Annotated in this window: 37 protein-coding genes (1 of these 37 running past the window's edge); 21 read left to right on the forward strand and 16 right to left on the reverse strand. The window is 36.7% G+C overall.

What is annotated here, in order from left to right:
* From AC1W31_RS02990 to AC1W31_RS03010, 5 genes are all read left to right on the forward strand, one after another.
* Positions 1-1,746: the 3' portion of an OmpA family protein gene (locus AC1W31_RS02990; RefSeq protein WP_481732917.1), read on the forward strand. 114 nt of this gene lie to the left of the window's left edge; the window shows 1,746 of its 1,860 coding nt (coding positions 115-1,860); its start codon lies beyond the left edge, outside the window; its stop codon occupies positions 1,744-1,746.
* Positions 1,747-1,903: 157 nt separating this feature from the next.
* Positions 1,904-2,581 (forward strand): response regulator, encoded by a 678-nt coding sequence (locus tag AC1W31_RS02995; protein ID WP_481732918.1) that lies wholly within the window; start codon positions 1,904-1,906, stop codon positions 2,579-2,581.
* Entirely contained in the window at positions 2,578-3,954 is a 1,377-nt protein-coding gene (locus AC1W31_RS03000; protein ID WP_481732919.1) for a sensor histidine kinase, read from the forward strand. The genes AC1W31_RS02995 and AC1W31_RS03000 overlap by 4 nt, the downstream gene beginning before the upstream one ends.
* 115 nt (positions 3,955-4,069) lie before the next feature.
* Positions 4,070-5,011: a hypothetical protein gene (locus tag AC1W31_RS03005; protein WP_481732920.1), complete on the forward strand. Its 942-nt coding sequence runs from the start codon at positions 4,070-4,072 to the stop codon at positions 5,009-5,011.
* A 100-nt stretch (positions 5,012-5,111) separates the two neighbouring features.
* The gene (locus tag AC1W31_RS03010; RefSeq protein WP_481732921.1) at positions 5,112-6,269 is read left to right on the forward strand and encodes an endonuclease/exonuclease/phosphatase family protein; all 1,158 of its coding nucleotides are present in this window, start codon (positions 5,112-5,114) and stop codon (positions 6,267-6,269) included.
* A gap of 28 nt (positions 6,270-6,297) precedes the next feature.
* Here the strand turns inward: AC1W31_RS03010 and AC1W31_RS03015 are convergent, their stop codons facing one another.
* The 5 genes from AC1W31_RS03015 to AC1W31_RS03035 form a co-directional block, all read right to left on the reverse strand.
* Positions 6,298-7,032 (reverse strand): acyl-[acyl-carrier-protein] thioesterase, encoded by a 735-nt coding sequence (locus AC1W31_RS03015; protein ID WP_481732922.1) that lies wholly within the window; start codon positions 7,030-7,032, stop codon positions 6,298-6,300.
* 98 nt (positions 7,033-7,130) lie between these two features.
* Complete coding sequence (locus AC1W31_RS03020; protein ID WP_481732923.1) at positions 7,131-7,880, reverse strand: carboxypeptidase-like regulatory domain-containing protein; 750 nt, start codon at positions 7,878-7,880, stop codon at positions 7,131-7,133.
* Between the two features lie 122 nt (positions 7,881-8,002).
* Positions 8,003-8,839, reverse strand: coding sequence for a phosphatidate cytidylyltransferase (locus tag AC1W31_RS03025; protein WP_481732924.1), 837 nt, complete (start codon positions 8,837-8,839; stop codon positions 8,003-8,005).
* Between the two features lie 88 nt (positions 8,840-8,927).
* Positions 8,928-9,137 carry a putative signal transducing protein gene (locus AC1W31_RS03030; protein WP_481732925.1) on the reverse strand — a complete coding sequence of 70 codons (210 nt, stop codon included), beginning with the start codon at positions 9,135-9,137 and terminating at the stop codon, positions 8,928-8,930.
* A 45-nt stretch (positions 9,138-9,182) separates the two neighbouring features.
* Complete coding sequence (locus AC1W31_RS03035) at positions 9,183-10,106, reverse strand: CPBP family intramembrane glutamic endopeptidase (RefSeq protein WP_481732926.1); 924 nt, start codon at positions 10,104-10,106, stop codon at positions 9,183-9,185.
* 163 nt (positions 10,107-10,269) lie between these two features.
* On the opposite strand from AC1W31_RS03035, the gene dusB reads away from it, so the two are divergent.
* Complete coding sequence (dusB, locus tag AC1W31_RS03040; RefSeq protein WP_481732927.1) at positions 10,270-11,271, forward strand: tRNA dihydrouridine synthase DusB; 1,002 nt, start codon at positions 10,270-10,272, stop codon at positions 11,269-11,271.
* Positions 11,272-11,316: 45 nt separating this feature from the next.
* Here the strand turns inward: dusB and AC1W31_RS03045 are convergent, their stop codons facing one another.
* The 5 genes from AC1W31_RS03045 to AC1W31_RS03065 all read right to left on the reverse strand — a co-directional run bounded on the left by AC1W31_RS03045 (position 11,317) and on the right by AC1W31_RS03065 (position 20,500).
* Positions 11,317-12,798: a DUF1501 domain-containing protein gene (locus tag AC1W31_RS03045; RefSeq protein WP_481732928.1), complete on the reverse strand. Its 1,482-nt coding sequence runs from the start codon at positions 12,796-12,798 to the stop codon at positions 11,317-11,319.
* 17 nt (positions 12,799-12,815) lie between these two features.
* Complete coding sequence (locus tag AC1W31_RS03050; RefSeq protein WP_481732929.1) at positions 12,816-15,581, reverse strand: DUF1553 domain-containing protein; 2,766 nt, start codon at positions 15,579-15,581, stop codon at positions 12,816-12,818.
* A gap of 154 nt (positions 15,582-15,735) precedes the next feature.
* Entirely contained in the window at positions 15,736-18,324 is a 2,589-nt protein-coding gene (locus AC1W31_RS03055; RefSeq protein ID WP_481732930.1) for a TonB-dependent receptor, read from the reverse strand.
* A gap of 338 nt (positions 18,325-18,662) precedes the next feature.
* Complete coding sequence (locus tag AC1W31_RS03060; RefSeq protein WP_481732931.1) at positions 18,663-19,547, reverse strand: carbon-nitrogen hydrolase; 885 nt, start codon at positions 19,545-19,547, stop codon at positions 18,663-18,665.
* A gap of 8 nt (positions 19,548-19,555) precedes the next feature.
* Positions 19,556-20,500 carry a glycosyltransferase family 9 protein gene (locus AC1W31_RS03065; RefSeq protein WP_481732932.1) on the reverse strand — a complete coding sequence of 315 codons (945 nt, stop codon included), beginning with the start codon at positions 20,498-20,500 and terminating at the stop codon, positions 19,556-19,558.
* Between the two features lie 220 nt (positions 20,501-20,720).
* Between AC1W31_RS03065 and AC1W31_RS03070 the strand changes: the two genes are divergently transcribed.
* The 4 genes from AC1W31_RS03070 (at position 20,721) to pdxH (ending at position 23,916) form a co-directional block, all read left to right on the forward strand.
* On the forward strand, positions 20,721-22,217 hold the full coding sequence (locus AC1W31_RS03070; RefSeq protein ID WP_481732933.1) for a glycine--tRNA ligase: 1,497 nt from the start codon (positions 20,721-20,723) through the stop codon (positions 22,215-22,217).
* Between the two features lie 80 nt (positions 22,218-22,297).
* On the forward strand, positions 22,298-22,810 hold the full coding sequence (locus AC1W31_RS03075; RefSeq protein WP_481732934.1) for a transposase: 513 nt from the start codon (positions 22,298-22,300) through the stop codon (positions 22,808-22,810).
* Positions 22,811-23,041: 231 nt separating this feature from the next.
* The gene (locus AC1W31_RS03080) at positions 23,042-23,206 is read left to right on the forward strand and encodes a hypothetical protein (RefSeq protein WP_481732935.1); all 165 of its coding nucleotides are present in this window, start codon (positions 23,042-23,044) and stop codon (positions 23,204-23,206) included.
* Positions 23,207-23,271: 65 nt separating this feature from the next.
* Positions 23,272-23,916, forward strand: coding sequence for a pyridoxamine 5'-phosphate oxidase (pdxH, locus tag AC1W31_RS03085; protein WP_481732936.1), 645 nt, complete (start codon positions 23,272-23,274; stop codon positions 23,914-23,916).
* A 50-nt stretch (positions 23,917-23,966) separates the two neighbouring features.
* Here the strand turns inward: pdxH and bshB1 are convergent, their stop codons facing one another.
* The 3 genes from bshB1 to trxB all read right to left on the reverse strand — a co-directional run bounded on the left by bshB1 (position 23,967) and on the right by trxB (position 26,906).
* Positions 23,967-24,686, reverse strand: a complete 720-nt coding sequence (bshB1, locus tag AC1W31_RS03090) for a bacillithiol biosynthesis deacetylase BshB1 (RefSeq protein WP_481732937.1) — start codon at positions 24,684-24,686, stop codon at positions 23,967-23,969.
* A gap of 160 nt (positions 24,687-24,846) precedes the next feature.
* Complete coding sequence (locus tag AC1W31_RS03095) at positions 24,847-25,959, reverse strand: peptidoglycan DD-metalloendopeptidase family protein (RefSeq protein WP_481732938.1); 1,113 nt, start codon at positions 25,957-25,959, stop codon at positions 24,847-24,849.
* An 11-nt stretch (positions 25,960-25,970) separates the two neighbouring features.
* Positions 25,971-26,906: a thioredoxin-disulfide reductase gene (gene trxB, locus AC1W31_RS03100; RefSeq protein ID WP_481732939.1), complete on the reverse strand. Its 936-nt coding sequence runs from the start codon at positions 26,904-26,906 to the stop codon at positions 25,971-25,973.
* 302 nt (positions 26,907-27,208) lie between these two features.
* Here trxB and AC1W31_RS03105 point away from each other — a divergent pair, with 302 nt between their 5' ends.
* The 9 genes from AC1W31_RS03105 to AC1W31_RS03145 all read left to right on the forward strand — a co-directional run bounded on the left by AC1W31_RS03105 (position 27,209) and on the right by AC1W31_RS03145 (position 37,918).
* Complete coding sequence (locus AC1W31_RS03105; RefSeq protein WP_481732940.1) at positions 27,209-27,823, forward strand: RNA polymerase sigma factor; 615 nt, start codon at positions 27,209-27,211, stop codon at positions 27,821-27,823.
* A gap of 141 nt (positions 27,824-27,964) precedes the next feature.
* Complete coding sequence (locus AC1W31_RS03110) at positions 27,965-28,522, forward strand: NADPH-dependent FMN reductase (protein WP_481732941.1); 558 nt, start codon at positions 27,965-27,967, stop codon at positions 28,520-28,522.
* A 23-nt stretch (positions 28,523-28,545) separates the two neighbouring features.
* Complete coding sequence (locus AC1W31_RS03115) at positions 28,546-29,355, forward strand: MlaE family ABC transporter permease (protein ID WP_481732942.1); 810 nt, start codon at positions 28,546-28,548, stop codon at positions 29,353-29,355.
* Between the two features lie 12 nt (positions 29,356-29,367).
* Positions 29,368-30,162, forward strand: coding sequence for an ABC transporter ATP-binding protein (locus AC1W31_RS03120; RefSeq protein ID WP_481732943.1), 795 nt, complete (start codon positions 29,368-29,370; stop codon positions 30,160-30,162).
* Positions 30,152-31,159 (forward strand): MlaD family protein, encoded by a 1,008-nt coding sequence (locus AC1W31_RS03125; protein ID WP_481732944.1) that lies wholly within the window; start codon positions 30,152-30,154, stop codon positions 31,157-31,159. Before AC1W31_RS03120 ends, AC1W31_RS03125 begins: the two co-directional genes overlap by 11 nt.
* Positions 31,160-31,313: 154 nt before the next feature.
* Positions 31,314-32,297 carry a FecR family protein gene (locus AC1W31_RS03130; RefSeq protein WP_481732945.1) on the forward strand — a complete coding sequence of 328 codons (984 nt, stop codon included), beginning with the start codon at positions 31,314-31,316 and terminating at the stop codon, positions 32,295-32,297.
* 207 nt (positions 32,298-32,504) lie between these two features.
* Positions 32,505-35,531 carry a TonB-dependent receptor domain-containing protein gene (locus AC1W31_RS03135; RefSeq protein ID WP_481732946.1) on the forward strand — a complete coding sequence of 1,009 codons (3,027 nt, stop codon included), beginning with the start codon at positions 32,505-32,507 and terminating at the stop codon, positions 35,529-35,531.
* A 138-nt stretch (positions 35,532-35,669) separates the two neighbouring features.
* Positions 35,670-36,575, forward strand: coding sequence for an AEC family transporter (locus AC1W31_RS03140; protein WP_481732947.1), 906 nt, complete (start codon positions 35,670-35,672; stop codon positions 36,573-36,575).
* 71 nt (positions 36,576-36,646) lie between these two features.
* A complete protein-coding gene (locus AC1W31_RS03145; protein ID WP_481732948.1) occupies positions 36,647-37,918 on the forward strand; it encodes a cation:dicarboxylate symporter family transporter in 1,272 nt (423 codons plus the stop codon).
* Positions 37,919-38,081: 163 nt separating this feature from the next.
* On the opposite strand, the gene AC1W31_RS03150 is transcribed toward AC1W31_RS03145, so the two are convergent.
* From AC1W31_RS03150 to AC1W31_RS03160, 3 genes are all read right to left on the reverse strand, one after another.
* Entirely contained in the window at positions 38,082-38,639 is a 558-nt protein-coding gene (locus AC1W31_RS03150) for a hypothetical protein (protein WP_481732949.1), read from the reverse strand.
* A 27-nt stretch (positions 38,640-38,666) separates the two neighbouring features.
* Positions 38,667-39,089 carry a hypothetical protein gene (locus AC1W31_RS03155; RefSeq protein WP_481732950.1) on the reverse strand — a complete coding sequence of 141 codons (423 nt, stop codon included), beginning with the start codon at positions 39,087-39,089 and terminating at the stop codon, positions 38,667-38,669.
* A gap of 405 nt (positions 39,090-39,494) precedes the next feature.
* Complete coding sequence (locus tag AC1W31_RS03160; protein ID WP_481732951.1) at positions 39,495-40,337, reverse strand: maleylpyruvate isomerase N-terminal domain-containing protein; 843 nt, start codon at positions 40,335-40,337, stop codon at positions 39,495-39,497.
* A 217-nt stretch (positions 40,338-40,554) separates the two neighbouring features.
* Between AC1W31_RS03160 and AC1W31_RS03165 the strand changes: the two genes are divergently transcribed.
* Both AC1W31_RS03165 and AC1W31_RS03170 read left to right on the forward strand, forming a co-directional pair.
* Positions 40,555-40,752, forward strand: coding sequence for a hypothetical protein (locus tag AC1W31_RS03165; protein WP_481732952.1), 198 nt, complete (start codon positions 40,555-40,557; stop codon positions 40,750-40,752).
* Positions 40,753-40,831: 79 nt separating this feature from the next.
* Positions 40,832-41,515, forward strand: a 684-nt coding sequence (locus AC1W31_RS03170) for a transposase (protein WP_481732953.1), incomplete at its 3' end; no start/stop codon positions are given.

A 41,515-nucleotide genomic window follows, 5' to 3' on the forward strand; every position in this document is an offset into this window, starting at 1 on the left:
GAATTTGAGGAGGCAATTGAACGGGATAGATTGTTCTCAGAACCATATTTTCAGTTGGCAAGACTGTACGAACAAAATCGTCAATTTGGTAATGCGATTTTGAATTATGAAAAAGCGGTAAATGCCCAAGAAAAGACTTCTGTTACGGAAATTGCGGCGCAACAATTGGGACAATTGTATCTCAAAAAAGGAGATTATCAAAAGGCGTTGGTTTTTCTGGAAAAAGGAATTGGAGCGGTTACGCTTTCCAATCAAAAACGATATAAAACTCGCATTGATAACTGTAAATTTGCTTTAGAAGCTTCCAAGAAACCACTGATTATTAATCCTTTAGAATTGCCAAAATCGGTCAATCGGTTTCAATCTCAATATTTCCCAGTAATGACTGCCGACCGTGAAACCTTGATTTATACGGGGAATCAGGACAGTGACGAAAATTTATACGCAACTTCCATTAAAGACAAAATCTGGACTGAACCTGTTTCTATTTCTGAGAAAATTAATACCAAAGAAAATGAAGGAACTGCCTCCATTTCTGCCGATGGAAGAACCTTAGTTTTTACCTCATGTGGAGGACGAAAAGGCTTTGGAAGTTGTGATTTATTCATCGCTTACAAACAAGGAGATAATTGGACTTCACCCCAAAATTTAGGAACTGGCGTAAATTCATCCGAGTGGGAATCACAACCGTCATTATCCGCCGATGGACGAACTTTATATTTTGTTTCGGACAGAAAAGGCAGTTTGGGCAAGCGAGATATTTGGATGAGCAAATTGGATTCTACCAATATGTGGGCCAAAGCGACAAACTTGGGAGCACCCGTAAATACGATTGAAGATGACCTTTCTCCATTTATTCATGCCAATGGAAAAACACTATTTTTTGCTTCTGAAGGACACGTGGGAATGGGAGGTTTGGATTTATATTTTACTGAAAATCAACAAAATAAATGGAAAAATCCTGAAAATTTAGGCTATCCCTTGAACACATTTGAAGACCAAGTGGCGCTATTCATTACCTCGGATGGCAAGAAGGCTTATTACTCTTTGGAACGTGACCAAGAGGATAAATACAGAAGAGCAAAAATTGTAGAAATCGAAGTTCCAGAATCTTTGCAAGCAAAATTTAAAGCGACCTCTTTTTTGAAAGGAATCGTTTATGATGCCCAAACAAAACAAAAATTACAGGCTGATATTGAGCTTATTGCTTTAAAAAATAATGAATTAGTCGGTAAAATTAGTTCGGATGCACAAACGGGAACGTACACTTCCGTACTCACAAGTGGCGGTGAATATGCGGTTTTTGTTAGTAAAAAAGGGTATTTTTTCAAGAGTTTAAATTTTGATTTTTCGGATAAAATTGGGCTTGATAAAACAGTCGATATTCCATTAGAACCCATTAAAAAAGAAGCGAAGGAAATTTTGAATAACCTCTTTTTTGATACGGCAAAATGGGATTTGAAATCAGAGTCTGCCGTGGAGTTGGATAAATTAGTAGCTTTATTGAAATCAAATCCAGACTTACCAATTGAAATTTCGGGTCATACCGACGATGTGGGAAAGGATGCTGATAATGTAATTTTATCCCAAAAAAGAGCAAAATCAGTCGTGGATTATTTAGGGCAAAAAGGCGTTAATGTTTTGAAAATCAAAACGGAAGGTTACGGGAAAACTCGCCCATATTTACCGAATAGTTCGGATGAAAACCGAAAATTAAATCGTAGGATTGAGGTGAAGTTTTTGTAGAAATCGATCAAATCTATGAAATAAATTACGAATGAATCCCTTGCCACATTAAATTTACCTTAAAAACGGACTTAATAGCAAAGCTTTAAGTCCGTTTTCGTATTTTATTACTTAATTTTGAATTAATGAGAGTTAATACAATCTCAAAAACACACGGATGAAAATCTTAGTAATTGAAGACGAAGTAAAAACGCTCCAACTCATTAAACAAGGGTTAGAGGAACAACAGTGGGAAGTTGACATTGCCTACGACGGTTCGATGGGTTTTCAATTAGCCACTCGTCACGACTACGTTTTGATTATTTCCGATATTATCCTTCCGATGCTGAATGGTTTAGAATTATGCAAGAAGTTGCGACACGAAGGAATTGATACGCCCATTCTCTTGTTGACCGCTTTGGGAACAACCGATGATAAAATTACGGGTTTGGATGCAGGAGCCGATGATTATTTGTGTAAACCATTTGAATTTAAGGAGTTAATGGCAAGGGTTAGGGCTTTGACTCGGCGAATGGGAAGTATTACGCACACCAATTTGTTGAAAATTGCCGATTTGGAAATGGATTTAGATACTAAAACGGTGGTGCGGGCAGACAAAGAAATTCCGCTGACTGCCAAAGAGTTCTTGCTTTTGGAGTATTTTATTCGTCACCAAGGTAGGGTTATTTCTAAGGTCGAATTAGCAGAAAAAATTTGGGATATTACTTTCGATACTGGCACAAATGTGATTGAAGTATATGTCAATTTTTTACGAAAAAAGATTGACAAAGATTTTGAAAATAAACTTTTACATACTCAAATCGGTATGGGTTATGTATTAAAATTGGTATCATGATGGTCAATATTCGTTCTAAACTTACCTACCAATTTATGGCATTAGCCACCGCCATTCTACTTATTTTTTCGGGTGGGGTTTATTTTTTTAGCAAACTTTATCTCGAAAAACGCTTTTATACCCGTTTGCAAGAGCGAGCTATCACCACGACAACGCTTCTCTTTGATTTGCAAACTGCCGATACTACGGTTTTGAAATTAGTAAATATATCCGATCGTGAGCTTTTGCAAGGAGAAAGTATAGCGGTTTATGACGAAGTTCAGAAAAAGATTGTCTTTTCTGCCAATCAAAAAAACTCACTTTCCTCCGAGGTTTTGCTGCCTTTTTTGAAATTTAACTCGCCCACCATTTATACCCACTTCAACGAATATCAAATTATTGGCATACAATTAAGGAGTAGCAACAATACTAATTGGGTGCTTGTGAGTGCCATTGATATCAACGGAACGCAGGCTTTGGAGGATTTAAGGAAAATTTTGATTGTCATGATCTTGATTGGAATCTTGCTTTTGGGAATTTCAGGGTGGTTTTTTGCCGATAAAGCATTGGCTCCAATGTCAGGAATTATTAAACAAGTCAATAAAATTTTTCCCAATAATATCGAAAATCGGGTGGAACATCCTAACCGTTCGGATGAGATTGGTTTGTTGGTGACCACTTTCAATCAACTGCTCGACAGAACCGAAGATGCTTTTGTGATGCAAAAAATGTTTATTGCTAATATTTCGCACGAACTTAAAAACCCCCTAACCAAAATTTATTCTCAAATAGATATTACGCTCATGCAAAAACGAAGTGCAGAAAATTACGAGCAATGTCTGCAATCGCTTCAAGAAGATACCCGCACGTTGATTCAACTAACCAACACGCTTCTCAATTTAGCGAATACCGTAGTGAGTTCAGATAACATTCCAAAAACAGCCATTCGGATGGATGAACTGCTCTGGGATGCTAAGAGACAATTGACTAAATGGCACGAAAATTATCAAATTCAATTAAATTTTAAGGATTTTCCTGATGATGAGGAAGATTTAATCATGCAAGGAAGTGAAGCCGCTTTGAAAGTTGTGTTAATGAATTTGATTGATAATGCCTGTAAATTTTCGGAAAATCATCAAGCAATTGTCGATTTTAAAGCAACCCAGTCAACCATCATGATTAAGGTTTTTAATGACGGCCCCATTATTCCAGCTTCGGATTTGCCTTATATTTTTCGCCCTTTTTACCGTAGTAACGCTACTGCGCAAGCCACCAAAGGTCATGGCGTTGGGTTAGCGATTGTTGCTCAAATTTTGCGTGTTCATCATGGCGAGATTTCTGTAAACTCTGATCATAAAGGTACTATCTTCATAATTTCTCTTCCTACTAAGTAAATAAGACCTTTCCGATAAACTTTAAGCTAATTTTAAGGTCAGTTTAACCCCCCTTTAACTTCAAGGTCGTTGCTTTGCATTAGTTAATTAAAACAATCTAAAACATTTACTCAAGATGGAATCAAAAAACAATCAAGGTATTTTTAAAGTAGCAATTGGCGTATTAATTGGCGTAGTTGCTTTGTTAAGTTATTTATTTATGGGAGCAAGAAATGAAACATTCGAACTCCAAAAATCACTTACCACAAAGGTTGAAGAATTATCAACAGCCCAAATAAAATTTGACTCTATTTCAAAAGTGTTAGATATTAAAATTGCCGAGGTTGAAAAATTAGGTGGCAATGTCAAAGAATTAATGGCTGTAAAAGCACAATTGGAAGAAGATAAGAAAAAATTGAAAACAGATTTTAATTTTTCAGTTCAAAAATATGAAACGAAGGTAAAAGAATACGAAACTTTTTTGACGGCCAAGGATGATGACATCTTGAAATTAAAATCAGAAAATGGAACATTATTAGCCCGTACTAAAACCCTTGAAGATGAAAAGCAACAAGTAATTACCGAAAATTCGGGTTTGAAAACGGATAAAGAAAGTTTGTCTCAAACGGTGGCTTCTTACACGGCTCAAAACGATGATTTGAAACGTAAAGTTACTTTAGCAACCGCTATGAAAGCCATTAACGTTCAAGTAGCTGCGATGGCATCAAACGGTAAGCTTCGTGAAGGAGGTTTGTACAAATCATCTAAAATTGACCGTTTGAAAATTTCATTTATTATGCCTTCGAATCCCGTAGCAGAGAAAAATACGAAGGATATTTTTGTGAGAATTTTAGACCAAAATGGAGCAGTTGTGAGTGAGGATGGCAATGCTGGAACAGTTCAATTTGAAGGTAAAGAATTGGGATATAGCTTAAAACAAGCCATTCCTTTTGAAAATAATGACCAAAAAGTAGATGTACTTTACGGTAAAGGTTCTGGTTACAAAACTGGAAAATATGCCATAGAACTATATTCTGAAGGTTTTAAAATTGGTACAGGAGCATTTGAAGTGAAATAAAAATCTGCAAAGTATTTTTATTAATTTAGAATATAATGAAGCTGTTTTGGATAAAGACTTTAATGTTTTTTCGTCTTTATCCAAAACAGTAACAAAAAATATGATACCGTCAATCAATATAAACATTAAGTACTTTTTGAATCTTTTGAACGAGATTTTTAGATTTTCTTTGGAAGGACTAAAAACAGTTTATCGTTTTTTTATCAAATTCCCCAAAGCCTATACGTGTCTCATTTATTTATTTTTATCTATGTCTTTTTGCTATTATCCAATCTTCAATCATTGGTTAGCAGGGTTTATTATGATGTCTTTGCCCATTGCTTTGTTGCTTGGTTTGATGGCAAGTAGCTACCTTTTTTATAAAAAACAGAAAATGTTGGCAACTATTGGAGTCGTTTGGGTTTTAATGTCTTTTCCAATTATTAAAAGAATCGTAGGAATTGGTCACGAAGAGCAAAATCCTATTGCCAATAATTCTTTGAAAGTTTTGAGTTTTAATAGTGAAAGTTTTTCTGGAAATGATGACCATAATTTATCGGCGCTTCAAGCGGATATTGCTTGTTTTCAAGAATATTCACAGAATGAACAAATTGAAAATCAATATGTGAATAAATTTGTAAAACTGACCGCTTTTTCTGCTGACAGAGCAGTTGGATTAGCCATTTTTTCCCGTTATCCAATTTTAAAACAGTATGGTAAAATTTGGGATAGAGAAGATAATGCTCCCAATATCAATGGTTTTCTCTGTGCTGATGTGGTTTATGGAAACGATACGGTTAGAATTGTAAATGCTCATTTATGGTCGATGGGTGTGCGAGTAAATAAAGCGTTTGATGCTTTTAAGCGAGGTGAAATCCGTAAATTCTTTTTTGAAGTTGCGGATACTATAAAGCGACTAAAAGATGGTTTTAATGCCCGTGATAAACAAGTGGCAGAAGTAGAATCTTACGTGGCGGGTAGTAAATATCCCGTTATTATTTGCGGAGATTTTAATGAAATTCCTTTCAGTTATACTTATGGGAAATTGAGTTTAAATTTTGAAAATGCTTTTGAAGAAGTAGGACAGGGATTAGGGTTCACTCTCAATCGTTATCCTTACTGCGTTAGAATTGATCAGCAATTTTTTAGTTCAGATTGGCAGGTTCAATCTTGCCAAATTATCCCTACGATAACCTTTTCGGATCATTTTCCTCTAATGGCTCAATATATCTTAAAAAAACCAAACAATTCAATTCCCGAATTGCTGGCTCACAGATAAATAATCACTTAGGAAAGTCTAACACACTTTATTTTTCCCAAACAGTTTCTCCTGTTACCAATTCTTGCCCATCCTGATTAATAATTCTATGAATAAATCTTTGGTCTATTCCTTGACTTTGCGTGGTAATTTTATCACCTAAAATACTTTCATTTTTAAAAATCATATCAATTGATTTCAACGTACCATGATTCAAAATGTCAGTTGGTACACTTTCCATCAACCATTCCACGTATTTAGTATTATTAACGTGCTGATTGGAATCTATATCATGCCAACGAATGTCAAAACGTTTTTCAATTCCAATCGCATTAATGCCTAAAATCTTACCTGAAACATTCTCAATTGGATTTTCTTCCACCAGAATTTGGGTAATCGCAATCATCCATTCAGGTATTGAAGTAAGTCTTCTTTTAACAATATCCATCAATCCCCAGACGCTATTGGCGGTTATTATTTCAATGCCATCGGCATCGATTACCTTAAAATTACGGTGATAAAAGTATTTATCTACACTTTGAACATACGTTTTTACGGTTACAGTTTCGTCGTAATTTGGTAATCTATCAATCCAGATTTTTAAGCGAGAAAGCACCCAAGAAATATTGTGTTGAGCAGATAATTCATGAACTGAAACTTTCTCAACGACTGAATGTCGCCAAGCCATTTCTTGTAAAAGTCCATTTAAAGCGGGAATAGTTAATTTACTGTGGGCATCAACTTCGGTAATTCTTATGCGGTAATTTTCGGTAATAAATTCCATTGGTTAGTTATTGGTTTCTGGTCGGACGGCGTACCGTTATTAGTTCTCAGAAATTGGTTATTGATTGATATTTTGCAATAGTAACCAATTTCTGAGAACTAATTTCCCCTTTTCATTTCTGACATAATTCTTTGGCGTGAAACACCTTCTGAGGGAGCATCTTCGTAGGCTTTTTTATAGTCGGTTTTCTTTAAATCGCCATTTTTTACTGATTTTATAAAATTTGCCCAAGCAAAAGGATTTGTCAAAGACATCAAAGGACTTTGTACAAAATTTCTATTGGCCATGCTATACGTCATTTGGTCGGAGAAATTACGGAAATTTCCTGCTCCACTCAAGCCTGCTTGCAGGGCCAAAACGTTCAATTTAGACTGTTCTAAGTTTTTCTCTAATGCTCTTCTGCCTGCTTCATTCTCTACTTTCATATCCATGAATGCCTTTTTGAAATCTTCTTCTGTGCTGTATGGATATACTTTCACCTCGGCCAGCATTCTTGATTCTTCCGCCATGTGAATAATCCCAGTTTGAACTTCCTCTAAAATATAAGGAACGATGTAATATTTCTTTTTGTAACCAACATAACTGAAAGTCAAACTATCTCCGGGATAAACGTATAATTGAAAATTACCTAAATCATCCGTCAATGCTCCTCTGCCCGAATTAGCATTAAAAACATAAGCATTTGGAAGAAATTCTGAAGTTCGTGAAGCCACGACTTTACCTTTGAAAACGATCGAATTGCTATGTTCCTGAGCAAAAGTGGAACTGTAGGCAAACAGCAAAACAATAAAACATAAAGTACTGATTGACAAATACTTGTATGAAGTATGTTTTGTATTATTTTTCAAATAATTTATATTTTGATTGCTCATCGATAGCTGGAAATTGTATATGCTGCAAACTTACATAAAATAAACGTTTCGATGTACAAAATGGTTTGTCTTTAACAGATTTTAACGTAATTCTAATACTAAGAAAATAATTTCAAAAATGTAATGATAAATGGTACAGATAGTAAAAGTCCATCAAATCTATCCAAAAAACCACCGTGTCCTGGAATAGTAGAAGCCGAATCTTTGATTTTTATACTCCTTTTGAATAGCGATTCTACCAAATCTCCGTAGGTTCCTGCCACTACAATAATTGCCCCACAACCAAACCACTGCCATACTTTTAAGTCATGAAAATAGAGTGATAAAACGTAAGCTACAATCATGGATGCTACAAAACCACCGATGCTTCCTTCCCAAGATTTTTTGGGAGATACTCTTTCAAATAATTTCGTTTTCCCAAATTTTGTACCCATAAAATATGCTCCTGTATCACTTGCCCATAAGAGGAAAAGGCATCCCAATGGTTTTTGCCAACTGAAAGTATTGAGTTGAATAAAGGCTAAAATGATGACCAAAGCAAATGGCAAAGCTACATAAATCACGCCCAGAAACGTGTATGCAATGTTTCTGAATGGTTTGTCATCTTTGGCTTTATAAAGTTTTATAAAGAAAATTGAAGCCATTAGAGGCGAAAGAATATAATAATTAGATTCTGCAATTACGCCTTTTTCGATTAAATACGTTACCGTTACCAACACAAATCCACAGAAAGTTCCGTAATAGGTGAGGGGTTCGTTGCCGTTTAATCCTAAAAGTTTATAGAATTCTAATTGTGCCAAAATAGCAATTAATGCAAAAAGTCCGTAAAATGTCCAGTCACTATACACAATGCAAAATATCAGAAAAGGTACAGCAATAACGGCCGCAATGACCCGCTGTTGCAGGTTTGACATGGTTTGTAATTTTTTATTCATTTATGTTTTTGGGTTAAGTAATTTTATGGGGTAGTGATTTATTGGTCGGGAATTTTAAAATCATAACTCACAACTGGCTCAATCACAACTAATTAAGTCCTGCTTCGTTTTCCAACAGAAATTTCGCTAAAACGGCATCTTGCATTGGTACGTGTACTTCACAAAGACCAAACAAATACGAACTGTCTTGTTTATTCAAAACTACGGCATCAATCTGATGTTCTTCCACCAAATAGGCTTTCGCCAATTGTGCTTTGATCGGACTCGTAGATTCGTATATTTTTTTCCAATCGTTCATGTTTTTATTAGTTATTTGTAATTTTTATTAGTGTAGGAATAACCATCAACTAATCACTCTTTTCATCCAGAACCATCTTAATATTAAGGCCGATAATAATAACGAGCCTAAAGCCATGCTTAAAGGTACGGACTTTGTGTCTTCAATATTTACGGCAACGGCCTTTGTTGAGTAAAGATATGCCATTAGCAAGGTAAATCCATTATTCACAAAATGGGCAAACATCGGTACCCAAAGGTTTTTTGTCCAGTAATATAAATAACCAAATAATGCCCCCAACAACATTCTGGGAAAGAAACCGTAGAATTGGAGATGAATAAAACTAAACGTGAAAGCGGCAAACCAAATCGCTACGTGTGGATTTCCAGAGGCTCGTAAAGCAATATTTTGCAAAACGCCTCTGAAAATTAATTCTTCAGAAATTCCTGCCAAAACTGCCACTACGACCATCGCCACAATCAATTGCGAAGGCGTTTTGAAAGTGGTTAAGAATTTAGTCAATTCGCCCGTTGCTTCCTCACTGTCTTTCATCCATTTTTCGATTCCTTTCATGGATTCGGGCAAAACCATTCCTTGATTCCATTCGATAATCAACGCATCAAAACCCATGAAAATAATTACCAAAAGTGCCACTAAAAAAAAGACGGGTAATTTAATTTCGTGGAAACTTAACGTATCAACGGTTTGTTTTTCAATCACGTACCAAAAAAACAACGCTGCCCCAATGAAAGGTACAGGCGTTGAAAATGTCTGCATCGCCATCACAGCATCGTACATATTGGGATAATCGTTGAGGTGTTTTTGAAAATCAACGACCAGTGCAAAAGGCATTCCTGTAATTTGAGTAAAAAAGAATATGCCAATAACGGAGCCAATGGTCATAAAAACCAAAGTAATACCTACCAAAATCATAATTTTAGATATAAACGGCAGATTAGTTTGTGAAGAAGAAGTATCGAATTTTGTCATAATGGTTGTAAATTTACGTAACAATTGACAGTGAACAATTGATAATTGACAATTAATAATGGACAATTGATAATGAACATTTATCAATTAATTATAATTTGGTGAAAAAATTATCAATTGTTCATTATCAACTGTCAATTGTACATTATCAATTGAAAAGAATATGGTTAAAATTAAGAACATAGAATTAGGGGATTTTCCATTGTTGCTTGCACCGATGGAGGATGTTTCTGACCCGCCGTTTCGGGCTGTCTGCAAGGCAAACGGGGCGGATTTAATGTACACCGAGTTTATTTCTTCGGAAGGATTGATTCGTGATGCGGCAAAATCGGTTCAGAAATTGGATATTTTTGAGTATGAACGCCCTATCGGAATTCAATTGTTTGGTTCGGACGTGGAGACAATGCGAGTTTGTGGAGAAATTGCCTCCAACGCTGGTCCTGATTTAGTGGACATAAATTATGGTTGTCCCGTGAAACAAGTGGCTTGCCGTGGGGCGGGTGCGGCTTTGTTACAAGATATCCCCAAAATGGTTTTGATGACAAAAGCGGTAGTTAATTCAACGCATTTGCCCGTAACCGTGAAAACTCGTTTGGGTTGGGATGATACCACTAAAAATATCGAAGATGTAGCGGAACGATTGCAAGATATTGGCATTGAAGCACTTACGATTCACGGACGTACAAGAGCCCAATTGTACAGAGGCGATGCCGACTGGCGATTGATTGCCAAAGTAAGAGAAAATCCAAGAATTAGAATTCCGATTTTTGGCAATGGAGATATTGATTCACCCGAAAAAGCCTTAGAATATCGTAATCGTTTTGGCGTGGATGGTATCATGATTGGGCGAGCAGCCATTGGTTATCCATGGATTTTTAATGAAATAAAACACTTTTTCAAAACGGGAGAACATTTAGCACCTCCTACGATTGAGGACCGCATTGATGTTTGCCGAAAACACTTAGATTTCAGCATTCGTTGGAAAGGAAACCACGTAGGAATTGTGGAAATGAGACGACATTATGCCAGTTATTTTAAAGGAATTCCTCATTTCAAAGATTTCAGAATGCGCTTTGTTACTTCCATGAATTACGAAGAGATTCTTGGGATTTTGGAGGAAGTTTCGCTATTTTATGGACAGGAGGAAATGATGGTTTTGGGATAGAGAAAATGGCATTAAGAAAATTTTCTTAATGCCATTTTTTATAAATCACCCCAAAACTGCATTGATTACCTTGCCCTGCACATCGGTCAATCTGAAATTTCTTCCTTGAAATGGATAGGTAAATTTCTCGTGGTCGAAGCCCAAGGTATGTAGAATTGTTGCCTGTAAGTCATACGTAGATGTTCTTCCCGAAATGCCAGCGTAACCTATTGGGTCGGTTTCACCGTGCGAATATCCTTTTTTGATGCCTCCGCCCGCCATCCAAATCGTAAATGCGTCGGTGTGGTGGTCACGTCCTTTGTAGGCTAAAACCCTCCCTTCACGGTTTTCTTGCATGGGCGTTCTGCCAAATTCTCCACCCCAAACGATGAGCGTTTCATCTAATAAGCCTCTTTGTTTTAGATCGATCAAAAGAGCGGTGGTGGCTTGATCAGTTTCCATACATTTTCGTTTTACACCAACTTTCACAGAGTCGCCTTCGCCCGTTCCATGAGCATCCCATCCCCAATCGAAAAGTTGCACAAAACGCACGCCATTTTCGACTAACTTTCTGGCTAATAGGCAGTTGTTGGCAAAACTTTCTTTGCCTAACTCCGTGCCGTACATTTCGTGAATGTATTTTGGCTCATTTTTAATGTCCATTACTTCGGGTACGGAAGTTTGCATTTTGAATGCCATTTCGTACTGAGAAATTCTGGCAATTGTTTCTGGGTCGTGAAATTCTTCGTATTGTTTTTGATTGATTTTATTAATTGCTTCAATCGAACTTTTACGCAAATCTCTACTCATCCCGTCGGGGTCGGTAAGATACAAAACGGGGTCGCCTTCTGAACGACATTGAACGCCTTGATAAACCGAAGGCAAAAATCCACTTCCCCACGCTGATTTCCCTGCATCTGGATTGCGACCACCCGAAGCCAAAACCACATAACCTGGCAAATTCTGATTTTCAGAACCAAGTCCATACGTAACCCAAGAACCCATCGCAGGACGACCTAATCGTGGCGAACCCGTGTGCATCAGCAACTGGGCGGGTGCGTGGTTGAATTGGTCGGTGTGCATGGCTTTCAAAAACGAAATTTCGTCGGCAACGGTCTGTAAATGAGGTAGATTATCGGATAGCCAAGCCCCACTTTTACCTACTTGAGAGAATTTCGCTTGAGCTCCCAACATATTAGGAACACCCCGAATAAAAGCAAATTTCTTCCCTTCCAAAAATGAAGCTGGACAGGGTAAACCATCCATTTTTTGTAGTTCTGGCTTATAATCGAACATTTCCAATTGCGATGGAGCACCCGCCGTGTGAATATAAATCACGGATTTTGCCTTGCCTAAAAATGGTGGATTCTTCGGCGAAAGTGGGTTTTGAGCTTTCGCCAGAGCATCGGCGGAGACATTATTTATCCCGCAACTTTCAAGGAATGAACCCATCGCCATCATGCCGATTCCGGTGGTGCATTGTTTGAGAAAATGCCTACGGGTTTCGTATTCAACGAAATGTTTATGTGCTTCTTGGTGGATTTTCATTGGTTTTATCTTTAATGTTATTCCTTCATCACAAACTCATCCAAATTCAAAATTGTCATGGCTACCATCGTTTTTGCTGCTAAATCGGGCATTTTTTTTGGCTTGATGCTATTGTCTTCGCAATATCCCAAAAACTTCATGGCTTCATTGGGTTTTTGCTTGAAATCTATCAGTGATTTTTGATATAAATTATTCAAAATCAATAACTTATCATTGGATATTTCTTTGGACATTGCGAGTGAATATGCTTTACGGATTTGTCCATTAATATCCATTTTTTCATTATCCATTCGTTTGGCAAAATACCTTGCACATTCCACATAAACGGGGTCGTTTAGGCTTGTGAGTGCTTGTAGAGGGGTATTAGTCCGTAAGCGTCTGGCCAAACAAATTTCCCTACTCGTTCCATCAAAAGTCATCATGGATGGGTACGGGCTACTTCTCCGCCAATAGGTATATAAAGCACGCCTGAATTGGTCTTCGCCTTCACTTTGTTTCCAACTGATACCACTGTAGGGCGCTCCCCAAATACCAGTTGGTTGATAAGGCATCACACTTTTTCCGTGCATTTTATGACTCAAAATACCACTTACCAAAAGCGCTTGGTCACGCACTTGTTCTGCCGATAATCTAACCCTTGCACCACGAGCAAAAAACCGATTAACAGGGTCTGTTTCCAACATTTCGGGTGTAACTTTTGAGTCTTGTTGGTAGGTTGCAGATAGTACAATTTCACGCAATAATTGCTTCGGTTGCCAATTATATTCCTTCATAAATTTGATGGAAAGATAATCCAACAATTCAGGGTTTGAAGGGGTAAATCCCTGTGTGCCAAAGTCTTCCATTGTTTCCACCAATCCAATGCCAAAGAGTTGTTCCCAAAAACGATTCACAGCTACTCTTGCCGTTAAAGGGTTTTGTTCACTACCAATCCAAGTGGCTAAACCCAAGCGATTTTTAGGTAAATTTTTCGGTAAACCGCCAAATAAAGTAGGAATATCTGGTTGTACTTCTTTGGTTTTTGCCGTCCAATTTCCCCGTTCAAAAACGTTAGATTTTCGGTGTAAATTCTGTGGATTTTCGTCCATTATTAGGGTGATATCTGTACTGATATTCGCCAATCGCCAAAACTCTTTTTGCATTAAATCGTGCTCAGGATTGTTTTTGGCTGGAAATTTACTCAAAAAACCAAACCAATCAAAATAGGCGGTGTAATCTTCTTTACCTTTCAAATTTGGATTTATGGCTTTGAAATACAGGTTATGAATGCCGTTTACAGATTTGAAAAATACCTGTTTTGACTGATAGCCCTTGGTAGTATCCAATTTAGTTGTTAATAAAATTTCACCGTCAATTTTATCTATATGAATTGTAAAAGTTCCGCCTACTTTAGATGAATTATACCGAAAAATCATTTGATTTTTTCCGTTTAAATCAACATTTTTTAAGCGAGATGAACCACCGTTTTGCATTCCCAAAAACTTGGTATCTGATAATTCAGATTTTACAAATTCATCACAAGAAAGTGAATTGTACGTAGGTTGCCAAGTCTTTAAAAACTTGGCATATTCATTGGCTTTCGAAACGGAAGAATTTTTCTGAATCCAGTTTTTTATGCTCATAACTTTGGCGGAATCTTCCTTTTGAAAAAGCCTCAAATGGGGATAATCACCGTAGGAATCTTCGTCACGAGTATTGTTGAAAAATGCCATATACTTATAATAATCCTCATGCCGAAAAGGGTCGTAAGGATGGCTATGACACTGAATACAAGCAAAAGTTGTCCCCTGCAAAACTTCCCAAGTAGTGTTTGTTCGGTCTAAAACTGCCGCTGTTCTGAACTCTTCGTTATCCGTTCCTCCTTCATCATTGGTCATAGAGTTGCGGTGAAAGCCCGTGGCAATTAATTGATTATCAGTAGGATGAGGCAATAAATCACCCGCCAATTGTTCTTTGATAAACTGATTGTAAGGCATATTTTGGTTGAAGGCATCAATTACGTAATCACGATATTTCCAAATGCTCCGTTGGTCATCACGCTCGTAGCCTTTGGTATCGGAATATCTGGCTAAATCCAACCACATTCCCGCCCAACGTTCACCGTATTGGGGCGAAGCTAAGAGTTTTTCAACGGCTTTTCCGTAAGCATTTTCCGATTTATCATGCAGAAAATCTGTGAGTTGTTGTTCGGTAGGAGGAAGGCCCGTGAGGTCGAGGCAAACACGACGTAGTAGCGTTCCTTTGTCGGCGGGTTGAGAATGTTTTAGATTTTCTTTTACTAATTTATCCGCTACAAAATAATCAATGTTATTTTTCTCCCATTTGGGCGAAAACCAATCTGTGAAGCTTGCAAAGAAGTTTTTATTAGGAATATTTGGCATTTCAGGCGTAGTAAAAGCCCAATGTTCTCCCCATTTTGCGCCTTGTTTTACCCATTTTGTTAGTAATTCAATTTCGTTTTTCGATAAAGGTTCAGCCTGATAAGGCATTCGTTCTTCGAGGTCTTTATGGGTTAATCTGGTAATAAATTCAGAATGTTCGGGATCGCCTGGAATGATGGCAGATTTACCGGATTTAGTTTTTCCCAAAGCATCTTCCCGAAACAAAACACTGAATCCACCTTGCTTTTTCACCCCACCATGACACTTGATGCAACTGCGGTTTAAAATAGGTTTTACTTGGCTACTATAATCCACTTCATCGCCGTGTCCGATTAATGAATAAATCGAAAAGCTACCCACCAAAACGGCGGAACTCCAAATTAATAACTTATTGATATTCATTGGATTTTTTTGCTTATAATTAATGGTAGAAGTTATTGAAAAAAAGGCATTTTATTGTACTTTACTGATATGATTTAATTGATTAAATTTTGTATAAACTAAAAATGCCCCAATCTTTCGATTGAGGCATTTTATTGAATTTCTATTACAATCATTATCTCGGACGACCACCGCCACCCGTAGGTGCCGCTGCTGGAGTTGCTTGTTGTCCTCCATTATCGCCACCACCGTCTTTCAAGTCATCGTTATTAACCGATTTCTTTTTCTTCTTTCCATCCGTAAAAGTTATTTTTCCGATTTTATAACTGAACGTTAGTTTGAAGTTCATATTTCTCAAAGTGGTTGTACTATTTTGAGAAATCGTTGGTGATTCTATGTTACTTTTAATCGTGAAACCATTCGGTGTAAAGAAGTTTTCTGCTCCTAAACCAATGCTTCCTTTTTTATTCATGAAATCCTTTTTCACGCCTAAACTATAAATTCCGAAACCGCCTTGATTCCCTTGTAGTTGCACTTGATTCCCTCTATAAAAAGCAAAGGTTTGTAAGCCCCAACCTTTCGAGAAATTATAACTACCGAATAATCTAAAACTTGCTACCCAACCCTCATTTGAAGCATTATAAAGTGGATTCGGATTGTTGTTTTTCAAGAGGGTATAATATATATCCGTTCCGCCACCCAGCTGTAATTTGTTAGAAATATTCACATTTCCGAACAAGTTCATTCCGTAGGCATCTTCATTTCCGATGTTTAAATAATTTGTCAAAATGATAGGTCTATTTTGTGCATCAACTGTGCTGGTACGGACACTTTGGATGCCACCAGTGGTGTTACGCATAAAAAGTGCAGTGGTCAAGAAAGTGTTTTTGAAGAACGTATTGACTGTAAATTCATAATTGTTAGTAAATTCTGGAGACAATAAGGGATTACCCTCCGTAACATTTGAAGGATTTGAAGCATTACGATTAGGGTTCAAGAACTGCAAAGAAGGCCTTTGAATACGACGATTGTAAGCCACTTTTAAAGTGGTTCCACCTTTTAAGCTTTTTGAAATATTGATACTTGGCACAAATGTTCCATAACTTGGAATACTAATTCCATTTACTGCCCCACTTTCTGCCGTCTGTTTGGCATCTATGGTGGTATATTCATAACGCCCACCAGCTTTTATGCTGTATTTTTTCTTGGTTGTTAAGGTATAAGAGAAATAACTCGCCAAAATATTTTGGTTATAGTCCAAAGCGCCATTATTACCAATTTGTTTGAAAACCGAATTTACTGTTCTATAAATATCTTTTCCCCCAAATTCAATCATTTGCGTTTTGCCGATTGGTGTTTGATAATCTATCTGTAAAGTTGCTTCTTGATTATAACTTGGGTTGACATTGGTAATTCTATTTAAACCTCTGGCAACTAATGAATCAGGAAGATTTAAAATGTTATTGGTAAACTCACTGTTACGATTGTTTCTACTAAATTGCCCCGATATGGATAATTCTTGTTGTGGTTTTTTGAAAATATGGGTATAATCAATGTTGGCATCAACGTTGTTTGAATTATCAATCGACTCTACGTTGCGAGTGTTAGAATTATTTAATAAATTATTTCTGAAAATCTGAGTCAATAAAACGTCCTGAAAATTAGACTGATTTCTTGCCCCTAAACGAACTGAAGCACTTATTGAGTTTGTTTTATTAATATCCCAATCCCATCCTAATTGATAATTGCCGAATAAACCATTATTACGAGTTTCTGCTCCTTGCACGTTTGTTGTTTTAGTACCGTCCGTTCCTGTAGTGATTTGGGTATTGTCAAAACGTCCATTCACGTTATAATTTGCTCTTCCAAAACCACCCAACGAGAAGCCCATATTACCCATTCTATAGCTACCGTTCAAAGATAAATTTCCTCCTCTAATACCAACACTACTGTCTAAATTGAGTGAAAGTCCTTGCAGATTGTTCTTTTTAGTAATGATATTAATAATCCCTGCCGAGCCTTCTGCATCGTATTTAGCTGATGGTGAGGTAATTACTTCCACAGATTTAATCATATCCGCCGGAATTTGTTTCAACGCATCGGAAATGCTACTGGCAAGAATTGTTGAAGGCTTATTATTAATTAAAACCTTCACATTCTGACTTCCCCTAAGCGAAACATTACCATCCAAATCGACAGTCAAAGAAGGTACTTTTCTCAAGACATCCGTTCCGTCACCACCTTTATTGGTAATATCTTTCTCGGCATTATAAACCATTCTATCCACTTTATCTTCTATCAACGAACGTTGTCCTTCTACCGTTACTTCCGCCAAAGTTTGAGAACTTTGGTTCATTTTAATAACGCCCAAATCAATTTCATCATTTTTATTGACGATACTAACCTCTATTTTTTTAGATTGATATCCCATAAATGAAACTGAAAGAATGTATTCACCAACGGCAACCCGAGCAAGAGAGAATTTTCCTTTATCATCGCAGATGGTTCCATCCACAATTTTGTTATCTTTCTTTGTGGATAAGGCAATACTTGCGTACTCAACGGCTTTTGAAACGGTTGAATCAATAACGTAACCAGAAATTTTGGCTGAACCTTTTGGGGTTGCCTGTGCCGTTCCAGGGATGGCCGCTTGGTCACCTCTGCGTGAGCCACCACCAAATCCCCCCCCACCCATTGGAAATTGGGCTGATACTGTGCTGGAAAAGAGGCATAAAAATGCAGAAAAAAATAATAAATTTTTCATCTATATAAATGTTATTTAAGTGTTATTTAAGTGTTATTTAAGATTGAATTATTTGAAATAATCACTAAAATTATTCCAAATGATTCATCAATAAAATCAAAATAGTACAAATGGACTGTTTTTCAGATAAGCGGGAAAATGCTTAAATATGATAGAATGACAAGAATACAACACAAATATTGCATTTGTGTCTCTTAGATTATGACTATTTTCGACCAATACAGTAATTGTGTCGATAAGAGGGGGAATTTTAAGTATAATTAGGTATGAGACATTAGCTCTGAATTAAGAATTTTATTGGATATGAGATATTTCCAACCTTTTGTCTAATAAAATTATTAATCAATAAATCGTTTTGTAATTGGCTGATAACTATCAACTCGTCTATCACGCAAATAAGGCCAAGTTGATCGATAATATTCGGTTTTATCTAAATCTATTTCCTGGACATGAACCTCCTCTTGGTCGTGCGAACCTAAATATAAAAGTGTTCCAAAAGGATTTGCCACGAAACTTCCACCCCAGAATTGTTGGTCAGCTTCACGTCCAACCCGATTGACCGAAACTACGTGTACGCCATTCGCTACTGCGTGCGAGCGTTGAATCGTTTGCCAAGCAGAATATTGTTCTCGATTAATGCTTGAATCGGTTTCGGTTGTATCCCAACCAATGGCGGTTGGATAAAAAAGAACCTCAGCACCCATCAAAGCCGTAATTCTTGACGCTTCTGGATACCATTGGTCCCAACAAATCAACACGCCAATTTTAGCAAATTTGGTTTGAAAAATTTTATAACCCGAATCTTCTGGTGATGCGTCTCCTGGCGTAAAATAAAACTTCTCATAATATCCAGGGTCATCGGGAATGTGCATTTTACGGTATTTGCCAAGATACGTTCCGTCAGCATCCAAAACTGCCGTGGTATTGTGATATAAGCCAGCCGCACGTTTTTCAAAAAGAGAAGCAATAATTACCACGCCCAATTCTTTAGCAACGGCAGAGAGCGTATCGGTAGAAGGGCCGGGAATGGCTTCGGCTAATTTAAAATTCTCGTGGTCTTCTACATCACAAAAATACAGTGAAGTAAATAATTCTTGGAGACAAACGATATTTGCTCCTTTTTGAGCCGCCTCACGGATTCCCTTAATCGCTTTTTGCATATTTGCCTGTACATCAGCGGTACACGACATTTGGACTAAGCCTATGTTTATCTTTTTATTCATTATTATGATTAAAATTTCAACTCATTCATACACTTGAAATGACCCAACGGACATTTACTATAACCAATTTTGGAACACGGACGACAATTCAATTCTTTGTTTTCAATTACTTCATATTCAGTCTGATACGGATACATTCCAAACTCAGGAAGGGTATTTCCCCAGATAGAAATCACCTTTTTCTTCAAGGCAGAAGCCACGTGCATCATTCCAGTATCGTGGGTATACACAATTGTAGCTTTTTGAATAATCGAAGCGGATTGATTTAAGTTCATTTTTCCGCAAGTATCAAAAATTGGACTATTTATACTAATAACTGATAACTGTTCGCTAATAACTGAATCCTCCTTTCCTCCAATTAACACCAAAGGCAATTGAATCGTTTGGCAAAGTTCGACCATTTTATTTAAGGGCAATTTCTTCGTTTCATGTTGCCCTCCAATGGCGTAAACAGCATAACCATTTCTGAAATTTTTTGGTAGCCAATGCAAAGGCAAATCATCTTTTTCGGGTATAAAATAATCTAAGCCTTTATTATCATTTTTCACCCCTAAAGTTTCCACCGTTTTCATGTATCTGTCCACAATATGGACTTTTGGCATGATGTCTTTCTTGAATTTAACCAAAATCCATTTCTGGAAATTCAATTTGTCAAAGCTAAATGATTTTACGCCCAAACGAAATTTAATAATGCTCGTTCTGAGGTTGTTGTGCAAATCTATTACATAATGATAATCTTCTGATTTTAATTGCTTTACCAAATCATTAAGACTTTTTTCCAACGTAAAAACCTTATCAATGTATGGATTATTTTCGAGCAGCGTTTTGTATGATTTTTTGGTAACATAATGTACTTCAGCCTCGGGAAATTGCTGCTTTAAACAACGAATAACGGGCGTTGTCAGGACGATATCACCAATGGATGAAAAACGGATAATTAGGAATTTGGTCATATAAATAAAGGTAATATTGGCGACAAAGATACACTTTATAAGCTTCGCCATGATTATTCTGAAGATGAAAACAGACAATTCAAGGCAAAATTCATAACTTTGCCATTAGTTATTAGTGGATTAATTATTAGGAATTAGGTACACTTGTCTTAATTAACCACTAACTAATAATCAATAACCAGTAACCAATAACTAATAACCAGTAAAGATTAAAAAAACAATGGCAGAACCAAAACAGCAAGATACCGCTTCAACGTTAAAAGACATTATTTCGCACGCCAAAGAATATGGCTTTGTGTTTCCTTCTTCTGAAATTTATGATGGTCTTCAAGCCGTTTATGACTACGGTCAAAATGGCGTTGAACTAAAAAATAATTTAAAAGCACTTTGGTGGAAAGCCATGACAATGCTCAACGACAATGTTGTGGGTATTGATGCGTCCATCTTTATGCATCCGCTAACGTGGAAAGCATCTGGTCACATAGATTCGTTCAACGACCCGATGATTGACAACAAAGATTCTAAAAAGCGTTACCGTGCCGACCAATTATTGGAAGCCAAAGCCGATCAATACGAAGCCGAAGGTTCACCCGAAAAAGGAAAAGCATTATTGGAAGCAATGGCAAAAGCGATGACCGCCGATGATATGTCGGGTTTACGCCAAATTATTTTGGACGAAGGCATCAAATGTCCGATTTCAAATACCGCAAATTGGACGGATGTTCGTCAATTCAATTTAATGTTTTCAACGCAAATTGGGGCAGTTTCAGAAGATGCTTCCTTGATTTACCTTCGTCCTGAAACTGCGCAAGGTATTTTTGTGAATTTCCTAAATGTTCAAAAATCGGGACGTATGAAAGTGCCTTTCGGAATTGCTCAAATTGGTAAAGCATTTAGAAATGAGATAGTTGCGAGAAATTTTATCTTCCGTATGCGTGAATTTGAACAAATGGAAATGCAATTTTTTGTTCGTCCTGGCACTGAAATGGAATGGTACAACAAATGGAAAGAAACTCGTTTGAAATTTCACCAAGCGATTGGTTTACCTGCTGAAAATTTAAAATTCCACGACCATGAAAAATTGGCTCATTACGCCAATGCTGCCGTGGATATTGAGTATAAATTCCCTTTCGGATTTAAAGAAATGGAAGGAATTCACTCACGTACCGATTTTGATTTAACGGCTCACCAGACTTTGTCGAAGAAGAAGCAACAATATTTTGATGCTGACCTTGACGAAAACGGTAAACCTTACGGAAATTATATTCCTTACGTGGTAGAAACTTCAGTGGGTGCTGACCGTCTTTTCTTAGCCATTTTGTGTAATGCTTATACCGAAGAAACAACGGGTGAGGGAGAAACAGAAAAGAAAAGAACGTATTTGAAATTCCATCCAACGGTTGCGCCTATCAAAGCGGCGGTTTTGCCTTTGGTGAAAAAAGATGGTTTAGCCGAAAAAGCACAAGATATTTATCATGCGTTAAAGCGATCATTCAATGTGACTTACGATGATGGTGGCGCAATCGGAAAGCGTTATACTCGTCAAGATTTAATTGGAACACCTTACTGCATTGCGGTAGATTACCAAACCATGGAAGACGAAACAGTAACCATCCGTCACCGTGATTCGATGGAACAAGAGAGAGTGAAAATATCAGAACTTCGTGAGAAAATTGGGTTTGCGGTAAGTATGGAGCGGGTTTTTGAATTGTTGTAGAGATGTACCACAGGCTTTAGCCAGAGTCTTAGTATCAAATGTATCACAGGTTAAAACCTGTGGTACTTAAAAATAAAAATATGAAAACAAACTACGCCCGAAATTTGCCTCATATTCAACCTATTGGAGCTACTTTTTTTATTACATTTAGCCTCTACGGTTCTATACCAAAAGAAAAGATACAACAGCTTCAGCAAGAACGTAACGCTAAAATAAATACCATTAGAGAAGAAAATTCTGAAAACCTAAAAGAGAATCTGGACATTGCTCAAAAGCGATACTTTCAAAGAGTAGATGCCGTCTTAGATTCAGTTGAATATGGTGAAAAGTATCTTTCATATCCTCAGGCAGCACAAATTGTAGCAAATAAAATCCATCAATATCATAATGGACACTACGATTTATTAGCTTTTTGTATTATGCCAAATCACGTTCACCTGCTTTTTGACTTAAATTTTCAGTCAGAAAAGATTCCTATTGATGAAGAAGTTACCGATAAAAATTACAAGCAAATTTATGATATTATGCATCTCATTAAAGGTGGTTCTGCGTATGAAGCTAATAAAATTCTTAATCGTTCTGGACGATTGTAGCAAGTAGAAAGTTATGACCGTTATGTAAGGAATATTCGGGAATTACAAAATATCGTTATGTATATTGCTAATAATCCGAAGAAAGCAGGTTTAGCGAATCATTGGAGAGATTTTCATTTCACCTACATCCGTGAAGATTATCAATATCTTTTACTATAACATTGTATACAGGCTTTTGTCTGTATTTTAAGTACAAAGAATACAGACTGAAGCCTGTGCTACCATTAAATCATGAAAGAAATAAAAAACGAATCAGAATACGAAAAGGCATCGGATAGGGCTGATGCAATTTTCAACGCCAAAAAAGGCACGCCAGAATATACTGAACTCCAAGATTTATTGAAGGCATTGAAACAATACGAAGACGACTTTGTTAAAATGTTAAAAGGGAATTAGATGATATTTGTTAGGTTTTAAGAATGCCAAAAGTATTAGTGTTACGCTAACATACAAAAAATAAAATGACAAAAACAGAATTAGCCGCTCTTCGTGAGAATTATACCAAAGGTAGCTTAGACGTAAAAGACGTTGCAAATACACCCATCGGGCAATTTCAAGAATGGTTTGATGAGGCCGTAGCAGGTCAATTACTTGAACCAAATGCCTTTTTGTTTTCAACGGTATCGCATGAAAATAAGCCTTCCACTCGGGTACTTTTACTCAAAGGATTGGATAATGGTTTTACATTTTTTACCAATTATTTAAGCCGTAAAGGAACAGAATTAGCCGAAAACCCAAATGCGTGTTTAACGTTTTTTTGGGCGGAATTAGAGCGTCAAGTAAGAATTGAAGGATTGATAGAAAAAATCTCTGGAGAAGAATCGGATGCTTATTTTCATAGTCGCCCGAGAGCAAGTCAAATTGGTGCTTGGGTTTCTAACCAAAGTATGGTAATTGGACAACGTGAAATCTTAGAAGAAAGAGAAAAACACTTAATCGAACAATTTGGCGACCAACCAATTCCACGACCTCCACATTGGGGTGGTTACAGACTTGTACCCAATTACATTGAATTTTGGCAAGGTCGCCCATCACGTTTGCATGACCGTATTGCTTATACTTTATTGGAAAATGGAGATTGGAAGATTGAAAGATTATCGCCATAAAGTAGTTTTAATAGATTAGACAATCTTAAAAAATTGTCTAATCTATTACACTAAATTAAGCTTCCCAAATCTTTTACGCCAACTTTCTTATAACTTGTAAAACCTTCCCCGAATTCTACCCCAATGGCGTGTCCCATTTCACGGTTACGAGCTTCCAAAAATTTCAAGAAAGCAGGAGAAGTCAAATAAGATTCTGGTTCAACCGAATTTGGGTCGTAAAATTGACTTTTAAATGCTCTGACCGAGGCTTCTTTTTGTTCCCAAAAATCAGAAATATCCACAATAAAATCTGGCGTAAGATAACGGTCTTGGATATAATGATAAACATTTTTAGGTCGCCATACAGATTGCGGTGTTCCATCATCTTCAAAGGTTTCAACCATTCGCAAACCCGATTTAAAACACGCATCTACGGCTAATTCACAGCCTTTTATGTGGTCGGGGTGACGGTCATGATAAGCATTTGCCAATACAATTTTGGGCTGATAACGTCTGATAACACGAATCAATTTCATCAAATGTTCTTCGTCATTTACGAAAAAACCATCTCTAAAACCTAAGTTTTCACGGGCGTGAATACCCATAATTTTAGTGGCTTCGGCAGATTCTGCCAAACGCATTTCGGGTGTTCCACGAGTTCCTAATTCGCCACGAGTAAAGTCAACGATTCCAACTTTTCTACCTTGGGCAATGTGCGAACAAATTGTTCCTGAACAGCCTAATTCGGCATCATCAGGATGTGCTGCCATCACGAGTATATCTAATTTCATAAGCTTAAATTAATGATTAATTTTGAATGTTCAACGCACTATACTCGAGTAAAAAGAGGTATTAAACATTAAATAGTGAAAATAATACCAATAAAAAAATGAGTGATTAAGACTATTAAATCTCATTCACTCATTCTCTGATTCAATCTAACATTGATAATTATTGAATTCTTAAACGTCTTCCTGCTCTCAGACTTGAGGAAATTCTCATTCCGTTCATTTTAGCTAATTTCTCTACTGAAATTCCTGCACGATTTGCAATAGAATAAAGTGAATCGCCATAATGGACAGTTGTCCAGGCAGTTTTGCGAGTCATAACTTTATTTCCAGCATCTCCATATTCGTTGCCTAATGCCAACCCGTAAGTATCAAAAACTCTGGCAGAAATTAATAAATGGTCCCCAACAGGTTCTGAACCAGTTCCTGAAAAGTTGAAAACATAGGTTGGATTGAAAGGGTTTCCTTCATAACGAGTCTCAAAGTGTAAATGTGAGCCAGTACTTCTTCCTGTGCTGCCGCCCAGTCCAATTTGGTCACCTGCTTTTACGTAAGTACCTGACTCAAGGTTTTTTTGCGAAAGGTGACCATATAAAGTTTCGATTCCATTATAGTGACGAACGACCATAAAATTGCCGTACCCACCATTATTATATCCTGATACTCGAACGATACCATCAAAAGCTGAATATACAGGGTCGCCAGTTTCTAAATCAATATCCACCCCTGCGTGCAAACGATTCCAACGTGGCCCAAATTGCGAAGTTAATTTGGGTGAATTATTGGGCACTGACCAAAAACGTCCTTGATCTTTATTGTATAATTCTACGTCAACTACATCATCAAATTCTTTCGCATCTATTCCGTAAGGGTCAATATTAGTAGCATCCCAAACAGAATAATATGTTGCCACTGATACAAAATCATCGCTTCCTTCTGGACGAGTTTCTTCTTCGATTTCAATAATGAGTGGTTCTCTTTCATCAATTGAAGTGGTATCGAAACTACTTACAGAGGCATTTAATGCTTTAGAAGGTACATATTTATTAGAAGACGCTGTAACCGCAGCGGTAGCTTCTACTTCGTAAGAATTGTTGAATTTTAATTTTGGTAACTCATCTAACATTTCCTCCTTCTTCTCTTTTTCTTTGTATAAACCCGTATTGTTCTTGATATTAATCTTAGGATTTTTTTTGAAACTCCCAGACTCCTGTGCAGAAACTGTGAAGGTGCTTACACAAAGTGTAAAAAGTAATATGTCTCTAATCTTTTTCATAAATCTAATAATTAATCCTCTTGTTCTGTCAACCACCTTTCAGCATCCAAAGCTGCCATACAACCCGTACCTGCGGCGGTAACAGCTTGACGATAAATGTGGTCTTGCGCATCACCAGAGGCAAAAATGCCTTCAATATTGGTACGACTTGATCCTTTTTCAGTCATTAAATAACCGGCTTCGTCCATGTCTAAAAAACCTTTGAAAATATCCGTATTGGGTTTATGACCAATCGCCACGAAGAAACCTGTAATTGGTAAAACCGTTTCAACATTGGTGATATGGTTTTTTATCATTACGCCCGTTACACCGTTGCCATCCCCTAAAATCTCCTCCGTCTGAGAATTCCAGTGCATCTGAATTTTAGGATTTGAAGTTACCCGCTTTTGCATAATCTGCGAAGCACGTAATTGATCACGACGAACAATCATGTGCACTTTCGAGCATAAATTTGCCAAATAAGTTGCTTCCTCAGCGGCAGTATCGCCACCACCCACAATGGCTACTTCTTGATTACGGAAAAAGAACCCATCACAAACGGCACAAGCTGAAACGCCAAGGCCATTATATTTTGCTTCGGAAGGCAATCCAAGCCATTTTGCCGAAGCACCCGTGGCAATGATAACGGAATCAGCGTGGATTTCGTGTGTATCGTCAATGAAAACTTTCTTGGGTGTCGAATTGAAATCTACTGAAGTTGCCATGCCATATCTTACATCAGTTCCGAATCTACGAGCCTGTTTTTCGAGGTCTTGCATCATTTCTGGCCCTTGAATTCCATCGGCATAACCTGGGAAATTTTCAACATCATTCGTAATCGTCAATTGACCTCCTGGTTGTGGTCCTTGATACATTACTGGGTTTAATCCTGCCCTTGAGGCATAAATTGCTGCGGTGTAACCTGCGGGTCCTGAGCCTATAATTAGGCACTTGGTATGCTCTGCCATGCTTATTTTATACTGTTAATAGTGCTTTTTATGTAATTAAAATCTTGTGATTCTATCTACATTCCCAACAAAAAAATTTACACAAAAATTGCATATTTATTTAGAAATCGCAAGAATTTATTCAGTGCGAGAGGACAGAAGGGGAGATAATTTGTTGATTATCAATATAATAGAGATTTTAATTATTTGACGGGAGATTAAATTCTTTTGGATTTTTATAATGATTTAAAAGTAATCGTTCTTGAAGACTTGAACAAATCTTTAAGATGTTTTTTTCGAAATAGCCTTAAATTGTGAATATAATGCTAAAAAATTGTATTTATTTTGTAATTAAAATGCTTGATGCCACTTTTGATACCGACCAACAAATTCTCGAACATCTCGCCAAAGATGATGTACGAGCTTTTGATTTTTTGTATCAAAAATATTTCTCTAAACTCTACGGTGCCGTTTATAAAAGATTGCAAAATCGAGCATTGACCGAAGAAGTTGTGCAAGAATTGTTTGTTTCTTTATGGGAACGTCGAGCCGTTTTAGTTATTTCTACCACGATTGAATCCTATCTTTTTTCTTCGGTAAAATACCTTGTCATTGCTCAATACAAGAAAAATAATCTCTTTGAAAAGTATTCAAATAGCCTCAATCCTGAAGCAGATGATGATAATTTTACTGAGCAAGCGGTTGCTTTTGATGAATTGAATCAAGCCTACCAAAATGCCTTGAAATTACTTCCAGAACGTTGTAGGGAAGTTTTTTTATTGAAACGAAGTGGATTTTCTCAACGTGAAATTTCAGAAAAAATGGATATTTCAGAAAAAACGGTCGAAAACCAAATGACCAAAGCCTTGAAAATTTTGAGAGATGCTTTGAATGATTATACGACGTTGATGGTTTTAGGGCTTTTGATCCAGATTTGAATATTTTGAATTGTTAGCTATTTTCTCACTTTCCCCAAAAGTGTGAATGATATAATTCTTTTTTGTTTTTGTGTAATACTTAACAACAGAAAACAGACAAACTTTACGTTTTCAAAAATTACCTTAAACCTAAATCAATTCATGCCTCACATCGCCATTATTTCTGCCAGTATCCGTCCCGACCGAAAAAGCCATCGGGTGGCTTTATATTTTGAAAAATATTTGGCTGATAATAGACTGGCAACTACCGAAATCCTTGATTTAAGAGAGTATAATTTTCCAATCTTTGATGAAAAGCTAAAAATACAGAAAAATCCCGACGCTCAAACGCTTGATTATGCCCAAAAAATAGATTCAGCCCACGGTGTTATTATCGTCACGCCAGAATATAATGGTGGAATGCCTGCGAGTTTAAAAAATGCGGTGGATCTATTATATGAGGAATGGAGGCATAAACCGACTGGAATTGTAACGGTTTCTGATGGGCCATTTGCCGGAAATCAATGCTTAGTTTCATTGCAATTTACCCTTTGGAAAATGAAGGCTTGGACGATTACCGAGATGTTTTCGGTGCCAAAAGTAGATGAAAATTATGACGAAAAAGGCGTTCCGAAAGATAAAGAAGCAACGGATAAATTAGCCAATCGTTTTGTCAAAGAATTATTGTGGTGTGTGAAAGCCGATACTTCGGATTTGTAAGAGAAAATAATGTATAAAACCGCATGGAACCAACCTCTAAAAAATCAGAAATTACCGCTAAGAAAAAGTATTTAATCTCAAAAGGCATCGACGGTTTTTTTGAGGATTTGTACGATATATGCACTTTTATCATCCGATTTATCAATGAATCATTCTCAGCGCCCGTTGAGTGGAAAGAAATCATAAATCAGTGTTATGCAGTAGGTTATAAAACATTGTTATTAGTTTCAGTCACGGGTTTTATCACAGGAACCGTTTTTACGAAACAATCACGCCCATCTTTATCGGCATTTGGTGCAGCCTCTTGGTTGCCGTCTTTGGTGTCAATTGCTATCATCAAAACAATGGCACCGCTCATCACCGCCTTGATTGCGGCGGGAAAAGTAGGTTCAAACATTGGGGCAGAATTAGGTTCAATGAAAGTAACCGAACAGATTGATGCCATGGAGGTTTCCGCCACAAACCCCTTCAAGTTCTTAGTTGTAAGTCGCATTTTAGCCATCACTTTTATGATGCCGGTATTGGTTTTATACACGGGTTTGGTTGGAATGATGGGGGCGTATCTAAACGTACACTCAAATGAATTGACCAGTTTTACGAGCTTTTTTATCAGTGCTTTCAAATCCATCGAATTCAAGGACATTTTTTCATCACTTTTTAAGGCACTTTGTTATGGTTTTACGATTGGTGTAGCGGGCTGTTATCAAGGCTATTACGCTCAGAATGGTACGCAAGGCGTTGGACGAGCAGCGAATCTTGCCGTGGTATTTTCTATGTTTTTGATTTTTGTGGAAGAGTTATTAATTGTTCAAGTGCTTAATAATTTTAAGTAAAACCAGTATTTAATGGATAAAGAAAACGTACAAATTAACAATCAAGAATCGGTGATTTATATTAAGAACTTAAAAAAGTCTTTCGGAATGCTTGATGTGCTTAATGGCGTCGATTTTGAAATAAAAAGAGGCGAAAATATTGCTGTTTTGGGTCGCTCTGGAACGGGAAAATCGGTTTTGATAAAAATCATTTCTGGACTTCTAAAACCTGACAGTGGTTTGGTAAAAGTGCTTGGTCAGGAGGTTGATAAATTGAACGAAAAAGAATTGCAAGAATTAAGACTGAAAATCGGATTTTCCTTTCAAAGTAGTGCCTTGTATGATAGTATGAGCGTGCGGGAAAATCTTAAATTTCCATTGGTCAGAAACCGACGAGATTTGAGTAGTAAGGAAGTAAATGATGCTATCGAATCTGTTCTGAATGACGTAGGCTTGCCCCAAACGATTAACCAAATGCCTTCTGAATTGTCGGGAGGGCAGAAAAAGCGAATTGGCATTGCCCGAACCTTAATCCTAAAACCCGAAATTATGCTCTATGATGAGCCTACTTCTGGACTCGACCCAATCACGTGTATTGAGTTGAATAATTTGATTTTGAAAGTGCAGCAAGAATACAAAACCAGTTCAATTATTATTACGCATGATCTTACTTGTGCCAAAATAACGGGGAACAAAGTAGCAGTTCTTAACGAAGGTAAATTTCTGAAAATTGGTAGTTTTGACGAAGTTTTCAGTTCAGATGATGCCTATATTAAGGCTTTTTACGATTACAATTTTACCGAAAATAAGATAACACATGAAAAATAATCGACCAGTAATTGTTGGAATTTTTATCGTCCTTGGCTTAGCAATTCTTATCATAACCATCTTCACTTTGGGGGGACAGAAAAAAGCATTTGTCAAAACATTTGCCTTAAATACCGTTTTTAATGACGTTAGTGGCTTGGCAATTGGCGCTAATGTTTTGTTTTCGGGTGTGAAAATTGGTACTGTGAAAAAAATTGAATTTTATGGAGATTCTCAGGTGATAGTATCCATGAGTATTGAAAATGATGCGGAATCACATATTCATAAAAATGCTTTTGCAAAAATTGGTTCAGATGGTTTAATTGGGAATAAACTTGTGGTCATTTATGGTGGGAGTAAAAATTTTCCTCAAGTTGTGAAGAATGATTTTTTGAAGATTGAAAACGAACTAAGTACCGAAGATATGTTGGCAACTTTACAACAAAATAATAAAAATTTAGTGGATATTACTGCTAACTTTAAAAGTATCAGTAAGAAAATTGACGCTGGGGATGGTATTTTAGGAAAGTTGGTCAACGACCCAGCTTTAGGCGTAAAATTGGCGAGTACCATTAATAATCTCCAAGAAACGGTGGATAATTTCAAAGAGGCTTCGTTGTCTGGAAAAAATGTACTGGGTGATTTTGAGCGTCTTTCGGGCAATTTTAAAAATCCAACGAATTCTATTAACAGAATTGCAAACGATAGTGTTGCTTATAACAAAATCGTGGGGACGGTTACGCAATTGCAAAATGCTTCGAGTTCTTTGAATAAATTTACGGCTAATTTAAAAACCGTTAGTGATCGATTAAATAGAAAAGACAGCCCCGTTGGATTGATGTTAAATGATTCGTCAACCGCTAATTCTTTGAAAGGAATGATTAAGAATTTGCAGTCGAGTAGTTCAAAATTGAATGATGATTTGGAAGCGGTTCAACATAACTTTTTACTGAAAGGTTTTTTCAAAAAGCGAGCGAAAGAACAAGAGAAAGCCAAAGAGAATGCTATTCAGCAATAATTCATTTGGAAATTTTAAAGACAAAAAAAGGGAGGTATTGCTCAAAGCAATACCTCCCTTTTTTTGTGCTGATTTGAAAAATAAAATATTTTTTTCAAATCAGCATAGGGGAAAATAACTACTTGATTCACTTAGTCTTTGATAGCACATAAAAATGAAACTAAATCAAGAAATAATTGCAAAATACTTAAACAACCAATGTTCCGAAGGTGAGCAAGTTTTGGTTGAAGCATGGTATAAATCCTTTGAAAATAATCCCGATGGCATCAGTGAAATGAATGATGATGACCGTAAGGAATTAATTCAACGAGTTCGTCAGAATATTGATAGAAAAATCAAACCCGTTCAACTCTACACGCCGCCACGTTGGATTTGGTACGCCTCGGGAATGGCAGCCATGTTGTTGATTTTCATGGGCTTATCTTTTTATTTTAATACAAAATTGGATAATAACATTTCCCGAATAAAGTCTGATATTTCTTTATCGGATTGGGCAAAATACGAAAACTCTTCGGCAAAAATCTTAAAAATTGACCTGCCAGATGGTAGTACGGTTTGGCTACAACCTAAGACACAATTATCTTATAATCAATCGGATAGAGTTTACCGACAAGTAAATTTAAAAGGTGAAGCATTCTTTGATGTCAAGCGTGATGAAGCTCGTCCGTTTTTGATTTATGCGGGAAAAATGAAGACTAAAGTTTTAGGAACCAGTTTCAACGTAAAAGCTTATCCAGAAACAGAAAAATTTGAAGTGTCGGTGGTAACGGGGAAAGTATCGGTAACTAACGAAGCAGAAAAAGAAGTTTTTGTAACGCCAAAACAGCAAGTCGTTTTAGAAAATAAGTCTGATATTTTGACAATCAATGAGTTACCGAAAGATAAAACCTTTTATTGGGAATTAACTTCTTTGACTTTTGATAATACTTTAATGCAAAGCGTAGTCGATAGTATCGAACACAATTTCAACGTAAAAATCAAGTTAAATCCTACCTTAAAAAATTGTCGTTTGAGCGGCAATTTTGACCAAGAGCATCTTTCAACAATCCTCGAAATTATTTGTAAATCCATTGATGCTGAGTATGTTATGGACGGACAAGAGATTTATTTGAAAGGTGAAGGATGTGAAGGTAATTGATACTTAAAATTGATAATTATCAATTTTAAGTAATAAAAATATTCATAGCATGACTCAGATTTGAATTCATAACAAACTAATAATCTTTTCTAAAAATTCATATATTATTACCCTGATTTTCAAAATACCAGAACCATTAATTCATTAAAATTTAAAAACAATCCAATGAAAACATCTTTATCTTCCAAGCAATCATTGCTTAAGTTCATGAAAATTACCATAACCCAATGTTTTTTGATTTGCCTTTGCTCGGTGATGGCATTGGCTCGTCCAGTGAAAGCTCAACAAATTTTGAACCGTGAAGTATCGGTAAAAATGTCGAATGTGAGTTTGAAAACGGTTTTGCAGGAAATTGAAAAGCAAACCAACGTCCATTTTGTGTACAGCAATAATGCTGTTCAGACCAACAAAATTGTTAGTTTACAAACAACAAACGAGCCATTGACAACGGTTTTGCCAAAATTATTATCGCCATATCAACTTCGTTATGAAGTTGTGGAGGAGCAAATTATTTTGAAGAAAATCAAGGAACAATCATCCGTTGTTTCGGATGAAAAAGAAGGTGTTTCGGTGATTGTGGAGGATAAAGTTTCGGGAAAAGTAACGGCCGATAAAGGTGAAGCCTTGCCCGGCGTGAGTGTTTTGGTAAAAGGAACTTCAAAAGGAACTGTAACCAATAATGAGGGTGAATTTAATATCGTTGCCAAAGAAGGTGATGTGTTGATTTTTTCGTTCGTAGGTTTTGAAAAGCAAGAGGTCAAAATCGCTTCGGGAAATCAAGCAATTGTGATTGTAATGAGAGAAGATATTTCTCAATTGGGAGAAGTTGTGGTGATTGGTTCTCGCTCAACGGTGGCTCGTACCAATGTGGAACGCCCTGTCCCTGTGGATGTTATCTCGGCAAAAGAATTGCAAACCACGGGTCAAACCGAATTGGGACAGCAAGTTCAATTTATGTCGCCTTCGTTTAATTCAGCGAAAAATGGTATCAATGGAGTTGCCAATTATGCCGACCCAGCGTCATTAAAAGGACTTTCGCCCGACCAAATGTTGGTTTTAATTGACGGAAAACGTCGTCATCAATTTGCGGCTTTGAATAGTAATGTTACGGTTGGAAAAGGAACAGTAGTGACCGATATGAATTCAATTCCTTCCTTAGCTTTGGAAAGAATGGAGATTCTGCGTGATGGTGCAGCCGCACAATATGGTTCAGATGCGATTGCGGGGATTGCCAACATGGTTTTAAAGAAATCAGTCAATAATGGAACGGCTCTGATTCAGTACGGAAAAACCTCCAAAGGTGACGGCGGAGGCTATACTGTCGGCTTAAATTACGGTTTTTCATTAGGTAAAAAAGCCTCTTTAAACATGACAGGAAGTTATCAAGACGTTGCAGGAACTGACCGTTCAGACCCATACAATCCTCAACCTGCGGGTGCAGTTGGTGCATACACAGGGATTTATACGAACGTAGCCGCAACTGACCAAGCCTTGTTGAAATCAAGAGGATATTGGGGAGATGGTACGTACGGTTCATTCCGTCCAACTACTTATGGAAGCAACGCCATGAAATCGGGGCAGGTTTTTTATAACCTTGATGTGCCTTTGAGCCAAGAATGGTCGCTTTACTCTTTCGGTGGATTCTCGAATAAAGACGTTTTTGCCCAAGCATTTTTACGGACCGCTTTGCCAACGGGTGGAACAACTAATCCAGATTTATATCCCGATGGATACGTTCCACAATTGCCTGGCACATCGGTTGATGTATCTTATTTAGTAGGTTTTAAACGCAAAACTTCAACGGGCTGGAACTGGGATTTGAGTTCGGGATATGGGAAAAATTATCTTGACCAATTTGCTAAAAACAGCTCAAATGCTTCATTAGGAGCAGCTTCTCCCAAAGATTTTTATATTGGTAGAATTGGATTTGGACAAAGTTTATCGGAAATTAACGTTTCAAAAACTACGTTGGGATTATTTGGCACTAAGTCTTTTAACTTGGCTTTGGGGGCTCAATATCGGGTAGATAATTTTACATTAGCAGCGGGCGATGAGGCATCTTATCAAGTTGGCCCATTGGCAGCATCAAAAAACAAAACGCCAGGTTCGCAAGGACGTGTGGGAATTGACAAGGCAGATATTACCGACAAAAGCCGTTCAAATATTGGAATGTATGTGGACGTAGAAAGTGATATTACTAACAAATTATTGATTGCAGGTGCTTTGCGTTATGAAAATTACAGCGATTTTGGCGGCAATATTTCTGGGAAATTGGCAACTCGGTTGAAACTAACGGAAGATTTTGCCATCAGAGGTTCAATCAATAAAGGGTTTAGAGCGCCATTACTACAACAAATTGCGAATGCCGCTACCACTTCAACGGTTCAAAATGGGGTAATTAGAAGTACAAAACAATTACCTTCTGATGACCCTCGTTTGGCAAAAATTGGCATTGAAGACCCAAAAGCAGAAACCTCTTGGAACTATAATTTAGGGGTTACCGCAAAATTGGGGGCTAATTTTTTATTCACCGTTGATGCTTATCAAATTGATATTACCGACCGAATTATCGTTACTGAAAACCTTAATGTAAATAATATCACGGCTTTAAAAAATAGTTTTACTGGGTTTCAAGAAATCACTTTCTTTACTAATGCCATTAATACTGGCACAAAAGGGATTGACGTGGTGGCTTCTTATAAACAAGCAATTGGTGCAAAAAGTAAATTGACGGCAAGCATAGCTTTGACGGTAAATAAAACTGAAATTACGGGTGTAAAAGCAACCCCAGCGGCTTTACAGTTAGATACAAAAGCAACCGTTTTATTGATTGACACAGTTAGTAGAGCCTTAATTGAAACCAGTCAGCCACATTCAAAGGTATTGATTTCGGTGGGTTATCAGATTGGAAAATTGAGTTTGAATTTGCGTAGTTCTTATTTTGGAGAAGTTACGGCTTGGGAAAAATTGACAAAACCAGTTGCGGGAACGAGCAATTTGCACCAAAGCCAGACTTTTGGCGGTAAAAATTTATTCGATGCTTCGGTGGTTTATAGTTTAAATAAATATTTGACCATTACCTTGGGGGGAAATAATATTACGGACGTTTATCCAGATAAAGTTAACAGCAACTATTTATCATATTCAAACGGTCAAGTTCCCTATTCAAGAAACGTAAATCAATTCGGATTTAACGGTTCATATTATTACGGAAATTTGATGATTAAGTTTTAAGAGAATAATGGCACACGGATTAGACACGGATTCTTAATTAAGTATTTATACATCCGTGTCTAATCCGTTCAATCCGTATGCCATCAAAAAATTACCAAGTACAACTAAATTTATAAATCCAATTCATTGGCTAATCTCATGCTGCTTTTTGTCTGTTTGTTGTTGGGGATAATTCTTCAACGGTTAAAAGGCTTTCCGAAAGATGCTCATTTAGTGTTGAATTCGTTCATTATTTACGTCTGTTTGCCCGCTTTGACTTTACTTTATACCACAGAAATTCATTTCGAGCGTAGTCAAATATTACCAATTCTGATGCCTTATATTTTGTACGGATCTGCCTTTGTTTTCTTCAAAATAATATCCCCAATCCTTCAATTTGACCGTAGTACAACGGGAGCATTAACCCTCACGGCAGGAATTAGTAGTATTTCATTCGTTGGATTTCCGATTTTTGAATTATTATTTGATGAAAAAGGCTTGCAAATGGGCGTATTGATGAGCCAAGCAGGTTCGTTCGTAGTGTGTGGAACGTTAGGGATTTTTACGGCTTCCTATTATTCATCATCCGAAGTATCTGCTCAAAAAATTGTAAAGGATATTTTTCAATTTCCCCCATTTTTGGCTTTTTGCATGGCCGTTTTTCTGAATTTAGTAGATTTTCACTTTCCAGCTTGGAGTGTTGATATTTTACAAAAAATTGGTAGTCCATTCAGTATTTTAGCCTTAACTTCGATTGGTTTACAAATTAGCTTTAAAAAAGAGGATTTACAGATAAAACCACTCCTGTACGGTCTTTTTTATAAATTGTTGATTGCCCCAATGTTGATATTTATTTTGTATATCATTATCATTGGTGAGCATTCCTTTCTGGGGAAAATATCTGTAATTAGTGCTGCCTTGGGTTCAATGAATACCGCTACTATCATTGCAATCAATTACGGATTAAACCCTAAATTAGCAACTCAAATGGTCAGTATCAGTATTCCACTTTCGTTTTTGAATGTTGGAATTTGGTATTTCATAGTTATGAATTTTAAGACATAATTTCAAAATTAAACTCAGTATTAATTGCCTCCAATTCATAACTTATCATTCATAATTCATAACTAATATACATGAAGCATATTTTCAAAAACCTAACCTTTTGGGTACTTACAGCCATCACGGCGGGTGTTTTATTAGGGCATTTTTATCCCTCATTTGCCCTTCAACCCATCTTAGAAAAACCAATAAAATTTACTCTGTATTTTTCTGAATTCGAGATAAAAACTACCTTCAGTGAGCTTATGAGTAGTATTTTTATCAGTGTCGTAAAATTATTTATTTGTCCAATCATTTTTCTGACTATCACTTTGGGAATAATTTCGATGGGTGATTTAAAAAAAGTTGGTAAAGTAGGAGCGAAGGCATTATTATATTTTGAGGTCGTAACGACGGTTGCCCTTTTCATCGGTGTAATCATTGCCAACATCATTCGTCCAGGTGATGGCGTGGTAACTTCAGAAATCAAAGGCGGTGATATCTCAAAATATACCAAATCAGCCGAAGTGGGTTTTAGTTGGATGAAGTTCTTTTGGGATAATGCCACACTCCAAGTTTTGTTATTCGCCATTGTCATGGGAGTAGTTTTGAGTAATTATTCGGGCAGACAAAAAGTGGTCGATTTTCTTGCTCCAATTTCCAAAAAAATCTTCTGGGCATTGCATAAAGTGATGTATCTCGCACCTATCGGAGCATTTGGAGGAATGGCATTTACCATCAGTAAATATGGAATTCATACGCTTTTGCCTTTGGTAAAATTAATGGTAACGGTTTACTGTACGATGGCGGTATTCATTTTTGTGGTACTTTATTTTATCCTAAGAACCTACAAAATTCAACTCTGGAAATTCTTGAAATATATCCGTGAAGAGTTATTGATTGTATTGGGAACGTCATCATCCGAAGCCGCTTTGCCTTCATTAATGGAGAAATTAGAGAAAATGGGTTGTTCAAAATCCGTGGTCGGTTTGGTAGTGCCAGCGGGTTATTCTTTCAACTTAGATGGCACAACGATTTACCTTTCCATGGCCATCATTTTCTTAGCCCAAGTCTTCAATATTCATTTAGATCTACAACAAATATTGACCATCATCGGAATCTTGATGGTAACTTCAAAAGGGGCAGCGGGCGTAACTGGTAGTGGTTTTATCGTATTAGCTTCTACTTTGACGGCGATAAAAGTAATTCCTGTAGAAGGTTTGGCTTTGCTTTTGGGCGTGGATAGATTTATGTCAGAAGCACGGGCCATTACCAACTTTATCGGTAATGGCGTTGCCACGGTTTGGTTAGCAAATAATGAAGGAGAATTTGATCGAGAGAAAATGAATGCGGCATTTTTGGAATAAATGGGGGCACAATGCAAAAATAGACCACAGATTTAACAGATTTTAGTGATTTACACGGATAATATTAAGAAAATCATAACTCCGTTAGGGGTATTAATTGGTAAAATCTGTTTTATCTGTGGTCTATTTTTACTTGCAAGAAATAGTTTATAGCTCCGTAAAATTAATACTCCAATACATCAGAAATTAGAAAAGAACTCCCCGAAGGAACAACTTTGATGTCTCGTTTATAGATAGTTTTAGTTGTAGCGCCAACGTCTTCAATGGTAGTTTCAAAAAGGTAGCCTTCCTTTAATTTCACCGGAGATAATTCGCATTTTTTTACTTTTATTTTTGTCCAATCTTGCCCCGAGATTAAGAAACCCGTTCCTTTGCCAGCGTGTTTTAAGTCAAATTTGCCTTTCCATTTCTTCTCAAACGCCTTAGGGGTTAGTCCGCCGTCATAATCAACACCGATAGCATCAGATTTATATTCAGCGTATTTTTTAGTACAAATTGAATCTATCAAACCATCAGGCGTTTTGAAATTTTCTTCTATGTTGTAGGTTAACCATTTTTTAGCTAAATCGCTTTCCGAAAGATCGCTTTCCGTAGGAATTTTAAAAATTTTAACATCGGTGCTGACAGAATCAACGTTAGTTTTTACTTCATTTTTTCCTTCCTGTTTTTTCTGACACGATGCCAAGAATAGCACGGCGATGAGGAGATGAATTTTGTTCATAATGGTCGTTATTTTTGGAAAATAGTTTTAAAAACTCCCCTTATTCTCAGTCCCAATTAAAGTTGATCTCATGGCATGAATCGCCTTTAATAACGTAGTTGGTGGAATATCGTGGTCAAAATTAACCGATTCGTATTCTTTTTTATTGGTAACAACTTTCAATTGTGCCATGAATGCACCATCGTAAAATGACCTTGTGCTTGGTCTTTTGAGTTTAGCAATTCCGCTTAATTTTACTTTTTCAAAAGTCTTAAGTATCTTTTTCCATTGAAGATTGGTCGTTTTGTAGTGATTGATTTTGCCATTAATCTTTACCTCAATACTATCAGAAGTGATTTGCAAGAATTTTTGCGTCCCCCTGGTTTGGTACGATAATTCAACCGATTTGATGGTTTCTTTGTGGGAAATATTTGTTCCCAACATAAAAAATAAAATGATTAGCTTATACATAAAAAGCCTTCTCTGCGTGTAAAGATAAAGCCTAAAATTAGTTAAATTTTAATGAAACTTATCATAAAGACATTGATTACACTGTTTAATAAGCTATTTCATCTTCCCGAAAGTTATTTCTACTTTCGGGAGGTTTCCAATCTAAGATTTTAAGATGGAAATTATTCGAAAAATTTATTAAACAGTTTATTTATTCATTGAGAACGATAAATAAAATTAAAGAAATAATACCCGTCAGTCTTAGTACACTGTTAATTAAGTTTCTTTAACTTCTCGAAAGTTCTTTCTACTTTCGGGAAGTTCACCCTTATAAATTTTAGAGAAAAACTGAAAGCAATTTACTTAACAGTGTACTTAGAACCGTAATGGTCAATTTCATCATGAAAGGTAGCAAACTTAAATGAATTAAGCCATGACAGAAACCATTTGTAAAGCAATTTGTCCCAATGATTTATTACCTAATATTTCCACTTTATCGTAAGCCTCTTGCGGCGACATACCTTTGGAGAATAGTTTCCAAGCAATATCAGGAGAAATACAAACGGTCGAATTGGGCATTTTTTCTACATTTTTGATTAATTGCCAAGCTGTTTTTGTCTTTCTAATATTCCATTCACCCCCAATTTCAGTAAGTATTTTTATGCGTATGATTGTTCCTTCTTCAGCTATGGTATTTTGGTACGTTAAAGGTAATCCATACATCAGGGTATTAATAACTGGATAAAATAATTCTCTTGTAAAAAGTGCTTGTTTCCCCAAAGCATCTCTGATTTGCTGTTGATGGATAAATTTTTCGGTGTATTCTCGGGCAATATGAAACCAATTTTCGGAAGTTTCCTGTCCAGCCCAAGCTACCGAAAATATGGCTTCATCAAAAGGTTTTAAGGTAGCTAAATGTTCATGATATTGTTGTCCAGTCTTAGTTAGAAGTTCAATTAAAACTGGCGGACTAATTCGTTTTGAAGCATTCGTCCAAGTTAAGTTTTGCTGATTTATGAAGGAAACTAAATCTGAATAAGTATTGATAATGGGCGGTTTTTCGCCAAAATAATTATCCCTCGAATACGATAATCCTCTTAAATTTCCATCCAATAAATGTGAAGTAATGTCTTTTACTGACCACAATTTTGTAATGGTCGGTGAATGCCATTCATCATCAGTCAATGATTTCAAAAGGTCGATTAATAATTTATCCAACTTTGGAAATAAAGGTAATGTTTGAATCGGCAGGTCTCCTTTTAAGAGCATCTTTCTGTATAATTATTTGATTGAGGTAGATAAAATTACTAAAAAATGGCCAATACTTGATCGTAAAATAATTCTCCAAAAATTCACGCCCAGAATCCCACAATTCACGCCCAAAAAACCTTAGTTCGTCAAAAAGAGATTCCTTTATTTTAGTTGTCGAGATACTTTTGAATCATTAAAACAACGAAATTATTTCAAATTTTAAATAACAAAAAATATGAAAAATTTAATCGTTGCAATCGCCTTTTTTATGGCTCATTTTATCACAAAAGCAACTGATAATGAACGTTTTATGAAAGCAATGGGGCAAACGCTAATGGAATTGGGTCGTAAGCCCTTAATTACCCCCGTCTGTATATTCCAGTCAATAAGCCCCACCAATTCCAGTCAAACAGCACCACTAGTGGATAAGTAATTAGCCAATAATTTGTAGTTTGTTAGCGATTGTTTTTAACCCAACAATTCTGATAACTATGGCTAATCATTCTTTGTCCATGAAGAAGTTACATACTCTAATTGTTTACCACACTGCTGGTAAAAGCAAGCGTTTTATTGCCGATACACTTCAAATTTCTCGTCACACGATCGACAATTATTTGGGCAATTTGAAAGCCGAAATTGGAGAAGACTTATCCCCTCTTTTAAGTTGGGATGAAGAATCTTTGAACCGATTGGTCAACCCTCAAAAAGCGCCAGATACGCAACAGACCCTTGAATTACTATTCCCAGATTATGATAAAGAACTCAGTAAAGTGGGTATTACTCGCCTAATTCTTTGGGAGCGTTACTGCCTGATTACGCCTAAAGCTATCAACTATTCTCAGTTCTGTAATTATTTTCGTCAATGGCAAGCCTCGCAAAAGGTCTCTATGCACCTTGAACACAAGGCAGGGGATAAACTCTTCATTGATTTTGCAGGTAAAAAACTCTTTTTAACTGACCCTCAAACAGGCGAAATTACTTGGGTTGAAATCTTTCTTGCCGTTTTAGGGTGTAGCCAATTGACCTATTGTCAAGCGGTTTACTCTCAAAAGAAAGCCGACTTTTTATTGGCTTTGGCTAACTCCTTGACATTTTTTGGTGGGGTTCCCCAAGCTATCGTTCCTGATAACTTGAAGTCAGCCGTTACTAAGACCCATCCCTACGAACCCGACCTAAATGAGAGTATTGAAGACTTT

Source organism: Arcicella sp., from assembly GCF_964672035.1.

Bases quoted from the DNA above. Each gene is read 5' to 3' on its own strand.
- AC1W31_RS03125 (WP_481732944.1), top strand. From the start codon at position 30,152: ATGAAAAATAATCGACCAGTAATTGTTGGAATTTTTATCGTCCTTGGC.
- AC1W31_RS03165 (WP_481732952.1), top strand. From the start codon at position 40,555: ATGAAAAATTTAATCGTTGCAATCGCCTTTTTTATGGCTCATTTTATC.
- AC1W31_RS03010 (WP_481732921.1), top strand. From the start codon at position 5,112: ATGATACCGTCAATCAATATAAACATTAAGTACTTTTTGAATCTTTTG.
- AC1W31_RS03080 (WP_481732935.1), top strand. From the start codon at position 23,042: ATGAAAGAAATAAAAAACGAATCAGAATACGAAAAGGCATCGGATAGG.
- AC1W31_RS03115 (WP_481732942.1), top strand. From the start codon at position 28,546: ATGGAACCAACCTCTAAAAAATCAGAAATTACCGCTAAGAAAAAGTAT.
- dusB (WP_481732927.1), top strand. From the start codon at position 10,270: ATGGTTAAAATTAAGAACATAGAATTAGGGGATTTTCCATTGTTGCTT.
- AC1W31_RS03060 (WP_481732931.1), bottom strand. From the start codon at position 19,547: ATGAATAAAAAGATAAACATAGGCTTAGTCCAAATGTCGTGTACCGCT.
- AC1W31_RS03055 (WP_481732930.1), bottom strand. From the start codon at position 18,324: ATGAAAAATTTATTATTTTTTTCTGCATTTTTATGCCTCTTTTCCAGC.
- AC1W31_RS03095 (WP_481732938.1), bottom strand. From the start codon at position 25,959: ATGAAAAAGATTAGAGACATATTACTTTTTACACTTTGTGTAAGCACC.
- AC1W31_RS03120 (WP_481732943.1), top strand. From the start codon at position 29,368: ATGGATAAAGAAAACGTACAAATTAACAATCAAGAATCGGTGATTTAT.
- AC1W31_RS03150 (WP_481732949.1), bottom strand. From the start codon at position 38,639: ATGAACAAAATTCATCTCCTCATCGCCGTGCTATTCTTGGCATCGTGT.
- AC1W31_RS03135 (WP_481732946.1), top strand. From the start codon at position 32,505: ATGAAAATTACCATAACCCAATGTTTTTTGATTTGCCTTTGCTCGGTG.
- pdxH (WP_481732936.1), top strand. From the start codon at position 23,272: ATGACAAAAACAGAATTAGCCGCTCTTCGTGAGAATTATACCAAAGGT.
- AC1W31_RS03030 (WP_481732925.1), bottom strand. From the start codon at position 9,137: ATGAACGATTGGAAAAAAATATACGAATCTACGAGTCCGATCAAAGCA.
- AC1W31_RS03025 (WP_481732924.1), bottom strand. From the start codon at position 8,839: ATGAATAAAAAATTACAAACCATGTCAAACCTGCAACAGCGGGTCATT.
- AC1W31_RS02995 (WP_481732918.1), top strand. From the start codon at position 1,904: ATGAAAATCTTAGTAATTGAAGACGAAGTAAAAACGCTCCAACTCATT.
- AC1W31_RS03160 (WP_481732951.1), bottom strand. From the start codon at position 40,337: ATGCTCTTAAAAGGAGACCTGCCGATTCAAACATTACCTTTATTTCCA.
- AC1W31_RS03155 (WP_481732950.1), bottom strand. From the start codon at position 39,089: ATGTATAAGCTAATCATTTTATTTTTTATGTTGGGAACAAATATTTCC.
- AC1W31_RS03105 (WP_481732940.1), top strand. From the start codon at position 27,209: ATGCTAAAAAATTGTATTTATTTTGTAATTAAAATGCTTGATGCCACT.
- AC1W31_RS03015 (WP_481732922.1), bottom strand. From the start codon at position 7,032: ATGGAATTTATTACCGAAAATTACCGCATAAGAATTACCGAAGTTGAT.
- trxB (WP_481732939.1), bottom strand. From the start codon at position 26,906: ATGGCAGAGCATACCAAGTGCCTAATTATAGGCTCAGGACCCGCAGGT.
- AC1W31_RS03110 (WP_481732941.1), top strand. From the start codon at position 27,965: ATGCCTCACATCGCCATTATTTCTGCCAGTATCCGTCCCGACCGAAAA.
- AC1W31_RS03140 (WP_481732947.1), top strand. From the start codon at position 35,670: ATGCTGCTTTTTGTCTGTTTGTTGTTGGGGATAATTCTTCAACGGTTA.
- AC1W31_RS03075 (WP_481732934.1), top strand. From the start codon at position 22,298: ATGAAAACAAACTACGCCCGAAATTTGCCTCATATTCAACCTATTGGA.
- AC1W31_RS03005 (WP_481732920.1), top strand. From the start codon at position 4,070: ATGGAATCAAAAAACAATCAAGGTATTTTTAAAGTAGCAATTGGCGTA.
- bshB1 (WP_481732937.1), bottom strand. From the start codon at position 24,686: ATGAAATTAGATATACTCGTGATGGCAGCACATCCTGATGATGCCGAA.
- AC1W31_RS03000 (WP_481732919.1), top strand. From the start codon at position 2,578: ATGATGGTCAATATTCGTTCTAAACTTACCTACCAATTTATGGCATTA.
- AC1W31_RS03045 (WP_481732928.1), bottom strand. From the start codon at position 12,798: ATGAAAATCCACCAAGAAGCACATAAACATTTCGTTGAATACGAAACC.
- AC1W31_RS03130 (WP_481732945.1), top strand. From the start codon at position 31,314: ATGAAACTAAATCAAGAAATAATTGCAAAATACTTAAACAACCAATGT.
- AC1W31_RS03070 (WP_481732933.1), top strand. From the start codon at position 20,721: ATGGCAGAACCAAAACAGCAAGATACCGCTTCAACGTTAAAAGACATT.
- AC1W31_RS03145 (WP_481732948.1), top strand. From the start codon at position 36,647: ATGAAGCATATTTTCAAAAACCTAACCTTTTGGGTACTTACAGCCATC.
- AC1W31_RS03065 (WP_481732932.1), bottom strand. From the start codon at position 20,500: ATGACCAAATTCCTAATTATCCGTTTTTCATCCATTGGTGATATCGTC.
- AC1W31_RS03035 (WP_481732926.1), bottom strand. From the start codon at position 10,106: ATGACAAAATTCGATACTTCTTCTTCACAAACTAATCTGCCGTTTATA.
- AC1W31_RS03050 (WP_481732929.1), bottom strand. From the start codon at position 15,581: ATGAATATCAATAAGTTATTAATTTGGAGTTCCGCCGTTTTGGTGGGT.